We start from the raw sequence: 57,487 nt of genomic DNA on the forward strand, positions 1-57,487 counted from the left end.
GCGCTGCACCGGTCCCCGCCCAATGGATACCGGACTGACCGATGGCGGGACCGTCCATTGTTTCCGCCCCCGGGCAAGCGGACTGGGTCGAGCAAGCCCTTCTTGCGGAATTGCGGGCCACTGCGCCCCAAGGAGTCAATGACAGCGTCACGCTGATTGCGCAGGACGGCGGGGGCCGGGTGGGCGGTCTGCATGGCGCCACCTCCTATGGGTGGCTGCTGATCAAGACCTTATGGATCGACCCGGCCCATCGACGCCGCGGTTTGGGCCGGCAGTTGCTGGACCACGCCTTTGCCGAGGCGCGCCGGCGCGGGTGTCACTCTGCGTGGCTGGACACATCCAACCCGGCCGCCGCGCGGTTCTATCAGGCTTTGGGCTTCGAGCCCTTTGGTCGCCTGGCCAACACGCCCACGCAAAGCCCGCCCGGACATTGCCGCTGGTTCTTGTGGCGCCCCTTGCCGTAGCCTTGGGCACGCCGCCCTCACAACCGTTTGGCCGGGTCGAACACCTGCTGCCACCGCTGTGCATAGCGGGATCTGTCAGCCTTGGGCACAAGGGAGGGAACCACCGGAGGCGTACCCGCCAGAACCGCCTCGATCGACTTGCGCCACGCCTTGGGATCGGACCCGCACGGGATCACGCCGCTTGCCCCGATCCGGTCACGCAGACCGTCGACCATGCTGACGATGACCGGACGCCGCGCCGCGCGCGCCTCATCCGCCACCAACCCGTAGGCCTCCCACCGCGAGGGCATCGCCACCACATCAACGGCCCCATAGGCTTCGGCCGGGTCGTCGGCGTGGCCCCGAAACTCGATCCGCCGGTCACCTGCGGCCAAGGCTGCAAGGCGGTCGCGCTGGCTGCCTTCGCCGAAGATCACAAGCCGTGCATCGGGGTTGGGGCACATGCGAAATCCTTCGATCAGCAGATCGAAGCCTTTCTGCGGCTCGAGCCGTCCGATCGCACCGATGACCCGGGCCGCCTCGACCGGCCCGGCTGCGCGCGCAACTGCGCTCAGGTCAACCTGCGGCGAGATCACGCTCAGTTTGGATGCCGGGGCCAACCGACGTTCGGCCATCCAGCCGGCCTGCGCCTTGCTGACGGCGATGACCTGATCGAACAACGAATAGGTCACGCGCAGCATCGCAAAGAACCGCCGCTTGTGCGGCACATTCAAGGCGGTGAAAGACCGGGTATAGCTGTGTTCGACATGCACCAGCCGCGTGGTGGGATGCATCGCCCGCAGGGCCGAGAACGCCGGCAGGCAACGCCAGCCGGGGGCGATGTGGCACACGATGACATCGGCGTCGAAACTGCCCCAGCTGAAGGCGGTCCGCTTGACCGGGCGAACCTCTTGGTGGACTTCGTCGGCCAGTTCGGGCAGCTGCGCAAGATGGTCGAGCATACGCATGACCCCACCGGCCGTGGTGTCATCAACAAGGTGAAGAACGGTGATCTTGGACATTTGGAAACCTCGGTTCAGATGGAAGTCTGGCGGCGCATGAGGCGACCGGCTTGAACAACAGGCGCTGGCCCGACCGCGCGCAGGGCTGCGGCCGCGATGATGGTGGTCAACGTTTTGGCGGGTTGTTCGATCACGGGCAGGGCGCTGGTTGAAACCGACCGCTGCGCAAGCTCCCAGGCCTTGTGCGCATCCAGATTGCTGACCGCGCGGCGGGCAAGATAGCGCAGCTGATAGGCGCGCGCCGCCGCCTCGTGCCGGGCAAAGAATTCGGGGTTCAGCGGACGCAGCTTGTCAACCATCCGCTCCCACGCCTGCAACTGCCGGTCCAAGGCCGCCGACAGGCCGGTCGCATGGATCCGGTAGCGGGTCAGCAACCCCGGTACGCCTCCGATTTGCCAATCCGTCGTCAGCATCAGCCGCAGCCAGCATTCGATGTCCTCGGACTGACGAAAGGTTTCGTCAAAGACCCAGTCGCGCTTGGTTTCGAACGCCGGTCGGTAGGCCAGATCGAGCAAGGCGGATTTGCGCATCACCGCTGCTGATCCATTGCCGATCGGGTTGCGTTTCAGGACATGTGCCGCCGTCACGTCCCGCAGGCGCGGCGACTGGCGGACGCGCATCAACCGACCACCCTCGTCGACCATGGCACTGCCGGAATAGCTGATCGCAACGTCGGGTTCGGCCTGCAGGTGGCGCACATGGGTGGCCAGCTTTTCGGGCAGCCACAGATCGTCGGCGTCGCAAAAGCCAACGAACTCTCCCCGCGCGGCCGCGATGCCGGTATTGCGCGCCCCGGCGAGGCCGCGGTTTTCCTGCCGGATCACCCGCACTTTTGGGTCGGTCGCATGGGCGCGGGCAATGGCGGGTGTTTCGTCCTGCGAGCCGTCATCCACGATGATGATTTCGAAATCATCATGGGTCTGCGACAGAAGCGAGGCCAGAGTCTCGGCCAGGGTCGCGGCGGTGTTGTAGGCGGGAACGATGATGGATGCCTGGGGCATTTTGGGTCTCCTGGTTGGGATCAGCGGGCAAACAGCGCTTGACGGATCGGGCGGGGCAGGGCGGGGGCCAGTGCCGCGCCAAGTGCAGTGGGTACACCGCGGCGGATTGGGTTGAGAAAGCTGCGCGCGCTCAGCGCCAGTCCGGCGCGGGCATAGGCGCGGGCCATCGACGGTTCCGCGCCCAGACGCAGCGCGCGCCGGGCCAGATACCGCAAATAGATCGCCTCGGACGCGGGCGACGGCGCAACGCCGTAGCGGGCCGCCGTTGCAACCGCCCGTGCGCGCCCGGCCCGCATCGCCTCGAGGTCCGAAGACAGACCGCTGCCGCTGGTCCGGTACCAGACCTGCAGGCGATCAACCCCGGTGATCACGTGGCCTTCGCCCGCCAAGCGGATCAGCAGCTCGAGATCTTCGTTGTGGACCGCTGCCGGGCTCAACCCGCCGACGGCAGCGAACACCTGGCGGCGCACTGCAAGGTTCGACATCGTGCACACCGCATTTTCCGCCAGCAGGTCCAGAATGGTCAGGGGATCGGTGGGAACCGTCGAGCGCGTCGGACAATCGCCGGGGGTTTCGGAAAAGAACCCGATCTGGCCAAAGGCCGCATCAATGCCGGTATCTGCAAACACCCGGTCCAGGTGGGCCAGCTTGTCCGTGACCCACAGGTCATCCGCATCGCAGAACGCCAGGATGTCGCCGGTGGCCACTGCCGCACCATGGTTGCGTGCAGAGCTGGGGCCGCGATTGGGGTTGGTCTCAACCCGCACCCGGGCGTCCCGCGCGCAAAATTGCCGGACAACTTCGGTCGTCTGGCGCGAGGGCTTGTCGCCCACGCAGATGAGTTCGAAATCCGAAAAGCTCTGCCCCAGCAGGCTGTTCAGGGTGGCGGCAATGGTTGCCGCGTCATTGTGGAAGGGCACGATGATGGAAAACCGGGTCATTGGGCGCGTGCCTCCTGAGTAATTGCAGAACCCCGCGGCAGCAGCGTCCAGGATGCGGCCAGCATGATGGCGCTGCAGGTGCAGACATACCCGACGGCGACGGGCATCAGGCCGAGCGGCGCCATCAGGGCGGTATTTGCGATCAGGCCCACGGCCAGCACCGTGCTGACCCGCAATTCGGTGACGGGGCGGTTTTCCGACCGCAGCCAACCGGCGACCGCCGACCAGATCACCGTCGGCAGGGCCGCAAGGCAAAGAACCGACACCACTGAGGCGATCTCGGCCCAGCCCTGTCCTAGCAGCAGCGGCACATAGACCGGGGCCAGCGCCGCCTGCAGCAGAACCAGCGGCGTCAGGATCAGCAGCGACAGGCCCAGCCCGTGGCGCAGCGCTCCATGCTTGTCTTCGGCCGCGCACAGATGCGGGAACAGAACAACCGAGAAGGCTTGCGTGAAAGAAGTGGCCAGCCCGAGCCCCGCATTGAAGGCCATGAAATAGATGCCAAGCGCCTCGGCGCCCATCATGGCCCCCACCACCAGCTTGTCTGCCTGCAGGCGCAGAACCTTGACCAGTTCGACGCCCAGAACAGCCCAGCCGTAGACCACGAAAGGTTTCAAGGCTGCGAACCCGGCCCGGCGATCAGGCGACCACCGACGCAGGCGGCGCATCAGCACCAGCCAGACAGGTGCAGTCAGAAGACGCGGAAGGACCAGCGCCAGAGGCGAGGCCCAGACCACCGCCAGCAGCGCCGTCAGAGCATTGGCCCCCACGACTTGCCCGCCGGCGATCGCGGCGGTCTGCTGCAGCTTGCCCTCGCGCATTGCCAGTGCGGCCTGAACCAGGCCCGCCGGCATGAACAGGTATTCGCCGGCCAGCACCACCATCAGCATCGCCAGCATCGTATGGCCAATGACGAATAGCACCGCCGCGACCGCCAGTTGCAGCAGGCACAGCCCCGCGCACCAGACCCAGAAGATGCGGTGCGCCGTGTTGCACCGCTGTGCCAGCTCGTCGGACGGGGCCTGAATGATACGCTGGTTCACCCCATTCTCGGTCAGCGCCTTGAGGATGTCGCCCGCCGCCAGAGCCGCTGCGGCCAGACCGATCGCTTCGGGGCTGAGGGTACGGGCAACGGCCACCACGACGACCAGGCGCGACGCCTTCGCCACCACTTCAGAGGCGGTGTAGGCCAACAGGTGCCGCAGAAAACCGGATTGTGCAAAGCTGTGCGTCATGACGCCGTAACCCCGAAAAACAGTTGTTGGTTACGTTTTACGGGTGGCATAGGCCTGTGTCCCGGACGCGGTCGGACGGGGCAGGGGACCGTTCGGAGAGGGACCTATCCGAATGAGACAAACCGCCATCCCGATGCCGGGCTGACGCAGGGCGCGCGGCGCGGTTTATCTTCTGTGAAAGATCAGGAGATGAAAATGACCATGAATTTCAAGACCTTCCTTATTACGGCCGTCAGCGCCTCGACCCTGCTGGGGTGCAGCAGCATGCAGACCCCGCGCAACATCGAAGCCGTATCACGCGGCGAAAGCTATCAGGCGCAATACCGCGAACCCGGACGTCGGCGGGGCGATACGCCATTGCTGCAGGCTGCCGCGATGAACGTCCAGACCTGCATGCCGCAGGCCGGCGAACAGGGCGCAAATGCCTATGCGAAATGGGCGCAACCGGCGCTCAGCCCCTTGCTGGGCGAGAAACTGTCGCGAAACGACATGGTCCAGATCACCATCGAGGGGGACGACCTGCTGAGCGACGCTTATGTCGTTTCGCGTGACGGAGACCTCAAGCTGCCCTACCTGCCGCCCGTGCGCGCCCAGGGCCGCACCACCGAGCAGGTCGAACAAGAGGTGGCCCGCGTTCTGGTTGCGGCCCAGTTCTATGACACCGAACCCCGCGTAACCGTGCGGGTCAGCGATTTCGCCTCGGTGACCGTGGGTGTGCGTGGCGCGGTGTTCGAGCCGCACTCGGTCGAGATCGGTGGCGTTCCGGGCGATTCCCTCGACCGTCGGCGCCAGGGCGCGCTGGGGGCCTCGACCGAGGGGCGCAACCTGTCGGTGGCGCTGCGGGCCGCGGGCGGGGTGCGGCCGGATGCCGACCTGTCAGCGGTCGTGCTGCACCGCCAGGGGCGCATCTATCGCATGGATCTGCGCGGTGTGTTCGAAGGATCGGACCCGACCGACATCATGCTGCTGACCGGCGACCAGATCGTAGTCAACAGCCGTGGGTGTTTCCAGGACGCGCTGATGCGCCCCAGCCCGATCAGCCCGCCCGGCGTGACACTGTATATGTCGAACCTGACCCAACCCGCTGCGGGCAATGCCGAATCCGCCATCGGGCGCGACGTGCGTGAAGTGCCTTATGGCACCCGTTTCCTGCAGGCCGTGGTCGACAGCAACTGCGTCGGCGGGTCGAAGACGACAAACGCCAACCGCAGTGCAGTGCTGTTCACGCGCAACCCCGTGACCGGGTCCTCGGTCGTCATCGAGCGCAATATCGAAAAGCTGCTGCGGCGCGGAGACCGCGACGACTTCGATCCCTATGTTCTGCCGGGTGATGCCGTGGCCTGCTATGACAGCAAGGTCACCGGAGTGACTGAAATCGCCCGGTCGCTGGGCATCGTCGGGGCCGCTGCACTGCTTATCCCTTGATCGCACCGGGGGCGGGCAGGGCAGCCTTTGCCCGCTCCCAAATCACGGGCAGACCGTTCAACAGATGGGCGACCTGCCGACGGTCTGCGGATTTTGCGGCCATCTCGAGCGCGATCAGCGCATCACGGAACCCCATCGCACCAAAGGTCGCCGCGCTTCCCGCCAGCCTGTGACACTGCTGCGCGATCTGGTCCAGATCGGCTTCACCCCCGTCCAGCCCGGCAAGCTGCGCGACTACGGCATCCCCTTCGGACAGGTACTTACCAAGCAACCGGTCAAAGACGTCGGCGCCGAGGTTGGCGCGCAGATCTCCGATATGATCCGTTTCGTCCTCGGACCGGGTCGAAGCTCCGGGGCCGGTGGCCACCGACAAGACCTTGCGCAAGGCATCCAGGGCAATCGGCTTGCCGACAAAGGCTGTCATACCGGCGGCGCGGAACGCGTCGACCGCATCAGGCAGCACGTTGGCCGAAACGGCAATGATCGGTATCTCCGCCGAAGGCCCGCCCCCGCTGCGGATGTGGCGCGTGGCCGTCGGGCCGTCCATGACCGGCATGCTGATATCCATCAGGATCACGTCGAACCGATGCGCAGCCGCCGCGTCCACGCCCAGTTGGCCGTTCTCGGCAACCGTCACCCGGTGACCGTCCAGTTTCAGCATGTTACAGATCACTTCGCGGTTGATCTCGTTGTCTTCAACCACCAGCACGTCCAACGGCTGGGCGTGCTGAACCTTTGGCTGGTCTCTGTCTACGTTGGCGTCCAATTCCGCGTCCTGCAGCGGCAGACGAACCCAGAACACGCTGCCCTCGCCGGGCGTGCTTTCAACGCCGATCTCTCCGCCCATGGCCTCAGCAAACCGACGTGCGATGCCCAGGCCCAGACCGGTGCCCCCGGTGGCCCGACCGATGCTTGGATCGCTGGTGTGAAAATCATCAAAGATGACGTCGACCTCATCCGGGCCGATACCGATACCCGTGTCGATGATGCGGAATTCAAAGATGTTGGCACCGGCAGAGGCGCCAGGCTCGGTTACTTCGACCTCGATCGAGATCCGGCCGTTTTCGGTGAACTTGATGGCATTGCCCACAAGATTCAGAAGAATCTGCCGCAACCTTTGGGCATCGGCGGCAACGCAGGGACGCGTCTCGCCCACCCATTGCCACGAGATGGAGTTCCCACGCGAGGCAGCGTTGCCGCTTTGACCGTCCACAATCTCTTGCAGGATGTCGTTCAGGTTCGAGGGCTGCAACGCCACCGACAGTTTCCCGGCCTCGAACCGGGCGATGTCCAGAACGGTGTCGACGTGGTTAAGGAGGATCTGACCCGAGATTTCCATATTCTCGACAAACCGCGCCTGTTCCCGGGTTGTGCGGGTGTTTTTTAGCAGCGTGAGGTTGCCCAGCAGCCCGTTCAGCGGCGTGCGGATCTCGTGGCTCATCACGGTCAGGAAATCGGCCTTGGCCTTTTCGCCGGCAAGGGCCTGGTCGCGGGCATGGATCAGTTCCTGCTGCGCCGCCACCTGCTGCGAGATGTCGCGGACAAAGCCGATGACGATTTCCTGATCGCCCGCCCGGGCCGACTGCAGCGCCAGTTCGACCGGGAACTGCTCGCCATTCGCGCGCATCGCCTCCAACTGGACACGGCCTTTGCCGACGACATGACGTTCCCCGCCAGACTGCATGCGCACCATGCCGGCGCGATGTGCCTCACGCAGATGCGGCGGCACGATCAGGCCACCGATCGAGCGCCCCCGAGCCTGATCCGCCGCATAGCCGAATATTGCCTCGGCGGCTGGGTTGAACTCGATCACGTCGCCCTTGGCATCGACCACGATCACCCCGTCCAACGAGGTGGAGAGTATCGTGTTCATCCGTTCATTCGCCTGCCGCAGGGCCCGGCCACGCCGCGTGGCGCGTCGGTTGACTACCAGAAGATAGGCGCTGACGGCGCCCAGGGTCAGAAGCAAGGCCCCCGACAGAATCGCCAACCGCAGCAGGTTTGCCGCCGTCTGGATGCGCTGCTGGTCCGACTCGGTGGCAAAATACGAGATGCCCGAAACGGCCAACGTGCGGACATGCGGACCGATCTCAAGGGCGGCGCGTTTCAGATCGTCCAGTTTTTCGGACAGCTCCGCATCCGGCGCGTCGATCAAGGGGATCGCGGCGTTCAGGTGCCGGGTCACCCGCTCCAACGGCAGGCGGAACCGGTCATCCTGACGCAACGGCTGGAATACGCGTGATTGGGCCAGTGTATCGACACGGCTGTAAAACAGATCGAACCGCCGGCGCACCAGATCCAACGTGCCATTTTGCGCGTCCTGCGCCGCCGACGCGGTTTCCAGAGCGTTCAGGTACGACAGATAGTCGACCTCGACCTGCGACAGCGTCCATTGGACATTGTCCGAAGGCGCCGCTCGCCGGTCGTTGAAATCGGTAAACACCTGCGCCGACAACCACGCCACCGCGACCAGACCCAACAAAACGCCGAAGCCGATGAGCCCGAAGACCCATCGGCGGCGCAAAACCTGCGTATCGGTATCGCTCAATCCGAGCCTCATCGATTGTTCACTGCGCTTTACTCATTACTGCACTCATTCCGGTTGCAAGCTATTTAACGACCTCAAGACGATCGAGTTGCCAGATGCTGCGCGAATAGGTCACCTCGGTCTGGTATTTCGGGTCGCTGTCATAGGGGTAGACGATCCACAGCGGGCCCTTCTGCCGGCGCGACATCTCGGCGCCGTCCATCTCATAGGCCACAATCGGGTCGCTTTCGGTGACCGAGTCCATGGGGATTTCGACCGCATAGTCGTTGATCGCCGTGGCGCGGATCATGCTTCCATCGGCACCGACTGCTTGTAACACCACCGACAACGGTACGCCGACAAAGGTGTTCTCACCTTCAGTCCAGATCGTCGAGGTCGCAAAAGTCCGCGCGGGCAAGGATTTCAACATGTCCATGTCGAACCGCGCACCATCCTCAGCTCCGGACTGGGTCAGGTTGCCGGTGATCGTCAGAACCACGTCTCCGGTGGGTTCGGCCAGATCCTGGGCCTGTGCCTGGCCCAAGGTCAGAATCATTGCCAGGGCTGCAAGTAAAATCCGCATTTCATTCTCCTAGTGTCCAACTGCACAAGATCAGAAAGCGTGACCGGGCAACAGTCGGGCATCGGGATAAGCACCTATCCAAACGGATAGGTGCCCGCCGTTACGCAGCCGGGCGCAGGTGGCCCATGCGCTGTGCCATGATCCGCTCAAACCCTTCGCGCAGCTCTGACCGCTGCAGGGCAAAGACCGCGGTGGCCTCAAGATATCCGGCGACCGACCCGCAGTCGAAGCGTTCACCCGCAAAGGCGTAGCCCGAGCAGCCAGCGGTTTGGATATCCGCAGCGATGGCGTCGGTCAGCTGGATTTCATTTCCCGCACCCGGTGCCTGGCCGGCCAGTCGATCAAAGATCGACGGCTGCAGGATATACCGCCCGACGATGCCGTAGTTCGACGGCGCCTGCTCGGGGCTGGGCTTTTCGACCAGGCCGCGCAGCTTTTGCACACGCCCGGCCTGCAGAGCGATATCGACGACGCCGTAGGACCCGATCCTGTCGGACGGCACGGATTGGGTCGCAACCATGTGGCCGCTCTGGTCACAATAGCTTTGGACCATCTGTGACAGGGCCGGGCGTCGGGCGCCGATGACGTCATCGGGCAGGATCACCGCAAACGGCTCATTGCCCACACACTCGCGCGCCAGCGACACCGCATGGCCCAAACCACGGGGCGCGTCCTGCCGGACAAAGCAGTATTTGCCATCCTCCAGATCGGCGCAGCGCAGGTTGTTCAACAGCTCGGTCTTGCCACCATCCTTCAACTTGCGTTCAAGCGCCGTATTCCGCCCGAAATAGGCCTCGAGCGCGGTTTTCTCGGGTGACGTGATGAAGATGAATTCTTCAATCCCGGCCGCGCGCGCCTCGTCGACGGCATATTGGATCAGCGGGCGGTCGATCAGGGGCAGCATTTCCTTGGCCACGGTCTTGGTCGCGGGTAGAAACCTTGTGCCCAGTCCGGCGACAGGAAAGACGGCTTTGCGAATCTTGGTCATATCAATTCTCCTTGGGTTTTCTCAGTAGGCGCCGCGGCCGGACACGACGGCCCGCACGGTCATGGCAATCAGCATCAGATCCAGAAGGGCCGAGCGGGACCGCACATAGGCCGTGTCCAGGTCGATCATCCGGTCAAAGTCGATGGCAGCCCGGCCCGACACCTGCCAGAGGCCGGTGATCCCGGGGCGGACGGCCAGGCGTTCAAGCGCGCGGGGCGGGTATTTGGCGACCTCCTCGGGCAGGGCAGGCCGCGGTCCGACGATCGACATGTCGCCCTTCAACACGTTGAGGATCTGCGGCAGCTCATCCAGCGAAAAGCGGCGCAGAACCTTGCCCACCCGTGTGACACGCGGATCGTGACGGGCCTTGAAGCACACGCCTGCGCGGTCGGACTGCGCCAGGAGGCTTGCCCTTTGCGCTTCGGCGTCTGTGGTCATCGAGCGGAACTTGTAGACGGTGAAAGGCACCCCGTTCCTTCCCACCCGTGTCTGCCGGAACAGGGCCGGGCCGCGGCTGTCCAGCCGGACAAGGGCGGCAATGGCCAGCATCGGCAGGGCCAGAACCGTCATGGCCGCCAGCGCGACGGTCAGGTCAAGAATACGGCTGGGCGTCAGCCCGCCAAGAGCCTGGGCGACGCACCGTCCCAGAAATTCGAAATTTCCGATCAGATAGCGGCGGGCCATGCGGCGTGGCTCCATCGCCAACCGCCACGCCCATTCCATCCGAACCCGCCGTACGATCCCGGGCGCCCGCCGGACGTTGCCCGCCAGAAAGTCGAACAACGCGCCGACACCCAGCACCAGGTTCGGGTTCAGCCGTGCGCGGTGCCGCGCAATCCACAGTTCTTGCAACGGAACGCCCATGGCCACCAGCAGGATGTCTGCGCCGGACTGGTTGATCTCGTCCAAGGCTTCGTCCGTCCGTTCGATGCCCCCAAACCCGTCGCGGCAACCGGCAATCCTCAGGCCGGGCGCCATGTCTTGCAGGCGCGCTGCCGCGGCCTGTGCGGTGCCGGGCGTTCCGCCCAGCAGATAGACCGGCTGCCCCAGCTTGGCCGCGCGCCGGACCAGGCGCGGGACAATGTCGGTTCCGTTCAGGTTCTCGGCCAGGCGTTCGCCCTGCATCGCGGCGGCAAGCTCGACCCCGATCCCGTCGGGCAGGACGAGGTCGGCTTGCGTCAGGGCTGCTCGATATTGGTCATTCTTTGCCCGGACATTTGCGCAATGGGCGTTCAGGAAAAAGACGGTCCGGCGGTGACCATCCAAAAGCGTGGTGATGACCGGCCCGGACTCTGCATTCACCACCGGTTGCCCGAGGATTTCGGTGATCGGCAGCGCGGTGCCGGGCGTGGTGTGTGCGCCGTCGAAAAGGGCGTGAGCGGCTTGAAAGTGCATGGAACTCTCCGAACATGAACTGAACTGTTGCCCTGAACCTGCCCGCTGTGCCGGGACCGCAACAGACGAGCATCGGGAGAGCACGCGGAGAAATCGGCTGACTGACACGGCCCGGATGCGGCACCGCGTGGAAATTGGGCCAGTTGCTCCTATCCGATCGGGTATCGGCCTGTCCGTTCGGTAGGCTTCACCGCCAATCATCAATGGTTTATTAACCTTTTCAGGTCTGGGTGGAGGCACATGGAGTTCATTGATGAAAGTTCTTATCGCCGACGATCACGAACTGGTCCTGGACACGCTCGTCGCCTTCATCGAGGCCGCGGGTGGGATCGAACCCACCACCGCGCCGGATTTTACGACCGCAAAGGCCAAGATCGAATCCGAAGGTCCGTTTGATCTGGTTCTGCTGGATCTGAACATGCCGGGCATGAACGGGCTGAGCGGGTTGGAAACCTGCATTGGCATGGATCGCGCGCGGCATGTGGCGCTGTTCACCGGCGATGCCTCGCGCGATCTGGCTGAACGTGCGCTCGAGCTGGGGGCAGCCGGGTTCGTGCCCAAGACCCTGCCGGCCAAGTCTCTGGTAAACGCCATCCGTTTCATGGCCATGGGTGAGCAATATCTGCCCGTCGGTTTCATGAGCGCCGAGCAACCGAACGACACCCACCCGATGGCCAAGAAACTGACCGAGCGCGAGCGCCAGGTCCTCAAAGGTCTGACCGAGGGCAAGTCGAACAAGGAGATCGCCCGCGATCTGGACCTGTCCGAGCCCACGATCAAGCTGCATGTGAAAACGCTGTACCGCAAAGTGGGTGTCAGCAACCGTACTCAGGCCGCGATGGCCGCGCGCGAGGCGGGCCTGTTCTGACCCGCGCCCATCCTTTCGGATAGGGGGCCTGTCCCAACCCGCCCCGGCCTAACCCCTTGCGCAGCGGACAGCCCAAGCCGCATCCGTATATCAATCCTGTAAGAGAGGATTTGATATGCCGAACCAGAATTCCGACAACCAACAAACGCTTGCGCCAAACCGCCCTTGGGACTGGGCGCGCATCAGCCGCACGGACATCCGGTCGCTGGGATGGCGCCGCGTTCTCAAGGGCGGGCGGCTGACCGATGCGGGACGGCTGCCGCGATACGTTGCGTTGTTTCTTCTGGGATCCAGCTGCATCTGGGCCCCGATCAGCGGGTATCTGGCAACCGCGCCGGTCAAATACGCATCCCACGCCTCGTTGATCCTGCCGGGGTCGGGCGCGTCGGCCTCGGTCAATCTGGCCAATATCGGGCAGGCCTCGTCCTACGCCAATTCGGCCTTTGCCAACGGGTCGATCAGCCCCACCGAAACCTACAAGCGGCTGTTATCGGCCGATCGCATTCTGGATGCGGCCGCACGCGCCGTCGGGGCTGAGCGCGATGCGTTCGGCAAGCCGCGCATCCGCCTGGTGGACCAGACCAGCTTGATCCATATCGAAATGGAGGCCGCCAGCCCGGGGGACGCGCAACGCCACGGCGATGCCCTTGTCGCTGCGTTCTTTGCCGAGATTGACGCCTTGCGCGCGGACGAGATCGCCACGCGCGAGGCCAGCAACAGCGGCGCAATCGACGCCTATCAGCGCTCGGTTCGTGAAACCCGCGCTGCGATCGAGCAGTTGCAGCGGCAGAGTGGGCTGCTCTCGGCCGCCCAATACCGTGAGCAGGTGGCCGCGAATGACCGCGCGCGCCAAACGCTGCGGGCCGAGGAAAGCACGCTGGCCCGGCAGGCCGAGCGGGTCGCGGCGCTTGAGGTCGCGCTGGATCTGCCGCCGGATGCCGCCGCAGTGACGCTGAAGCTGTACGCCGACGCGCAATACATGTCGCTGCTCAAGGATGTCTCGGCCGGCGCGGCCAAGCTAGCGCAGGCCGATGCCAATTATGGGCCGCGCCATCCGGTCTATCGCGCAGCGCGGGACGAATATGACGGCGCACGGAAGGTTGCCGTCCTACGTGCGGCCGAGGTGACCGGGCTATCGGTCGATCAGCTCTCTGGTCTGGACCGCGCGCCCGAGGGAGAGCGTGCGCAGTTACTCAGCGAGCTTGTCCGCGAAAACGCCCTGCGCGCGGGGCAGGAAAAGCACGTAAAAACCCTCGCTGCACAGGTCACGGCCGAAACTGCGCGCCTGTCCGCGCTGGCGCCGGTGGCGGCCGAACTTGAAGACCGTCAAAGGGATTTTGCCGTGGCCGAAGCCGTCTTTGCCTCGGCCATCGCCCGGTCGGAATCGAAAAAGACCGATGTTTATGCCTCGTACCCGCTGATCCAGGTGCTGGAAAATCCGTCGCTGCCGGAGCGGCCATCTTCACCCAACAAGAAGTTGTCGATCGCGGCCGGGATTGCCGCCACGTTGATGCTTCTGATCGGGCTGACGCTGGCATGGGTCCGCAACCCGCTGATCTCGCGGCTGTTGAAAGACACAGGCGAGAACAAGGCATGAGCCAGGCCGCGCCGCAGAACCCGGCTGAGCGGCTTGTCTGGCGCGCGCTGGTCTGGACATGGCCGTTCTATGCCATCGGCGCCCTCTATGTCGTCGGGCCGGTGCTAGGATGGTCCTTGGCGGGGTTGGCGGCGCTGGCCTTGTATCTGGGGCCGGCGATCCGTCCGGATCTGCGGGCCACGGGGCCGATTCCGGCGCTGGCTTGGCTGTGGATGGCCGGCATGTTGTTGATGCTGTTTGCATTGTGGGCCGGCCATCTGGATTGGGGGCTGGGGCTGGGCAAGACCATCAAGTCCTCGATCGGCTGGGCCAAGGGCTGGGCGCTTATTCCATTGTTCATCCTGGCTGGGGCCGTGCTGCCGATCCGGCGCGAGGTTCTGGTGCGGGGCCAGTGCAAGCTGGGGCTGTGGACCCTGTGCCTTGCGCCCCCGCTGTTGGCTGCACCTTATCTGGGCCTGCCCAGCCAGATCTTCACCTCACCGCTCAAGGCGGTCGGTGGGCCGGGGCCCGAGTATTTCTCGGTCTATCTCTACACGATCGACCCAGCCAGTTGGACGCCCCGGTGGCAGTTCTTCGCGCCATGGTCGCCATTTGCCGCCCTGCTGGGGGTATGCATGGTCCTGTTCGCGCTCGAAGAACGGCACCGGGGATGGATGGCCGTCGGGCTAAGCGCGGGTATTCTCATGATCCTGGCGTCGAAATCCCGCATGGGGCTGGTCGGGCTGGTGGCCTGCACGCTGGGGCCGCGCCTTTTGCCGCTGGTGGCGCGCAGCATCGGATGGTTTCTGGTGTCGGCCGTGGCGACGGCGTCCGCGGCGTGGGGAGCCGCCGCGATCGACCTGGGCAACCAGGCGCTGCAGAATTTTAAATCGGCGCGCGCCAACAGCACCCGCGTGCGCGAAACCCTGCAACGCATCGCCTATGAGCGCTGGCAGTCCGACGCGCTGCTCGTTGGTCACGGAACCGTTCAGCCCGGTGCGCATTTGGTCGAGTACATGCCCATCGGAAGCCACCACACCTGGTACGGCCTTCTGTTCGTCAAGGGCATCACCGGCTTCGTGGCGTTTCTTGTCCCCTTCGCCGTGCATTTCGGCGTGGTGATCACCGACGCCGTCCGGTCGGCGCGCGGGCGCCTGCCGCTGGGCCTACTGATGACCCTGCTGCTGCTGACCTTCGGCGAAAACATCGAGATCGAGGCCTATCTGCTTTGGCCGGCGCTGCTGATGCTGGGGTGCCACCTGCGCGAAATAGCAGGGACCGGTGCTCAGCCGAGCGCGTAACCGGCCCCGCGTACGGTGCGGATCGGGTCATCCCCCCCACGCACCGTCAAAGCTTTGCGTAAACGCCCGATATGCACGTCGACGGTCCGGGTATCCACGTAGATGTCGCGCCCCCAGACCCGGTCGAGCAATTGTTCGCGACTCCAGACCCGGCCTGGCTTTTCCATGAAGGTCGACAGCAGCCGGAACTCTGTCGGGCCCAGCTTGATGTCCTCGTCCGCGCGGGACACGCGGTGCGTTTCGGCATCCAGGACGATGTCATCGTATTCCAACCGCTCGCCCACGGCTGCGGGGCGGGTCCGGCGGAACTGGGATTTGACTCGGGCCATCAGCTCGATCACCGAATAGGGCTTGGTGACATAGTCGTCGGCACCTGTCTCCAGCCCGCGCACCTTGTCGACCTCTTCGGATTTTGCCGAGAGCATGATCACCGGAATGGCACGGGTCGCGGCCGTCATCTTGAGTTGGCGGCAAATTTCGATCCCGGAAACGCCGGGCAGCATCCAGTCCAGCAGGATCAGATCGGGCGGCACTTCCTTGATCTGCAACAACGCCTCGTCACCGGTTTCAGCCTGGCGCACGTCAAAGCCTTCGGCCTCGAGGTTGTAGCAGATGATCTCGCGCTGCGCGGGCTCGTCTTCGACGACAAGGATCGATGGCGTTGGCATCACAGGACCTCGGTGGTTTCCGTTGGTGTCTTGTCGAGGCGCGGGCGGTCATCATCAGGCAACTGCCCACTGACAAGGTAGATGGTCTGCTCCGCGATCCCGGTAGCATGATCACCGATCCGCTCGAGGTTTTTGGCCACGAAATGCAGATGCATGCCCGGGGTGATATTGCCCGGGTTCTCCATCATATGGGTCAGCAGAGCGCGAAACACGTTATTGTACATCGCATCCACATCAGCGTCACGTTCACGGATGGCCTGGGCCTTGTCCGCGTCCCGCTGGATGAAGCAATCCAAGGCATCCGCAATCATGCTCTGCACCAGCTGGGCCTGACGCGCTATGGCCGATTTGACTTCGTCCAAACTCGCCGAGTCCGCCAGGGTCACGGCCCGCTTGGCGATGTTTTTTGCATGGTCCCCACTGCGCTCGAGCTGGTTGGCGATGGTGAAGGTCGCCAGGACCACGCGCAGGTCGATGGCCGTAGGCGCGCGCCGCGCGATGATGTTAGCGCTGTCGTTCTTGACCATCTCTTCCAACTCGTCGATGGCGCGGTCGGCCTTGACGGTGCGCGCGGCGAGTTCGACATCCTTGTTGCACAGCGCCTGAATCGCGTCCGACAGGCAGCTCTCGACCAACCCACCCATGCGCATCAGATGCGCCTGAACAGACTCGAGTTCCTGATCAAAAGATCGGACGATGTGCTTGTCCTTCATGGCGTCCTGGGTCATCCGATTCTCCCGGTGATGTAGGATTCCGTGCGCGGGTCTTCGGGATTGGTGAAGATGTGCCCCGTGTCCCCGTATTCCACCAAGCTGCCGAGGTGGAAGAACGCCGTTTTCTGGCTGACCCGAGCCGCCTGCTGCATCGAGTGCGTGACGATCACCACCGAGAAGTTCAGCTTCAACTCGTCAATCAGTTCCTCGACCTGGGCGGTCGCGATCGGATCCAAAGCCGAGCACGGCTCGTCCATCAACAGGACCTCGGGTTCAGTGGCAACCGCGCGCGCGATGCAAAGGCGCTGCTGCTGGCCACCGGACAGGCCGGTGCCGGGCTCGTGCAAGCGATCCTTCACCTCATCCCAGATGGCCCCACGGCGCAGGGATTTCTCAACGATCTCATCCAGATCAGCCTTGGTTCTGGCCAGCCCGTGGATCCGGGGACCATAGGCTACGTTGTCGTAGATCGACTTGGGGAACGGGTTCGGCTTCTGGAACACCATACCCACCTTGGCACGCAGCTGCACCGGGTCGATCCGTTTGTCGTAGATGTCTTCGTTGTCGATCCGGATGTCACCTTCGACCCGGCAGACGTCAATCGTGTCGTTCATCCGGTTCAGGCAGCGCAGAAACGTGGACTTGCCGCATCCGGACGGGCCGATGAAAGCGGTTACCGTCTTGTCGAGAATGTCGACTGATACGTCCTTGATTGCCTGGTTGTCGCCGTAAAAGACCTGGACGCCCTTCGCCTGAATCTTGATGGCGTCGACGGCGGTACTCGGCTCGATCTTGCTCATGTCGTTCATCATGATGACCCCTTTGCGCTTACCAGCTGCGCTCGAATTTGTTGCGAAGATAGATCGCGATTGCATTCATCGTGACCAGGAACCCCAGCAGCACCAGGATCGCGGCCGAGGTCCGGCTGACGAAGCCGCGCTCGGGGCTGTCAGCCCAGATGAAGATCTGCGTGGGTAGGGCGGTGGCACTGTCGAACGGGCCAGCCGGGGCCGAGGTGATGAACGCGTTCATCCCGATCAGCAGCAACGGAGCAGTTTCCCCCAAGGCCTGCGCCAGCCCGATGATCGTACCGGTCAGGATGCCGGGCATCGCCAGCGGCAGCACATGACCGAACACCACCTGGTGCTTGGACGCACCGATGCCCAGGGCCGCCTCGCGGATCGACGGCGGCACGGCCTTGAGCGCCGCGCGGGTGGCGATGATGATCGTCGGCATGGTCATCAACGCCAGCGTCATGCCACCCACAAAGGGGGCCGAGCGCGGCAGGCCGAACCAGCCGATGAACACCGCCAACGCCAACAGGCCGAAAACGACCGACGGCACCGCAGCGAGGTTGTTGATGTTGACCTCGATAAAGTCACTGACCTTGTTCTTGGGCGCGAATTCTTCAAGGTAGATCGCTGCGCCGATGCCCAGCGGGAAGGAAATCACGAAACACACGAACAGCGCCCAGAACGACCCGATCAGCGCGCCCTTCAGGCCCGCCAGTTCCGGAAATCGGCTGTCGGCATTGGTGACAAGGCCAGTGTTCAGCGGCTTGCTGATCACGCCTTCGGCCTTGAGCTGATCGAACCACGCGATCTCGGCATCGTTCAAGCGGCGGTTCTGCTCGGGCGTGTCGCGGTCGATGGTGCCCTTGTTCAGCTGGTCATACGGGTCAGATACCGGCACGGTCATCGTGATAGTCTGACCAATCAGCGCAGGGTCGGCCACCACCCGGTCGCGTAGATCAAACTGCGCTCCGTTGGACAGAATGCCCGACAGGGCCTTGCGGGTAGCCCGATCGCTAGTGTCCACGTCGGGCAGCAACTCGGACAGCGAGGCTTGCAACACGTCCTTGAAACCGCCCCTCGGCAGCTTTTCGGGCTCGATCTCCTCGGGGTCGACATAGACCTCGAGCGTGATCTTGGTCTGGGTGAACGCCTGGTATCCGGATGACACCAGCGAGGCCACCAGGATGAACAGCATCAGAAATGCAAACCCAATCGCGCCCAGGCCAAGGCCCTGCAGTATCTTCTGCTTGCGGTTGCGGCGGGCTAGGCCGGCGCGCACGGCGTCGGCGGTGTCTCCGCCTTTGGGCGAGTTGTTTTGTCCTGCAGTCAGGTCAGCCATGATTCTTGGCCTCAGTCATAGGCTTCGCGGTACTTGCGCACGATGCGCAGCGCGAAGACGTTGATGATCAGGGTGACGACGAACAGCATCATGCCCAAGGCAAAGGCTGCCAGCGTCTTGGGGTTGTCGAACGAGGTGTCGCCGATCAGAAGCGTGACGATCTGCACGGTCACCGTGGTCACGCTGTCCAGCGGGTTGATGGTCAGCGAGGCGATCAGGCCCGCCGCCATCACAACGATCATGGTTTCCCCGATCGCGCGGCTGACGGCCAACAGGATGCCACCGACGATGCCGGGAATGGCGGCGGGGAACAGCACGTTCAGAACCGTCTCGGCCCGTGTCGCACCCAGCGCCAGTGCTCCGTCACGCAGAGATTTCGGCACGGCTGACAGGGCGTCGTCGGTAAAGGACGAGATAAACGGGATCAGCATGATGCCCATCACGCTGCCTGCGGCCAGCGCCGTGTTGGGTGACACGGGAATGCCCAGCGAGGCTCCGAAACTGCGCATGGCCGGGGCCACGACCAGGATCGCGAAAAAGCCATAGACCACGGTTGGCACGCCGGCCAGGATCTCCAGCACCGGCTTGGCCACCGCCCGCAGGCGGTCGGGTGCGAATTCGTTCAGGTAGATGGCCGACAACAGGCCCACCGGAACCGCCAGGAACAGCGCGACAACGGTGATGACGATGGTGCCGAGGATGACCGGAAGCCAACCGAAGGCACCTTCGGCCGCAATCTGGTCCTCGCGCAGAGGAATCTGCGGTTCCCAGTTCAGCCCGAAGAAGAACTCGGTGATCGGCACCATCTCGAAAAATCGGATGGATTCGAACAGCAGCGCGGCAATGATGCCGACGGTCGTAAAGATGGCGACGGTCGAACAGAAGATCATCAGGCCGGAAACGATGCGTTCCACACTGTGGCGGGCGCGGAATTCGACGCCGACACGCGACCGGGCAAATGCCACGATGGCCAGTGACAGAATGACAACGATCGACAGCAGAACCCATCCCGACATCTGATGCAGTTCAAGATACCGCTGGGCCGCGTCCATCTTCCACTGTTCCGGCTCGCCGAAGATCTGCCCGCGCGAGATCGACTTGATCTCGGCCAGCACCAGCTGGCGCCCGCCAGTGTCCAATCCGTCAAGGCTGCCGGCAGGCAGGCCCGACATGACCACATGGTCGATCACCGGCCCCTGCAAGATCAGCCAAAGTACGATCAGCACAAAGACTGGAACCAGCGTGGACAGAAAAGAAAACAGCCCGTGATAGCCGGGCAGGGAGTGCAGGGACGTCCCATCTGCGCGCAGACCGGCCGCAGCCCGTCTGTTCAGCAAATATCCAAGGATACTGACGCCCAACAGCGCCGCAAACACGAAAGTAGTCATCTGCCCCCCAGGCACAAAAATGGGCTGCCCGGTTTCGCGGCCGGACAGCCCTGTGAATTGCAAATCTTACGACTTGGGTTCCATGTTCTGGCCGTCCAGAATTGCGTCCTGCAGCTCTTCACGGCGCTCGTCGGACAGGCCAACCAGACCACGTTCGGCCAGGTAGCCGTCGGATGCCAAAGCATCATCCGACATGTATTCTTCCAGGAACTCGTCCAGGTTCGGGATCACGCCGCGATGCGCATTCTTTACATAGAAGTACAGCGGGCGGGACACCGGATAGGATTTGTCGGCGATGGTGTCGGCATTCGGCTCGACGCCTTCGATCGTGACCGGCTTCAGCTTGTCCAGGTTCTCGTACAGGAACGAGTAGCCGAAGATGCCCACGGCGTTCGGGTCCGCCTCAAGGCGCTGAACGATCAGGTTGTCATTCTCGCCCGCTTCGACGAAGGGTCCGTCGGTACGCATGCGCGAGCAGTTTTCCTTGACCCATTTCTTGTCGAAGTCACCGCTCTTGACGAAGTCCAGCTCTTTGCAGCCTTCATGCATGGCCAGCTCGACGAACGCGTCGCGGGTGCCCGAGGTCGGCGGCGGTCCATAAGCCAGGATTTCCACGGCCGGCAGGTCGGGGTTGATTTCGTTCCAGGTCTTGTACGGGTTGTCCTTCCACTCGCCATCAACCGGCACCTGGGCGCCGAGAGCCATGTAGATGTCGGCCAGCGACAGGTCCCAATCCTGTTCATTGCTGCGCGAGATGGCGATCGACAGGCCGTCGAAACCGATCAGAGCTTCAGAGATGTCGGTCACGCCGTTCTTTTGGCACAGCTCGTATTCCGAGGCCTTCATAGCACGCGATGCGCCGGTGATGTCGGCAGTGTTTTCGCCGATGCCTTCGCAGAAGATTTTCATGCCGCCGCCGGTACCGGTCGATTCGACGATGGGCGAAGTAGCGCCCGTGTTGTTGGCGAACTGCTCGGCCACGGCTTGGGTGTACGGGAATACGGTCGACGATCCGACGATACGGATGGCGTCGCGCGCCGAGGCAGCGGACGCGGCGATCGCGGTGATTGCCAGAACCGAAGCGGTCAGTTTGATGGTGGTCATGGTCACTCCTGAGAATCAGCTTTGGCCGCCCCCTGCGGCCTTGTTGAGTGCAGTAGTCCGGGCGTGCGAAGCTTATGTAACGCTTTCGTAACAGTTTTATGACAACCCACCCGGGGCGGTTCAAAAACTCGTCTGATCCAGATGCGCGGCTTTCGGCAGCCGTTTGTGCACGACCTCAAAACACCAGTTGCGACAAGGTTTTGCGTCAAACGAACAAGTGAATGGACTCGGGGTCTGTTTCAGGGAATCGTTTAGTCCGATCTTTTTTCTTGCTGCCACGGCAAGGCGACTGGAGGTGCAGACATGCTGACCAGAAGACATTTTGTTGCGACTTCGCTTGCTGTTTTCTCGCAACCGATTCTTGGCGCGACATCGGCCGAAGCGTCGACCGCATCTCAATGGGCGGCTTGGGACAGGCAGGTGACGCCGGCCAACTATGACCCGGCCACCTCGAACCCTTGGGGGCTGAATCCCCGGTTTCTGCCGCAACGGGTCGAGACCAACCGGTCGCTGGTGCCCGGTGACATTCACGTGGATGCGGTCGCGCGCTACCTGTATTTCATCGAAGAGGGCGGAACCGCGATGCGATACGGCGTGGCGATCGCCCGTGGCAATCTCTACGAACCCGGGACCTACACGATCCGGCGCAAGGCCAAATGGCCGCGTTGGACCCCAACCGCGGACATGATCAAACGTGATCCGCAGGACTATGCGCAGTTTGCCGACGGAATGCCCGGCGGACCCAACAACCCCTTGGGCGCACGCGCTTTCTACCTGTTTCAGGGCAATCGCGACACATATCTGCGCATCCACGGAACACCCTATTCCCGGTCTATCGGCGGGCGGGCAAGCTCAGGCTGTGTGCGCATGGTCATGGCCCATATCATAGGCCTGTATGACCGGGTGCAGCCGGGTGCGACGGCACATCTATACCCACCCGAAAGATTTGCGACTGCCAGCAGCTGATCCGTCACGCCCGGGCGCAGATCGGGCGGCCATCGGCGGTTCTCAGCGGTAGGTATGTCGTTTCGACCGGACCCACGTACCGGTACCAGTAACAACCGTCTTCGGGCATGATCCGAACGGCGGTCAGGTCCTGCCCCGGCGCGGCGATTTCGACCACGCCCTCGGGCACTTTGGCAAGATCACCGGGGGCTTTGTCGCCGGATATCGACGTGGTCTCGGTACAGGCGGCAATCAGGGACAGCGCGCATAGCCCAATCAATGCTTTCCTCGTTGTCATGCCGCACCTTTCCGATTCACAAGTGATTCTATTTGCGTGATACCCTCGCATCCAAGCGATCCTGCTTCAATTGACCAAGAATCCGTCGCCATCCATCGTTGCCCTGTTGCCGCCGGAGCACAGCCGCAAACTGCTCTTGCCCGGACGCGATGGTTTGCTTGGTGTGCAGAGATATCCCGCAGAGGGCCTTGACCTTCCACTTGCTGGAACCCTTATGTACAGGGTCGACCGAATAATCGTGGTGACGACATGGCCAATATTTCACATGCCAAATTTCAGGTTCAGGGGATGAGTTGCGCGTCTTGCGTGGCCCGGGTTGAGCGTGCGCTCAGCGCGGTTCCGGGCGTCGACTTGGCTGCAGTAAACCTGGCGAATGAGAGCGTCCAGGTGGATTTCCATGCTCCGGCTGATGTCAAATCCATCGCACAGGCGATGGAGGCGGCGGGCTATCCAGCCGTGACCGAGACCGTCACGCTCAACATCCAGGGCATGAGCTGTGCTTCATGTGTCGGACGGGTCGAGAAGGCTTTGCTTGCCGGGCAGGGGGTGCTGGCGGCGTCGGTCAACCTCGCCTCGGAAAGCGCGACCGTACATTTTGCAACGGGCGCCACGACACCTGAAGCCATTGCTGCACTGGCCAACGCGGCCGGGTACCCGGCGACGCCGCGCAACTCGGCTCAGGCAGCGGCGCAGGATCGCAAAGCTGGCGAAATCCGTAAACTGGCACTGCGAACGGGGTTTGCGGCAATCCTGGCCTTGCCGGTTTTCATCCTTGAAATGGGCGCGCATGTCATTCCCGGCATGCATCATCTGATTGCAAGCACCATCGGCCTGCAAGCCAGCCATTACATTCAGTTCGTCTTGACGACACTGGTCCTGTTCGGGCCCGGTCTTCAATTCTACACCAAGGGCTTTCCAGCACTTGCCAAAGGCGCGCCAGACATGAATTCGCTGGTCGCTTTGGGCACGTCGGCGGCTTATGGGTTCTCGCTGATCTCGACCTTTGCGCCCGAAATCCTTCCGGCCGGCACCGCCAATGTCTATTACGAGGCGGCCGCGGTCATCGTGGTTCTGATCTTGCTGGGCCGCTTCCTTGAGGCACGCGCCAAAGGCCGCACCGGCGAGGCGATCCGCAAGCTGGTCGGCCTGCAGGCCAAAACCGCGCGGGTCGAACGGGAGAACCGCATCGTCGAACTGCCCATTGATCAGATCGCAGTGGGCGATCTGGTTCACGTGCGGCCCGGCGAAAAGATCCCGGTTGATGGCTCAGTGCTGAGCGGCACTTCGTATGTCGACGAAAGCATGATCACGGGTGAGCCGGTTCCAGTCGAGAAATCCTCTGACGCAACCGTCGTAGGTGGCACCGTGAACGGTACCGGAGCGTTGACCGTCCGCGCCGAAAAGATCGGAGCGGATACAATGCTGGCGCAGATCATTCAGATGGTCGAACAGGCTCAGGGCGCGAAACTGCCCATTCAGGGCTTGGTTGACCGCATCACCCTTTGGTTTGTTCCCGCGGTAATCGCAGTGGCGGTCGTGACAGTCCTTGTTTGGTTGCTGTTCGGACCGGACCCGGCGCTCAGCATGGCTCTGGTTGCCGGGGTCGCGGTGCTGATCATTGCCTGCCCCTGCGCAATGGGTCTGGCTACGCCGACATCGATCATGGTGGGCACGGGGCGCGCTGCGGAAATGGGCGTTCTGTTCCGCAAGGGCGACGCGCTGCAGATGTTGCAGGAAACCACTGTTGTAGCGGTGGACAAGACCGGCACCCTGACCGAAGGCCGCCCGGAACTGACTGATCTTGTGGTCCCCCAAGGGCTGGATGAGGACACCGTCCTGCGCCTGGTCGCAGCCGTCGAGGCCACTTCGGAACATCCGATCGCCACCGCCATAGTGCTCGCGGCCGAGACACGCGGCCTGAATCTGCCTAAACCCGAGGATTTCAAGTCGATCACCGGCTATGGGGTTCAAGCGGCCGTCGAAGGGCAGAGCATCCTCATCGGTGCCGATCGTCTGATGGAGCGCGAAGGCATCGACATCAGCGCGCTGTCAGATCACGGCGCGTCGCTGGCCGCCAAAGGCAGAACACCGCTCTACGCCGCAATCGACGGAACCGCAGCCGTCGCAATCGCGGTGGCCGACCCGATCAAGCCCAGCACACCGGAGGCCATCGAAGCCTTGCACGCGCTGGGGCTCAAAGTGGCGATGATCACGGGCGACAACAGGGCGACGGCCGATGCCATCGCGGCACAGCTTGGGATCGACACCGTGGTCGCCGAAGTCCTGCCCGAAGGCAAAGTGGCTGCACTGGATAACCTGCGGGTGAACGGCGGCAAGTTGGCCTTTGTCGGCGATGGGATCAACGATGCTCCGGCGCTGGCGGCCGCGGATGTCGGAATTGCCATAGGCACCGGGACCGACGTTGCGATCGAGGCCGCAGACGTGGTGCTGATGTCGGGCGATCTGATCGGCGTGGTCAACGCCTTCGATATCAGCCAGCGCACCATGCGCAATATCCGGCAGAACCTGTTCTGGGCCTTTGGCTACAACACGCTGCTGATCCCGGTGGCCGCGGGAGTTCTCTATCCCTTTGGCGGACCCTTGCTGTCCCCGGTTTTGGCGGCTGGCGCCATGGCGCTGTCCAGCGTGTTCGTCTTGTCAAACGCATTGCGGCTGCGTTGGGTCAAGGCGGCCCGGCCGCCGAGCGGATCCGACCGCAAACCGCAGACCATTGCACACGCACCCACACCCGCCGAATAGGAAAGGAGCCGCCATGAACATCGGGGACGTCGCCGAACGCTCGGGTTTGCCGGCCAAGACCATCCGGTATTATGAGGATATCGGTTTCATCAAACCCAGACGCTCGACCAATGGATACCGCCATTTCGACGAGAAAGAACTGCACAAGCTGGCGTTCATCGGGCGCGCGCGGTCGCTGGGGTTCACCATCGAAGACTGCCGCTCGCTTCTGGCGCTGTACGAGGACAAGCACCGCGCCAGCGCGGACGTCAAGCGGATCGCCAAACAGAACCTCGAAGAGATCGATGCCAAGATCGAAGGTTTGAAAGCCATGCGCGAAACACTGTCGCACCTGATCCAAGAATGCGCCGGAGATGACCGCCCGGATTGTCCGATCCTCAAGGATCTGGGTCGCGACTGACAGGATAGACCCGAGGCACCTTCGGGCGCTTTCCCTTGATCGCGACCACGGTTCTGTCCTAGGCCATGCGGCAGGTGCACAGGACGCGTTGTTACGAACGTATCGTCTAGGCCGGGCGAAAGACGGCAGAACCGTAATGATCTACGAGGGCTTTGGGCCACCCATGCAAGCAGCCACATGACAATCACTGACTGGACCCAGCGGTTCCACGGAACCAGCCACCTGCCCGATGCGGTCCGCGCCCGGTTGCGCGCGGCCGCGCGGATCGTGAAGTTCCCGAACGGGGCCCAGGTGTTCGGGCCCGACAATGTGCCGGACAGCCTCATGTTTCTGTACGAAGGCCGGATCCGCGTTTCACAAAGCTCGGATACGGGGCGCGAAATCGTCTTGTATCGGGTCGAAGCCGGCGAAAGCTGCGTGCTGACCACGGCATGTATGCTGGCCGAAGAGGCCTATAACGCCGAAGGCATTGCTGAAACAGATGTCACCGCGATCGTCCTGCCCAAGCTTGCCTTCGACCGCCTAGCTGCGGAAGAGGACGCGTTCCGCGATTTCGTGTTCCAAGCCTATTCCCGCCGATTGATCGACCTTCTGCGTGTGGTCGATGACGTCGCCTTCGGCCGGATCGATGTCCGGCTGGCGGAACGTCTGCTTGCATTGGCCGATGCCGCGAACGAGGTGCAGGCCACACATCAACAACTGGCCAGCGAACTGGGAACCGCGCGTGAAGTTGTCTCGCGGGTGCTGCACGACTTCCAGAAACGCGAGTTGGTTTCGCAATCCCGGGGCAAGATAACGCTCACCGACACAACGGCTTTGCAGGCTTTGGCCCACAGCACCTGATTTTTCGGGAATCTTCTCGGCTTTCGTGACATTGTCACTGAAGAGACGCTCCTGGCGTCATATATGCCATTCAGAAACCTGAATATGGAGGGCGATATGACCAACAACGTCGGAACGATCGACCGCACGCTGCGCGCAGCTCTTGGGTTGGTCCTGCTGTACCTGGCACTCTTCAGCGGGCTGGCCCTGTTCGCCGCACCCCTTTTCAAATATGGCGCTGTGATCGTCGGCATCATCATGCTGTTGACCGCGACCATGAAATTCTGCCCAGTGTACACGCTTTTGGGCATCAAAACCTGCAGGACCAGATAATATGGAAACCGTATTCACGCCTTTTGCATCCTTTGGCGGCGGCCTGCTGATAGGCTTGGGCGCCGTGTTGTTGATGTTGGGCCTCGGCCGCATCATGGGTGCCACCGGGATCATGTCCGGTCTGGTCTTTCCTGACAGCGGGTCCGAGTTTTCCTGGCGTCTGGCGCTTGTTGCCGGAATGATCGTTGCACCGGGTCTGATCTACGTGCTGACCGGCACCATGCCGGCCATCGAGGTGCCGATCAGCCCGCTGATGATCGTGGTCGGCGGCGTCATCGTCGGTCTGGGCGCCAGCCTCGGCTCGGGGTGCACCTCGGGTCACGGAGTATGCGGCCTGTCGCGGTTGTCGACCCGGTCCCTGGTCGCCGTTCCGACCTTCATGGCAACTGCCGCCATCACGGTTTTCGTGATCCGCCACGTATTCGGAGGGTGAGGCAATGAAACTGTTCCATACGTTCCTGACCGGCCTTGTCTTCGGCACAGGCATCGCGATCTCGGACATGATGAACCCGGCCAAGGTGTTGAACTTCTTCGATCTGGCCGGAACCTGGGACCCCAGCCTCGCCTTCGTAATGGGCGGTGCGCTGGTGGTGACCTTCATCGGCTATCGCCTGGTATGGCGACGCGCCGCGCCGCTTTATGCGGACCGGTTCCAGATTCCGGGCGCAAAGCACATCGACATGAAGCTTGTCGGCGGCTCAGCCTTGTTTGGCGTGGGCTGGGGCATCGCAGGATTCTGCCCGGGCGCGGCAATTCCGGCCCTGGGCACCGGACGGTGGGAGGTTCTGCTGTTTCTGGGCGCGGTCACCGCCGGGCTGGCCTTGGCGCGCATTCTGCAAGGGCAACCATTGATTACACGTTCGGCCAAGGCCTGAGCGTCAGAGAGGAGGCACGATCATGACCGACCAAAAGGCAATCGACACCCACAACCAGAAAATGGCTGACGCAATCGCGACACCAATTTCCGCATATCCGGTGGATCTGAGCGTCAAACCCAAGGTTCAGGGCTTCTACGACGAGGCCACGGCTACGATCAGCTACATCGTTTCGGACCCGACATCCAACGCCTGCGCGATCATCGACAGCGTGATGGACATCGACTATGCCGCTGGCCGGATCACCTTCGAACATGCCGACCTGCTGATCGCCGAGATCGAAAAACAGGGCCTGAAATTGGAGTGGATCATCGAGACCCACGCCCATGCCGACCACCTGTCGGCGGCGCCCTACATCCAGCAGAAACTGGGCGGCAAGATCGGCATCGGCGAGAACATCAAGATCGTGCAGGAGGTCTTCGGCAAGATCTTCAACGAAGGCACCGAGTTCCAGCGCGACGGCAGCCAGTTCGATGCGCTGTTCACCGATGGCATGACCTACAAGATCGGCAACATGACCGCCTTCACCATGCACACACCGGGCCATACACCGGCCTGCATGGTGCATGTGATGGGCGATGCGGCCTTTGTGGGTGACACGCTGTTTATGCCCGATGGTGGTTCGGCCCGAGCCGACTTTCCGGGCGGAGATGCGGGAACGCTTTATGACTCGATCCAGAAGGTGCTGAGCCTGCCGGACGAAACCCGCCTGTTCATGTGCCACGATTACGGCCCCAACGGCCGCGACATTCGCTGGGAAACCACGGTGGCCGAGGAAAAGGCGCACAACATTCATGTGGGCGGCGGCAAGTCGCGGGACGAGTTCATCAAGATGCGCACCGAGCGTGACGCGACGCTGGCGATGCCGACCCTGATCATCCCGTCGATCCAGGTCAATATCCGGGCGGGTGACATCCCGACCGACAAGGACGGCAACCAGATGCTCAAGGTTCCGGTCAACAAGATCTGACCGCAGGAGACAACAATGGAAATCCGGAAGATTTCGGGCGCACTCTCGGTGTCGCCACAGGTAACGCTTGCCGATATCCCGGCGATCAAGGCCGCGGGCTTCCGCGCCATCATCTGCAATCGCCCCGACGGTGAAGGGTCCGACCAACCGACATTCGAGGAAATCGAGGCCGCTGCAGAAAAGCTTGGCATCGAAGCCCGGTACGTTCCCGTCCAGACTGGCCTGGTTCGGGATGAGGACGCGCAGGCCTTCGGTCAAGCCCTGACCGAACTGCCAGGTCCGATCCTGGCCTATTGCCGGACGGGCACGCGCTCGGCCACGCTTTGGTCGCTGCACGAGGCCGCGCAGGGCCGAGCCTTGCCTGACATACTGACCTCAACCAAGGCTGCCGGATATGACATGAGCGGCGTGGCCCGCCGCATCGCCAATGGCGGCAAGACGCCCACCGACACCGGCGACGCGTCCTTTGACGTGGTGATCGTGGGCGGCGGGGCAGGGGGCATCGCCACCGCCGCCAGCCTGCATGCGCGTAAATCCGACCTGTCGATTGCCATCATCGACCCGTCCGACGTGCACTATTATCAACCCGGCTGGACCCTGGTGGGCGGCGGCGTGTTCACGCCGGAACAGACGGCCAAGACCATGGGCGCGCTGATCCCGCGCGGGGTCAAATGGATCAAGGCCGCCGTGGCCGCGTTCGAGCCACAGAACAACGCCGTCATTCTGGATGGTTGCCGAGTGGTCAAATACGACCGTCTGGTGGTGACTCCGGGGCTCAAGCTGGACTGGGGTGCGGTCGAAGGGCTGGAGGAAACGCTGGGCCGCAACAGCGTGACCTCGAACTATCGCTATGACCTGGCGCCCTATACCTGGCAGTTGGTCGAAGGGCTGAAGGTGGGACGGGCGCTGTTCACCCAGCCGCCGATGCCGATCAAATGTGCGGGCGCGCCGCAAAAGGCGATGTATCTGTCGGGCGATGCGTGGGTCCGACGCGGGGTTCTGAAGGATATCGACATCCAGTTCATGAATGCGGGCGGGGTGCTGTTCGGGGTCAAGGACTATGTCCCGGCGCTGATGGAGTATGTCAGGAAATACGACGCCACGCTGAACTTCTTCCACAATCTGGTGGCGGTGGACGGGGCGGCGAAAACCGCCACGTTCAAGGTCGCCAAGCACGACGAGCAGCCCGAGCAGGTGACGGTCGAGTTCGACATAATGCATGTCTGCCCGCCGCAGGTGGCGCCGGACTTCATCCGGGTATCGCCGCTGGCAGATGCGGCGGGTTGGGTCGATGTGGATCAGTCCACGCTGCGCCACAAGAGCTTTGACAACATCTGGTCGCTGGGCGACGTGATGAACGCGCCGAACGCGAAAACCGCGGCCGCTGCCCGCAAGCAGGCGCCGGTGGTGGCCGACAACATCGTGGCCGATATCGAGGGCCGCGGCCCGGTGGCGGCCTATGACGGTTACGGCTCGTGCCCGCTGACGGTGGAACGCGGCAAGATCGTGCTGGCCGAGTTCGGCTATGGCGGTGTCCTGAAGCCCAGCTTCCCTAAGTTCCTGATCGACGGCACCAAACCCAGCCGCGCGGCCTGGGTCCTCAAGGAAAAGCTGCTGCCGCCGGTCTATTGGTCGGCGATGCTGAAGGGCAAGGAATGGATGGCCAAGCCCGAGCCGCTGAACGTGGCGGCCGAATAGGTCGCTAGGGCTTCTTGCCCTGCGCCATCCAACACCCGCCCTGTGCCCTCTTGAACGTGGAACCGATGCACAACCTGTTGCGATACTTGCCAATTCTGGATTGGGGCCGCCGGTATGACCGGGCGGCGCTGTCCAATGACCTGATCGCCGCGGTGATCGTGACGATCATGCTGATCCCACAATCGCTGGCCTATGCGCTGCTGGCGGGGCTGCCGCCCGAGGCGGGTATCTATGCCTCGATCGTGCCGATCATCCTCTATGCGATCTTCGGCACCAGCCGGGCGCTGGCGGTGGGTCCGGTGGCGGTGGTGTCGCTGCTGACCGCATCCGCCGTGGGGCAGGTGGCTGAACAGGGCACCGCCGGCTATGCGGTGGCGGCGCTGACACTGGCCTTTCTGTCGGGCGGGTTCCTGGTGTTGCTGGGTGTGTTCCGGCTGGGCTTTCTGGCCAACTTCCTGTCTCATCCGGTGATCGCGGGTTTCATCACCGCCTCGGGCATTCTGATCGCCACCAGCCAGTTGAAACACATCCTGGGGGTCAGCGCGCATGGCCATACCCTGCCCGAGATGCTGGGCTCTATCTTGGCGCATCTGGACCAGACCAGCGGGATTACGGTGGTGATCGGCGCACTGGCCACGGCCTTCCTGTTCTGGGTGCGCAAGAACCTCAAACCCGCGCTGCGGCGCATGGGCGTACCGCCGCTTTTGGCCGATGTGCTGACCAAGGCCGGGCCTGTGGTGGCGGTAGTGGCAACCACGATGGCGGTCTGGGCCTTCGGGCTGGACGCGCGCGGCGTCAAGATCGTGGGCGAGGTGCCCCAAAGCCTGCCTCCGCTGACCCTGCCGGGGCTGTCCTCGGACCTGATCGGCGCGCTGCTGGTGCCCGCCATCCTGATCTCGATCATCGGCTTTGTCGAAAGCATCTCGGTCGCGCAGACGCTGGCGGCCAAGAAACGCCAGCGCGTGGACCCCGATCAGGAACTGATCGGCCTGGGCGCGGCCAATCTGGGCGCTGCGTTCACCGGAGGCTTTCCGGTCACCGGCGGGTTCTCGCGCTCGGTGGTGAACTTCGACGCGGGCGCCGAGACCCCGGCGGCTGGTGCCTTCACCGCCATTGGGCTGGCGATCGCCGCGCTTTTCCTGACCCCGCTGGTCTATTTCTTGCCCAAGGCGACGCTGGCCGCGACGATCATCGTGGCGGTGCTCAGCCTGGTGGATTTTTCAATCCTCAAAAAGACCTGGGGCTATTCACGGGCCGATTTCACCGCCGTAGCCGCCACAATCGTCCTGACCCTGATGGCCGGTGTCGAAGCGGGTGTTGCCAGCGGCGTGGCGATCTCGATCCTGCTGCATCTGTACAAGACCTCGCGCCCGCATGTGGCCGAACTGGGGCTGGTGCCGGGCACTCAGCACTTCCGCAACATCCTGCGCCACAAGGTCCAGACCGACCCCACGCTGGTCACGCTGCGGGTGGATGAAAGCCTGTACTTCGTGAATGCCCGCTTCCTCGAGGACCTGATCCAGTCGCGCGTGACCGAGGGCTGCGAGATCCGCAACGTGGTACTGATGTTCTCGGCGGTGAATGAGGTCGACTTCTCGGCGCTCGAAAGCCTCGAAGCGATCAACCACCGCCTGCGCGACATGGGTGTCGGGCTGCACCTGAGCGAGGTCAAAGGCCCGGTCATGGACCGACTGAAGCAGTCGCATTTCCTCGACGAACTGAACGGGCAGGTGTTCCTGTCGCAATATGACGCCTGGCAAAGACTGACCGCGCCTGACCGGATCACGTGGGCCGCGGAATGAGTTCTGATCCCTGAGCCGCGTAATCATGATTATGTAAAGTTTACTCCTCACGCTTGATTGACGAATTGCAACCACGCATGATCCGTCAATGGGGTTCACGGTCAAAACATGGCTGAACGATCTTGGTCTGGGCCAATACGCAGAGACATTTGCGGAGAATGACGTTGATGCACGCGTATTGCCTCTGCTGACCAATGACGATCTCCGAGAGATTGGAGTCAGCCTCGGGCATCGCAAGGTCATTCTGGCTGCCGCCCGCGTCCTGTCTGATGAACACGCGCCCGAGCAACCCACATCTGACATCGCAGCAGCCGCAGCCAAAGCGCTGCTCGACTCGGATGGGCAACCGTCGCGCGCTCCGGCCGAGCGGCGCCATCTGACGGTCTTTTTTGCCGATCTCGTCGGCTCGACCGAATTGACCAACCGGATCGACCCCGAAGACATGCGGATCCTGTTGCAGAGATACCAGGATTCCGTCGCAGGTGCTGTCAGCCGGTATGGAGGATATGTCGCAAAATACCTTGGCGACGGGCTGCTGGTCTTTTTCGGGTGGCCCCGCGCCTATGAGGATCACGCCATTCGGGCCGTCAAAGCCGGTCTCGAAGCCGTGCGAAGGGTCCGGCAGATGACGACGCCCGACGGAACTCCACTCGCCGTGCGCATCGGCATCGCCAGCGGCGACGTGGTTGTCGGTGACGCGATCGGTGAAAACTCGTTCGAAGAAGGTGCCATGACCGGACCGGTGTTGAACTTGGCCGCCAGGTTGCAGGAAAAAGCCCCGGCAAACGCCGTCGTCATGCCCCGTGCAGACCTGACAGGGTCGTTGGATGGCGTGTTCGAGGTTTCATCCTTGGGCAGCGTGCCCCTGAAAGGCTTCGATGTCGCCCACGACCTGGTTCAGGTCATGGGTGAGCGCAGCGCCGAAAGCCGGTTCCATGCGGTTCGCGGGGATGGAGCCCACGGGTTCCTGATCGGCCGCAGTTTTGAAAAGGGCATCCTTCTGCAATCCTGGAAACACGCGCAGGACGGCAAAGGCGAAGTGGTCCTGCTGTCAGGCGAAGCGGGAATCGGCAAGTCGCGCCTGATCGAGGAGTTTCTGCAGGACGAAAGTGTGGTCCAAAAGGCCGACATCATCAGACTGAACTGCTCACCCTATCTGACCAGCAGCCCGTTTCACCCGGTTGCCGAACGGATTTCACAGGATGCGGGCGTCGACCCGGATTTTGACGACGACAGGGTGCAGGAGAGTGTTCACGCCATGCTGGCCCAGCGGCAAGGACTGGATCTGGACCTTGTTCTACCTGCCTTCGCCGCTTTGGTCGCCCCGCGCAGCACCTTGGCCCAGCAGGTCCTGCAACTGTCGCCCCAGGAACAGCGAGACCTGACGATCCAAGCGCTGGTCACCACGGTAAAGGCCCGGGCCGTCCAACGTCCGGTCATCCTGTTTGTCGAGGATGCCCATTGGATCGACGCCTCGACCCACGCGTTGCTGGATCGTTTCAAAGCGTTGTGCGTCGACCTTCCCCTTCTGATCGTGATCACGCATCGCCCCGGCTGGGAAATGCAGAAGACCGAAGGGGACAGCCATGTGCAAACCCTGCACCTAGGGCGACTTGATGCCGAGCAGGTCGCCCATCTGGTGCAACGTGTCTCGGGACGCGATCCGGATCCGGAATTGGTCGACCTGATTGTCGACAAAACCGACGGCGTGCCGCTTTTTGTCGAGGAACTGACCCGCGCCATACACGAAACCGGCGGGGTCGGTGTGAACGTGCCCGCGTCCCTCAGCGGAGCGTTGATGGCCCGGTTGGACGCCGTATCGCCCGACGCCAAACAAACGGCTCTTGCCGCGTCGGTTATCGGGCGCGAGTTCGAACCGGCTCTGCTTGCCGCGTCGATGCCGGAAGCCCCGGCAGAGCTCGACACTTGTCTGGCTGAGCTGTGTCGCGCTGGACTGGTCTTTGAAAGCGGGCACCACAAAGGGCACTATGTATTCCGCCATGCATTGATCAGGGACACCGCCTATCAGTCCATGCTCAGCAGCACGCGCAAGGCCCAACACGCCAATGTCGCCCGCGCGCTGATGCAGTTGCGGTCGGCCGAGATTGAACGACGCCCCGAGTTGGCCGCCCGGCACCTGACCGAGGCCGAAGACTGGGCTGCCGCCTATGACCGGTGGCGCGCTGCGACGGAAATGGCTCTGTCACGGTCGGCCAGCCAGGAAGCCCTGGCCAATGCGACGGAAACCCTGAAGGCCGCGCAAAAACTCGGCGACGAAAAAAGTCCTCAGACGATCGTTGGAAACCTGCTGCTTGGGCGCAGCTACGACAGCGCAGGCAGGTTGCCGGAAGGCATCGCCAAACTGAAGGAAGCTTCGGACGCCGCCCGGCACTCCGGCCGGACGGACCTTGCTGCCGACGCGGCGCATCACTTCGCCGATTCATGCATGATGGCCGGTCAACGGCACGGCCAGGCGATCAGCCTGTGCTTCGAGGCATTGGACAGCCTGCCGCCGACAGATGAGGTTCGGCGGTGTCGTCTGATGGCCCAGATCGCCCGCGCCTACATGTTCATCGGCGACTTTGCCGAGGGCACTAAATATGGCCAGCAATGCATGGAACTGGCCGCCCGGCTGGGCGATCACAAATCCCGGTTCGCCGTCATGATGACCCGCTTCGGCGCTCCCTTCGTGGCGCGCCAGGGCGAAGATCGGCTGAACTGGCGCAAGAACCTCGAATCCATGCACGAAGTGGCGGAAAAGCTTGGAAACATCGATCAGGGTCGCGACCGTACCCTGAGCCTGTTTGTCGGTGCCGAAATGGCGGACCGCCAGTTGGTCGACACCTCGTTGAAACTGCTGACCGAGATCTCGGACAAGGACAACCACCGACAGCTGTACTGGGTCCAGATCCATGCCCGTGCAATGGTGGCCATCCTGGATGGCGATTTTGAACGCGCCGAGACCTATGCGAGCGAAGCCGTCAAAATCGGGCGGCAGACACACGGCGCCCATGTCGAGGGTGTCTACGGCGTTCAGATGTTCACCATCCGGCGCGAGCAGGCCCGGTTGCATGAAGTGGCCCCTGTGATCAAGCGGCTCATGTCCGACAGCCCCGGCGAAACCAGCTGGAAACCCGGATTCGGCCTGATAGCCGCCGAACTGGGGTTTCGCGAGCCCGCCGAGCGTATTCTCAATGAGATCGCGGACACCGGTTTTGACCTGCCTCAGGACGCGATGTACTCGACCACGCTGTCCTATCTGGCGGATATCTGCGTCGCGGTCGAGAACACGCACCATGCCCAAACGCTGATCGACAAGCTGCTGCCCTACCGGGACCTGACGATCACGGCCGGCGCGACAACCGTCTGCACCGGATCCGCGGCCCGGCGGCTGGGAGCGCTGGCCGCCGCGTTGGGTGATTGGGACACCGCCGACGAGCTGTTCGAAACCGCGATCCAAGTGGACACAGCGATGGCCGCGCCGCCGTGGATCGCCCACAGCCAAGCCGCGCGCGCCTGGGCTCTTCGCCGTCGCGGTCGCGCTCAGGATCTGCGCTCAGCCCTGTCGCTTGAGGCCGAAGCGTTGGCAACTGCCCGGGAATTGGGTATGGTTTCCCTTAGGTCAAAACTTGAAGGATCCGCGTCTTAGACTCCGAGCACATGCGCAGGGGGGTGCATAATGCCAAGGTACATCATCGAACGGAACTTCGCCGAACAGCTTGAGCTTGGCGACGATGACAAGGTAAAGATCAAGGAAATCAACGACGAAGAAGGAATCGAGTGGATTTTCTCGTTCCTGAGCGCGGACAAGCGAAAAACCTATTGTCTATACGAGGCGCCGGACGCGGAAAGCCTGCGCAAGGCGGCAAAGCGTCTGAACATTCCGGCTGACGTCATCACGCCTGTTGATCGGATCGATCCCGGTATCTTCGCCTGACACGACCAAATTTGCATTGCGCGCCCTTCGCTCGAATGGGCCGCACAACCCATTGCCCGAGGCAGCACCGCAGGAAACCTGTCCACCTGATCTGGAGGACTGATCATGTTTGACCTGATAACGCTGAACGGCAGCACCAAATCCGTGGACCAAGACGCGCTGGACGCTTTGGACGCGTCGCTGCGTGGATCCGTCTTTCTTCCCGGCAGCCCCGAATACGATAGTGCCCGCACCACCTGGAACAGCATCGTCGACCGCAAACCCGGCTTTGTGATCCGGGCGCTCGGAGCCAGCGATGTGCAAAAGGCCGTGAATTTCGTGCGCGAAGCGGGGCTGATCATGTCCGTCCGCTCGGGCGGGCACCAAATCGCCGGACATGCCGTGGCCGATGATGCGGTGATGCTGGACCTGTCGCAGATGAAATCGGTGCATGTCGACCCGAAGGCGCGCACCGCGCGTGTGGCGCCGGGTGCGGTTCTGGGTGACGTGGACCGAGAGACGCAGGCGCACGGGTTGGTGGTTCCGACGGGCATCAACTCGACCACCGGGATCGCCGGGCTGACACTGGGCGGCGGCTTTGGCTGGACCACGCGCAAGTTCGGTATGACCATCGACAACCTGATCTCGGCCGAGGTGGTGCTGGCCGATGGCTCGATCGTGACCGCATCGGAAAACAGCCACCCGGACCTGTTCTGGGCCATTCGCGGCGGTGGCGGCAATTTCGGCGTGGTCTCCTCGTTCGATTTCCGCCTGCACCCGCTGGGGCCGCAGGTGTTGTCCGGCCTTGTGGTGCATCCGATCGAGCAGGGCCCCGCTCTGCTGCCCGAATACGCGCGGATCGCTGACACTGCGCCTGACGAGTTGACGGTCTGGACGGTGATGCGCAAGGCCCCTCCCCTGCCCTTCCTTCCCGAAGACTGGCACGGGCGCGAGGTGCTGATCTTTGCCGCCTGCTATGCAGGTCCCATCGAAAACGGCGAAGCCGCGATGGAGCCGCTGCGCGCCCTCGGGGACCCGATCGTGGACGTAATCTCGCCGCACGCCTTCGTCGACTGGCAGGCCGCTTTTGACCCCCTGCTGACCCCCGGCGCGCGAAACTATTGGAAAAGTCACGATTTTGATGCCTTGCCCGCGGATGCAATCGCAGGGCTTCTGGACAGTATCTCGACCCTTCCGGATCCGTCCTGCGAGGTATTCATTGCCCATGTCGGCGGTGCGATGGCCCGGGTCGAGGCTGCGGCGACAGCCTATCCGCAACGCTCGGCCCATTTCATCATGAACGTGCACACCCGTTGGGAAGATCCGGCCAAGGATGACACCTGCATCGCCTGGGCACGCGCGCTCTATGACCGCATGACGCCGCATGCAACCGGCAGTGCCTATGTCAATTTCATGCCAGCGGACGAGGCCGATCATCTGTCCGGCGCCTACGGGGCCAATGCCACGCAGCTGTCGCGCATCAAAGGGCGGTACGATCCCGGCAACCTGTTCCGGGTGAACCACAACATTCCACCCGCGTGACGGCTTGAACTTCTTGCGGGGTTTGGCATAGACCGCGACCAACTGGACAGGGTCGGCGGGCAACACTACCGTGGGCCCGACATTCCCAACAGGAGACCCAGACTCATGTCCAAGATGCTTTCGATCGCGGCCGCAACCCTTGCGTTCACCGCAACTTCGGCCCTTGCGGACGGGCAGTGCGCCGCGGGCAAGACCCTGACCGAGGGCAAGTTCACCGTGGCCACCGGAAACCCGGCCTATTACCCATGGGTGATGGATGACGCGCCCGAATCCGGCCAGGGCTTTGAAGCCGCCGTCGCCTATGCCGTGGCCGAGGAGATGGGCTTTGCCGCAGATGACGTGGTCTGGGTCCGGTCATCCTTTGACGAGGCGATCCAGCCCGGCGCAAAGAATTTCGACGTGAACATCCAGCAATACTCGATCACGCCCGAGCGCGATCAGGTCGTTGATTTCTCGGCCCCCTATTACACCGCGCCGATGGCGGTTCTGGTCAGCGCAAACGCCGTTGAAACCCCGCCCACGCTCGAGGCGCTGAAGGGCCTGCAATGGGGCGCGGTCGGGTCGACCACCGCAGTGCCGAAACTGGCCAGCGTGATCCAGCCGGATGCGGACCCGCTGCTCTATGGCGACAATGCCGATGTGAACGCGGCCATGACCGCCAACCAGATCGACGCCGCGCTGTTCGACCTGCCTACCGCCCTGTTCCTGAGCGCGGTGATGATCGAAGGGTCCAAGGTGATTGGCCAGTTCCCTGCCGATCAAGGCGACAACCCCGACCAGTTCGGCATGTTGATGGAGGAAGGCAACCCGCTGAAATCCTGCGTGGATGCGGCCATCGCCGCGCTGAACGAAAGCGGCAAGCTGGCCGAGATCGAAGCCAAATGGCTGCAGGACACGACGGGCGTTCCGCTGATCAAGTGACATGACACAGAACAGAACGGCGGGCCCGACCCGCCGCGAACTTTTTGAGGCGCAGCAGCGGCGGCGGTCGATCCGGATCGCCGCGACCAGCACCGTTCTGGTCGTCGTGGCGCTGATCGTGCTGGTACCGCTGGCGCCGGGCTGGGCCAAGGTCCAGCAGAGCTTTTTCAACGGCGAAGTCCTGGTCAAGACCTTCCCGAAACTGCTCGAGGCCTTCAAGATCAACGTGATGATCTTTGCCTGGTCGGCGCCCGCGATCGCGGTGCTGGGGCTGCTGATCGCGCTGGCCCGCGACACCAAATCGCCCGCGCTGTTCCCGTTGCGCATCTTCGGCGCGGCTTTCACCGACATCTTCCGTGGCGTGCCGGTGATCCTGACCGTCTATCTGATCGGCTTCGGCATTCCCGGCTTGGGCCTGACCCGGCCATGGAACTCGCCCTATATCTGGGGATCGCTGGCGCTGATCCTGACCTATTCGGCCTATGTGGCCGAGATTTTCCGCTCGGGCATCGACAGCGTGCATCACAGCCAGCGCGCCGCCGCCCTGTCGCTGGGCCTGACCGAGGGTCAGGTTATGCGCGATGTGGTACTGCCGCAGGCCGTCCGCAACGTCGTGCCCTCGCAGATGAACATGCTGATCGCGCTGCAAAAGGACGTGTCGCTGCTCAGTTTCATCGGCCCGGTCGAGATCTTCCGCCAGGCGGGCGTGTTCAAATCGCTGCTGGCGAATTTCACGCCTTACGTGGGCGCGGCGATCATCTTCCTGATCGTGACAATCCCGGCGACGCGCTACGCCGACCACCTTATGGCCAAGCAGATGCGGGAGCGGCGTTGATGTCGAAACTGAACCTGCGCAACGTCGTCAAACGCTTTGGCGACCGCACCGTCTGCGACGGCATCGACCTGACCGTGGACCAGGGGCAGATGGTCTGCCTGATCGGCGCCTCCGGGGCGGGCAAATCCACCGTTCTGCGCTGCATCAACCTGCTCGAGCCGATCGAGGATGGTGAGATCCTGCTGGACGGGGTCGACATTTCGGTGCCGGGTCTGGATCCGCAATCGGTGCGCGCGCGCATCGGCATCGTGTTCCAGAGCTTCAACCTGTTCCCGCACATGACGGCGCTGGACAACGTGATGCTGGCGCCGCGCCGCGTGCGCGGCCGCACGCGCGCCGAGCTGCTGCCCCAGATCGAAGAGATGTTCGAACGCTTCGGGCTTGCCGACCGGATGCACAACTATCCCGACCAACTATCTGGTGGACAGCAGCAGCGCGTCGCCATCGTGCGCGCCCTGGCCATGCAGCCCGAGGTGATGTTGTTCGATGAGATTACCTCGGCTCTGGACCCGCAATTGGTGGGCGAGGTTCTGGACGTGCTGCTGATGCTCAAACAGCAGGGCATGACGATGGTGATGGCCACGCACGAGATGGGCTTTGCCCGGCAGGCCGCAGACAAGGTGTGTTTCCTGCAGAACGGCCGCATCGTCGAGGAAGGCCCGCCCGAGCAGCTGTTCGACCACCCGCAGCAGGACGCCACACGGCAATTCCTGGTGCGCGCGCTCAAGTAAACGCCGACGTCGGATCAGCAATTCAACATTGCACGGGCCGGACGCCAACTTCGTGCTAGACTCCAGCGCATTGCCATATGCTGCTGGAGGTTCGGAATGCGTCTTTTGTCCCTGTCTGCCGTGAGCGTTGCTGCCGGTCTGACCCTCGGCAACATGGCTTTGGCCCAACAGATCGCGGACACGATCTATACCGGTGGTCCGATACTGACGATCGATGACGCCAGGCCCACGGTACAGGCGGTCGCGGTCAGGGATGGGCGGATCATCGCGGTAGGTGAACTGGCCGAGATGCGCAGCCACCAGGGCGACGACACAACGATCTTTGATCTGGACGGGCGCGCAATGCTGCCCGGTTTTGTCGACAGCCACGGCCACGTGGTCATGGGCGGTTTGCAAGCCTTGTCGGCGAACCTGCTGGCCCCACCGGATGGCAAGGTCACCGACATTGCCAGCCTGCAGGCGGCGTTGTCCGCGTGGGCCGAGGCCAATGGTGACACGGTCAAAGCGATGGGGATGATCATCGGCTTTGGCTATGACAACGCACAACTGGCCGAACTGCGCCACCCTACCCGTTCCGAACTGGACGCGGTATCGCGCGACGTTCCGATCATGATCATCCACCAATCGGGCCATCTGGGGGTGGGCAATTCCAAGGCACTTGAACTGGCCGGGATCACCGCAGAAACCGAGAACCCGCCCGGAGGTGTGATCCGAAAGGACGAGGCCGGCGAGCCGAACGGCGTGCTGGAGGAATACGCATTCTTCGGCGCCTTGGTGCCCCTGCTTGGCGCTGTCGGCGAAGACGGGCTGCAGACTTTCGCGCGCGCCGGCAGCCGGATGTGGGCGCGCTTTGGCTACACCACCGCGCAAGAGGGACGCTCCTCGGGCGCGGTGGTTCGGGCCCTGCGCCGGGTGGCCGCGGACGGCGACCTTCCGATCGACGTCGTGGCCTTTCCCGACATTCTGGAATCGCGCGATTTCATCGCGTCGGACGCCTCGCGCACCTATGCCGACCGGGTGCGAGTCGGCGGGTGCAAGCTGACAATCGACGGCTCGCCGCAAGGATTTACCGCGCTGCGGGATCGGCCCTACTACGATCCGGTCGGGGATTACCCGCCCGGCTATGCCGGATACGCCGCCATCACGCGCGAGCAGTTGCAGGATGCGGTGAACTGGTGTTTCGAGAACGGTCACCAGATCCTGACCCATTCCAATGGCGAGGGCGCCACGGATATGCTGGTCGCCGCCATCGACGAGGCGCGGCTGACCTATGGCGATCCGGGCAACCGGCCGGTTCTGGTGCACGGTCAGTTCCTGCGCGAGGATCAGGTGGCCAGCCTCAAACGATTGGGCGTGTTCCCGTCGCTGTTTCCGATGCACACCTTCTACTGGGGCGATTGGCACCGCGACCACACGGTCGGGCCGGTCAATGCCGACAACATCTCGCCGACCGGCTGGGTGACCGAACGCGGCATGATGTTCGGTACGCATCACGACGCGCCTGTAGCGTTTCCCGACAGCATGCGGGTTCTGGCCGCAACGGTCACCCGGCGCACCAGGTCGGGCGACATCCTAGGCCCTCACCAGCGGGTCGATGTGATGACAGCGCTCAAGGCCATGACGATCTGGCCGGCATGGCAGCATTTCGAGGAAGACCAGAAGGGCTCGATCGAAGTGGGTAAGCTGGCCGATTTCGTGATCCTTTCGGATGACCCGACCGCGGTCGACCCCGAAACGCTGGCCCAGCTTCGGGTGCTGACCACCATCAAAGAGGATGCGGTGATCTTCGACGCCGATACGGCGGTCAAGGAGGGACGACTGGACCGACGCCCCCTTGCCCCCGACCCGGTGACGGCACATCTGCTGCTGCATGCGCTGTATCAGGGCATGGATGTCGAACGGCCTTGGCTGGCGAACTTCACGCAGCCCTCGACCGAATGAATCGGCTTTCCGAGGTGGGGCAATAGAGATACCGTCGCCACATGGTGCTGTTTCTGAGCCTTTTTGCGGCAATCGCCGGTCTGGTGGTCTGGTATTTCTGGTCGAAGTCCAGGGCCAGGGCCGCGCTGCTGCTAACACCGCTGAGCGATGAGGAGCGGCGAACCATCCATGCGATGGTGCCGATCCTCGAGCGGTTGCCTGCCAAGTTGCGCGCCACTTTGGAAGGCAAGATCAACCTGTTCCTGAATCAGGTCGATTTCATCGGCTGCGACGGGCTGGAGGTCACGGACGAGATGCGTCTGTCGATCGCCGCACAAGCTTGCCTTTTGGTCGTCAACTCGGACCAATGGTACGACAATCTGACGACGGTCCTGATCTATCCCAATGCCTTCAAGTCCCGCCAACAGCGGCACAGCGGCTATGTCGTGACCGAACAGGAGATCATCCGTACCGGCGAAAGCTGGGACCGGGGGCCGGTGATCCTGTCCTGGGCGCACAGCCGGCAGGGCGCGGCAAACGATCATGACGGACACAACGTCGTGTTTCATGAATTCGCGCATCAGTTGGATGATCTGTCCGGCGGCACCAACGGCGTGCCCGTACTGGCCAAGGGTCAAAGCTATGCCGAGTGGGAACGTGTTTTTCTGGCCGCGTATGACGCGCATCTGCACGCGGTCGAGACAGGCCGGCGCACTGTGATCGACCCCTATGGCGCCACGGGACACGAAGAGTTCTTTGCCGTCACGGTCGAGCTGTTCTTCGAACGCCCCGAGGCCCTCAGGGAAACCGCGCCCGAATTCTATGGGCAGCTGTCCAAATACTTCCGGCTGGATCCAATCGAATGGCCGAAACCTTCGTGATCCGTGATCAGAAATCCAGACCCAGATCGGCTGTCCGATAGGAATGGGTCAGCGCCCCGGACGAGATGTAATCGACCCCGGTGGCCGCGATCTCGGCCACCGTGTCCACGGTGACATTGCCCGACGCCTCGGTCACCAGACGCCCATCCACCATCGCCACGGCCTCGGCCAGCATGTCAGGCGTCATGTTGTCCAGCAGCACCACATCGGCGCCGCCGATTTCCAGAACCTCGGCCAACTGGTCCAGCCGGTCCACTTCGATCTCGACCTTCATCATGTGCGACGCACGCGCCTTGACCGCCTCGAGCACCGCGCGCACCCCGCCGGCGGCGGCGATGTGGTTGTCCTTGATCAGAATCGCATCCGACAGCGAATGGCGGTGATTGAACCCGCCGCCATGCAGCACGGCCAGTTTCTCGACGATGCGCAGGCCCGGGGTGGTCTTGCGGGTGCAGGTAATGCGCCCCTTGGTCCCGGCGGTCTGCGCCACCAGCCCGGCGGTCAGGGTCGCCACCCCGGTCAGACGACCGGCAAAGTTCAGCGCCACGCGTTCGCCGGACAGGATCGAGGCCGCGCTGCCGGCGATCTCCATGAGGGTCTGGCCCTTGGTGCAACGGTCCCCGTCCGCCACAAGCGGCGTGATCTTCAACGTCGGGTCCACCAGCCGGAACGCCAGGGCCGCAACCTGCATGCCCGACACAACCGCATCCTCGCGCGCGTTCAGCCGTGCGGCATAGGTCACGTCCGCCGGGATCACGGTGCGGGTAGTGATGTCGCCGCAGGTGCCCAGATCCTCGGTCAGGGCGGCGCGGACCATCGGTTCGAGGATCAGGTCGGGGACAGTGGCATGATGCATTTTGCGGTTTCCTTGAAGATTTTCGACCGCAGCGCCACGGCCTCGTCCAATGTCAGATCAGACCGCCGCCCCGGCCCTTCGGCCGTAACCGGACAATCCGACCGATAGTGCGCGCCGCGGCTTTCGGTGCGCATCAGCGCTGCTGCCGCGATCAGCGTGGCGGTTGCTGTCATGTTTCGGAACAGGTGCGACTGGCCGTGCAGCGACTCCAACACGGCGATCCGGCCCAAGGCGCGGCGCAGCCCGTCCGCGTCGCGCACCACCCCCACGCCATCAGTCATGACCTGGCGCAGTTCGGCTACGGCTTGGGGGTCGGGTTCGGTGCCGCCGGACGGCAGGCCCAGCCGCACCTCGGGCGCGTCGGCCACCGTCAGGGTGCCCGCAATGTCACGGGCGCAGGCGCGGGCAAAGACCAGCGCCTCGAGCAGACCGTTCGAGGCCAGCCGGTTCGCCCCGTGCAACCCGGTCGAGGCCGCCTCGCCACAGGCCCAGAGCCCGGTCAGAGAACTGCGGCCGTTCAGGTCGGTGGCCACACCGCCCATGTGGTAATGCGCCGCCGCCGCCACCGGAATCGGTTGGGTTACGGGGTCGACACCGTTGCGCAGGCAGGCCTCGGTCACCGCCGGAAACTGACTGCGGATCGCCGCGCCAATCGCCGCGCGCGTATCCAGCGCGGGCCGGTTGCCGGCCTTGGTTTCCAGATAGACGGCGCGCGCCACGACATCACGTGGGGCCAGCTCGGCATCGGGGTGGACGCCTTGCATGAACCGTTCGCCGTGACGGTTGATCAGCACGGCGCCCTCGCCACGCAAAGCCTCGGTGGCCAGAGGCATCGGGTCTTCGCCCACGTCAATCGCGGTGGGGTGAAACTGAATGAACTCGGCATCGGCGATCCGGGCCCCGGCCCGTGCGGCCATGCCGATCCCCTGCCCGCGGATGCGCGCCGGGTTTGTGGTGCGAGCATAGAGCCCCGCCGACCCGCCCGTGGCCAGTACATGTGCCGCTCCGCGCAGCAGCACCGGTTCGGCCCCCGGCGTATCGGTCGGCGCCAGATATACGCCCGAGACCTTGGCCCCGTCGCTTTCCAGCCCCACGGCCAGCGCCCCTTCGATCACCTGGACCGAAGAGCGACGCCGCAGCTCGGCAATCAGGGCGCGCATGATCTCGGCACCGGCCTGGTCGCCTTTGACACGCACCACGCGGGCCACCGAATGCGCAGCCTCCTGCGATTGGATGAACCCGCCATCGGCGTCCCGGTCGAACCCGGTGCCCAGATCGGAAAGGTCCAGAATGTGATCCCGCGCCGCGCGGGTGACGAACTCGGCCACCTCCTGCAGGACCGATCCTGCGCCGGCGCGCATCGTGTCGCGGGCATGGGCTTCGGGGCTGTCGGACGGGTCCATCGCCGCCGCCACCCCGCCCTGCGCCCAGGCCGAACTGGCACCCGAGCCCAGCGGCTCGGGCGAGATCATCACCACCGGGTGCGGAGCAAGCTTGAGCGCTGTATAGACCGCGGCCAGCCCGCCGCCGATGATGACCACCCGAGGGGTCGAGACCGTCTGCATCGCCCCGATCAAATTCCCAGTTTGCGCGACAGGTCGATCATCCGCTGAACCGAAAGGCGCGCTTTTTCCGCCACGTCGGGGTCAACCTCGACCTGGCCGGTCATGGTGTCCAGCGCATACAGAACCTTTTCCAGCGTGATCTTCTTCATGTAGGGGCACATGTTGCAGGGCCCGACGAAATCGACCTGCGGCAGCGCGTCGGCGATGTTCGACGCCATCGAACACTCGGTGATCAGCATCGCCTTTTCGGGCTGTTCGTCGGTGACATATTTGATGATGCCGCTGGTAGACCCCGAGAAGTCGGCCTCGGCCACCACGTCGGGCGGGCATTCAGGATGCGCGATCAGGCGGGTGCCCGGGTTCCATTCGCGGAACTCACGCAGGTCCTGCGCCGTGTATTGTTCGTGCACGATGCACGAGCCTTCCCACCAGACCACGTTCTTCTGAGGCACGTCGCGGGCCACATTCTGCGCCAGGTACTGGTCGGGGTCATGATGACCGTGTCGCTGTCCATCGCCGCGACAATCTGCGCCGCGTTGGACGAGGTGCAGCAGATGTCGGATGCCGCCTTCACCTCGGCCGTGGTGTTCACATAGGACACGACCGGCGCGCCGGGATAGCGGCGGCGCATCTCGGTGATGCCTTCGGCGGTGATCGACTCGGCCAGCGAACAGCCGGCCTCCATGTCGGGCATCAGAACCGTTTTTCGGGGCTGAGGATCTTCGAGGTCTCGGCCATGAAATGCACACCGCATTGCACGATCACGTCGGCCTCGACCTCGGTCGCCTTGATGGCCAGCTGCAGGCTGTCGCCGACGAAGTCCGAAATGCCGTGATAGATCTCGGGCGTCATGTAGTTGTGGCCCAGGATCACCGCGTTGCGTTCGGCTTTCAGATCGTTGATCGCCTTGACATAGGGCGCGTAGATCGCCCAATCCGCTGGCGTGACGACTCGCGACATGCGGGCGTAGATGTCGCTCATGCTGACGGCCAGCTCGGGCGACGGGGTCAGATCGAATTTCTCGGCAAGATGCGCGCGCTGCGCGGGGAGGTCAAACACTGGACTGGTTTTCCGCCTGTTGAATAGGTGGCCTCGTTCTTATGGGGTTTCCAAACCGTTTTCCACAGTCGAACCGCGAAAAAACGCCCCGAAATTCAACGGGACGTTGGGCCACGTGACCAAATATCGCGGACAGGCCGGAGTCACCCGGCGTCAGGCACCTCAACCGCGCACCAGACGCAGTCATGATCCGAGAGCGGCTTGGCGTCGGCGGTCAGCGACGACAGCAGACCCCGGTCGCGGCAGATCAGCACCTTGCCGGCGAACCAGTCCAGCTTCATCACCCGGTCCGGGTGCGGCGTGATCAGGCTGGGCCGGGTAGTGTGGCCTTCGGTCGTGAACTCCCAGGAAAATCCGCGCTGCTCGGCCAGAGCAAACAGGGTTTCCCGGCGCCAGTCGAAATCCGGTGGCAGGTGGTTGCCGGTATTCAGATCGCCACCGATCAGCACCGGCATCCCGGGCGCAAACTCATCGAGCGCATCCAGCAGAAGCTGAAACTGCGTATGGCGATGCGCCGCCGCAGCATTGCTTTCCAGATGGGTGGAAACCACGCATACAGGCCCGTTCTCGGTCGCGACTTCTGCTGCAATCGCCATTCGGCCACCCAGCCGCGGTTGTTGCGGATCCGACGCCCCGGACTCGGCCGCAAACCAGTGGCCATGGTCGTCAAGACGGATCATGGCCACGCGTTTGAACGGAACCGAGGACAGAATCGCGTTCCCATGCCACCCGAGGGTGTTGAAATCATCCTTGCAAAAAGCGCGCTCGGTCGGGCCGCCCAGATCCAGTTCGTGGAACTCGACCCCAAAGGCGTAGGCCATACCCAGCTTGTCGGCCATTTCTGCCGACGTGTGACGTTGACCGGTACGGGACATACCGTGGTCCACCTCGGACAGCAGAACGATGTCCGGGGTCACAGCCGCCAGGTGGGCTGCGCTTTCTTCGGGGAACAGGCAACGTTCCACATTCCAAGCCGCAGCCGAGAAACGTGCACCCAGAACGTCCCGGGTTGCGTTTCCGCCCAGTTGCACCACGTTCATCGCCGGTGTCTGCGCCATCAGGGCGCGGTGCGCCTCGGCCGTTCGCGGCGCTGCCAATATGCGGTCTCGGACATCATCCGAGACCGGCGGCAAAGACGACACGATGTTCGTGATCACAGGGCTTTTCCGGTTTCCGGGTGGAACAGGCTGATCGCGTCGGGCTTGAGTGAGATCCGCGTTTCTCCGGGCGCGGCTTCGACATCCTTGCCCACGTGGATCGTGAACTCCTGATCTGCCAGACGCCCGTGCAACAGGCGGTGCGCGCCAAGCTCTTCGATGATGTCGACGTGAAAGGCGATCGAGCCCTCCGCCCCGATCAGTACATCTTCGGGTCGCACACCTACAGTCACCGCGCCAGACCCTTCGGCCGTGGCAAGCACCGTGTCGCCGTTGATCATCACGCGGCCGCCCTCCAGACGTGCGCCGATCAGGTTCATCGGCGGAGCGCCCATGAAGCTGGCCACGAAGGTCGAGGCTGGACGGTGATAGATCTCGGCCGGGGTGCCGATCTGTTCGATCCGGCCCGCGTTCATCACGATGATGCGGTCGGCCATGGTCATCGCCTCGACCTGGTCATGGGTGACGTAGATCGAGGTCACCCCCAGACGCCGCTGCAGCGCCTTGATCTCGATCCGCATCTGGTTGCGCAGCTTGGCATCGAGGTTCGACAGCGGTTCGTCGAACAGGAAGAGCGCCGGATCACGCACGATGGCCCGTCCCATGGCAACCCGCTGGCGTTGACCGCCCGACAGTTGCGAGGGCTTGCGATCCAGAAACTCGTTCAGGTTCAGCATCGAAGCGGCTTCGGCCACCTTGCGGTCGATTTCGTCCTTGGGCGTCTTTCGATTTTTCAGACCATAGGCGATGTTCTTGCGCACGGTCATGTGCGGGTACAGCGCATAGTTCTGGAACACCATGGCGATGTCGCGATCGGCCGGGTCAACGTCATTCATGACGCGGCCATTGATCGTCAGTTCGCCTTCGGTGATTTCTTCCAGGCCGGCCACCATGCGCAGCAGAGTGGACTTGCCGCAGCCCGACGGGCCGACAAGAACCACGAATTCGCCATCACCGATGTCGAAACTGGACGGGGTCAGCGCCTCGGCGCCGTTGGGATAGATTTTTCGGATGTTCTTCAGGGATACCTGAGCCATTGATTCTGCCTTACTTGTCGGATTCCGTCAGGCCCTTGACGAACCAGCTTTGGAAAAAGATGACGACCATGACCGGGGGGATGATGGCGATTATCGCCAGCAGGTTGGCCCGGCCGTATTCGGGAATGCGGTTGCCCTCCAGCACCTGCGTGATCTGCTTGATCCCGCGCACCAGGGTGAACATGTCCTCTTCGGTGGTGATCATCGTGGGCCACAAATACTGGTTCCACCCGAACACGAACATGATGATGAACATCGCCGCAATCATCGTACGCGACAGCGGCACCAGGATGTCGATGAAGAATTTCACCGGGCCGGCGCCGTCGATCCGCGCGGCCTCGACCAACTCTTCTGGAACCGAGCGGAAGAACTGCCTGAAGAAGAACGTGGCGGTGGCCGAGGCGATCAGCGGGATGATGAGGCCCTGATAGGTGTTCAGCATCCCCAGTTTCTGCACCACTTCGTACGAGGGCAGAATGCGCACCTCGAGCGGCAGCAACAACGTGGTGAAGATCACCCAGAAAGCCAGCGTGGCGAAGCGCAGCCGGAAATAGACGATCGCATAGGCCGCCATCATGCCGATGATGATCTTGCCGAGGGCAAAACCGATGCCCAGGATGAACGAGTTTTTGAGCATGTTCATGCCCGTGTTCTGGCCGGAAAAGCCCGAGGCCTCGAACATTGCTTTCTGGAAGTTGGGGCCAAGTTCGTCCCCGATCGTCAGGCTGGGTCCGGTCTTGATCACCTCGACATCCGGAACGGTCGTCATCTGGAAGATCATCAGCAGCGGCAGCATCATGAACAACGATCCGACGATCAGAATCGTGTGATCCAGGATCGTGGACAGTCGGATGCCGCGCTTTCGCGTTTGGGTGGATGAAGTGGCGGACGCCATCGCAGGGGTATGTGCTTCGGTCATTGTCTGCCCTCCTTAGGTGTAGTGGATGCGGCGCTCGACCAGCCGGAACTGGAACACCGTCAGGGCCAGAACCAGCACCATCAGAACAACCGACTGCGCCGAGCTGCCACCCAGGTCGTTGCCGCGGAAGCCGTCCACATAGACCTTGTAGACCAACGTCATCGGGTTGTTGCCCGGCTCACCCTTCACCATCGTGTCGATCACACCGAAAGTATCAAACAGTGCGTAGGTGATATTGATGATCAGCAGGAAAAACCCGGTCGGCGCCAGCAGGGGGAAAGTCACGTCCCAGAACCGGCCCGTAGACGAGCGGTTGTCGATCAAAGCCGCCTCGCGCACCGATCGCGGGATCGATTGCAGGCCAGACAGAAAGAAGATGAAATTCACCGGAACCTGTTTCCAGACCGAAACGATAACCATCGCCGTGGCGGTGTCATTGAAATTCACGCCCAGTTTGAAATCCCACCCGATCGAGCGCGCCAGTTCGGTCAATGGCCCCCAGCTCTGGTTGAACAGGATCAGGCCGATGAAACCCGCCACCGGCGGCGCCACGGCGTAAACCCACATCAGCAGCGTGCGATAGGTCTTGGCGCCGCGCAGCACATTGTCGGCCTTCACGGCCAGCAACAACGCGATCGACAGCGAAAAGAACGTGACCAAAACGGTGAAGATCACCGTGAACCAGGCAATGCTGAGATACTCGGAATTCCCGGCAAGGTCGCTGTAGTTGTCCAGCCCGACGAAGGTCGACCCAAACCCGAACGGATCCTGAAGGAAGAAAGAAGACTGCACCGCGTGAGCGGCAGGCCAGTAGAAAAAGACCGCGATGATCAACAGCTGCGGCAACAGCAGAAGAACCGGCAGCCAGCGAGTGGAAAAACCAGCGCGTTTCATGAAAACTCCGAAAAAGGGAGGACGGTCGCACTTCTGCGACCGCCCGTTTCTTGGCGAGTGGGATCAGCTCTGGGTTTTTGCGAAACGCTCGAGCAGACCGTTGGCTTCGTCCTCGATTGCCTTGAAGGCGTCCTCGACCGAGGTTTCACCCGTCAGGATCCGGCCATATTCGCGGTTCATCACGTCGCGGATCTGGACGTAGAAGCCCATGCGATAGCCCTTGGTGTTTTCACCAGCAGGCAGCGACAGCTGCTTGATGCCGACTTCGGCGGCCGGAGCACGGTCATAGTGACCATCGCCCTTCGCCATTTCATAGGCGGCGGTGGTGATAGGAACATAGCCGGTCTCGCGGTGCCACATGTACTGGGTTTCGGGCTTGGTCAGGAACTCGAAGAATGCCGCGGTGGCCTTGTTTTCCTCGTCGCTCTTGCCGGCCATCGCGAACAGGGCCGCGCCACCGATGAAGGTCTGCTTGGGTTCTTTGGTCACAGCTTCCCAATAGGGCAGGAAGGTGGCCGAAAACTCGAACGGCAGGTCCTTCTTGGACAGGCCGCCGAACGAACCGGACGAGCCCAGCCAGATGGCAACCTTGCCTTCTTCGAACGGGGTCTGGTTGTCGCTCCAGCCGGTGCCATACCATTCGAAGAACCCGTTGTCCTTCCAGTCTTTGACGGCGCTGAAGTGTGCCTTGATCGCGTCGTTGTTGACAAGAATCTTGGTGCCGTCAGCGCCTTCATAGCCGTTGTCGTTGGTGGCAAACGGCAGGTCGTGGCGCGAATGGAAGTTCTCGGTGAAGATCCAGGGCAGATGCGACTGCGACAGGCCGATATAACCGGCCTCTTTCAGCGCCGGCGCCGTCACGGTCTGGAACTCTTCCCAGGTTTTCGGCGGCGTCACACCCGCTTTTTCCAGCGCATCAACGTTGTAATACATGATGGGCGAGGACGAGTTGAACGGCATACCGATCATCTTGCCGTCGCTGTCGGCATAGAAGTAGCGAACGCCCGAGATATAATCCTCGATGTCGAACGCAACGCCGTTCTGTTCCAGCAGGTCCTGAACCGGAACGGTCGCGCCCTTGGCGCCAATCACAGTCGCGGCGCCGGCGTCGAATACCTGCAGGACGTTGGGCTGTTCACCCGCACGGAATGCGGCGATGCCGGCGGTCAGGGTCTCTTCATATGTGCCCTTGAAAACCGGCGTGATCTTGTAGTCGTCCTGGGACGCGTTGAAATCCTCGGCAATCTGGTTGACGGTGTCACCCAGGGCTCCTCCCATGGCGTGCCACCACGTAATCTCGACTTCGGCCGAGACCGTATTCGCCATCATCGCGAACGCGGCAGCAGCAGCACCTGTTTTGACGTTTATCATGTAGTTCCTCCGATTCATGTTGCGCCCCTACGGGCGGGCCAAAGCCCTGGAAACTATGGGGTATTTTCCCCGATGACATATTTCACATCCAGAAAAAGGCTGACACCTTTCGCAAAATGTGCACACGTGTTCACTAGCTTCCAACCGTGACAGTTTGATGAAAGATTCGATTCATTGCAAGAATGTTGAAACCCTCTGAACAGGCGAAACGCAAACCGCATGTGTAGCGAGAGAAACAAGGACGCAAAACGCCCCCGGCGCGCAACGGCCCAGACCGTTGCGGACCTTGCGGGCGTCTCGCGTTCAGCTGTTTCGCGCGCTTTCACGCCCGGTGCCTATGTCGATTCCGAGAAACGTAGACGGATCCTCAAGATCGCAGCCGATACCGGGTATCAGCCGAATGCCCTGGCCGCTGGCCTCAAGGCCGGGCAATCAAATTTGGTCGCCGTCTTCGTCGGCAACATGCGCAGCCCCTACGACTCGGCCTTTGTAGGTGAACTGGCCCAGGCCCTGAGCGGGTTGAAGAAATGGCCCATTCTGATCGATCGAACCGGCGCCAACACGGATCAGGCGCTGCGAGAGCTGCTGCGCTATCCGTTGGACGCATTGATTCTGCGCGGCGGCAGCATGTCCGAAGAGATCGTGGACAGATGTGCGCGGTTCGGCATCCCGATGATCTCGTCAGGCCGTCCCGTTCAAGGGCCCCGTGTCGACAATGTCTGCTGCCGCAATACCGATGGTATGACCATGATCACCGACTTGCTGATCAGCCGGGGGCGGCGCCGGTTCGGGTTTCTCAGCGGACCCGAGGAGTTCTATTCGTCTTCACGGCGACGCGCCGGGGTCCTCCAGGCGCTGGATCGGGCGGGGCTTGACCTCGTGGCCGAACACCCGACTGATTACTCGGTCGACAGCGGATACGGCGCCGCGCGCAGTCTGTTGTCCCGCGCCTCTCTGGATGCGCTTGTCTGCGCCAATGACGCCACGGCGATTGGGGCGCTATCGGCTGCGCGCGATCTGTCTCTGAACGTACCCGGCGATTTGGCGATTGTTGGTTTCGACGACATCGCCATGGCGAAATGGCCGACATTCCGCCTGACGACAGTCCGGAACCCCATCGACGCCGCCGTTGACGCGATCATCGCGTTGCTGGAGCGTAGGCTCGTCGATCCCGGACGTCCCGAAGAGAGTATCTTTTTGGACCCCAGCGTCATCGAACGCGAGACGCATTGAACAGCCGCGTCGATCGAGAAGCCTAGGCAGGGCCACCGGCGAACTGCTTGAGCTCAACCCCGCTCTTCTGCAGGGCATGGCGGACACCGGCCGCAATCGACACCGCCGTGGGCGTGTCTCCATGCAGGCAGATCGTGTCGATGCGGGTCGGGATATGCTTGCCGCTTTCGGTGATGATCGCCCCGGCCTTGACCATCTCGACCATGCGCGCGGCGGCACGGTCGGGGTCGTGGATCACCGCGCCGGGCAGGCTGCGGTCGACCAGAGTGGCGTCATCGTTGTAGGCGCGATCGGCAAAGATCTCGCAGGCCACCGGACAGCCCAGGTCTCGCGCGGCGCGCTGCTGGGCGGTTCCGGCCAGAACCATGATGATCAGATCCGGAGCCACCGACAGCGCCGCCTCGTAGCAGGCACGTGCCATCGCCTGATCCTCGGACGCCATGTTAGCCAGCGCACCGTGCAGTTTCAGATGACGCACCTGCCCGCCGGTTGCCCGTGCCATCGCCTGCGCCGCGCCGACCTGATAGCGGATCAGGTTCTGCAGCGACGGCAGGGGATAGTGCATCCGCTGACGCCCAAAGCCGTGCAGATCGGCAAAGCCGGGATGCGCGCCGATGCCCACGCCGTTTTCGACCGCCTGCGCCATCGTCGTGGCCATCACATCCCAGTCGCCCGCATGAAACCCGCAGGCCACGTTGGCCGACGTCACGATCTTCAGCAGCGCCGCGTCATCGCCCATTTTCCAGGGACCAAAGCTTTCGCCCATATCGGCGTTCAGATCGACTTGATGTGCCATGGCACAGGCTCCTTTTCTACAAAACGTCCTCTTCGCGGGCGATGGCGCCGCTGATCAGTTGATAGGATAGCAGGTCGAACATGCTGCGCGGATCGCGGATCAGCGGGCGCAGCGCCCGGGGCAGCGCGGCGCGAGCCTGGGCGGCGGCGCGCTTGGCGGCCACCGCCTCGTCCAGCGGCACGAAGCGGAACCGCAGGTCGGCCCCGGCCGGGGCCTGCGCCACCTTGGGCAGGTCGCAGGGCAGAACGGTGCCGATGCGGGGATAACCGCCGGTGGTCTGGCACTCGGCCAACAGCACGAAGGGCGTGCCGTCGCCGGTGACCTGGATGTCACCCGGCACGATGGTTTCCGACAGCACGCTGCGCCCGCCCGAGACATGAAAGCCTGGTCCGTCGCTTTCCAGCCGCACGCCCATGCGGTTGGCGCGCGCGTCCCGGCGAAAGGCGGTGGTTTGCAGCCGCTCCAGAACGTCGGCGGCGAACAGGTCGGTCTGGAAACTGGCCACGATTCGGATCTCCCCGCCCAAGAACCGGTCCTCGGGGTCAAAGGTCATGCCGGTTGCACCGCCCGCGTCCTGGCCGATCGCCAGGCGGTCGCCCGCCTTCAGCACGGCTCCGATCCCCGCCGTCAGATGCGCCGAACAGGCGCCAAGAACCGGATCGCCCTGCACCCCGCCGCCGATGCTGAGATACCCATAGCTGCCGGCCACGGCCGGACCGATGCTGAGCCGGGCGCCCGCAGGCAGCAGGTGCGAGGCATTCCAGACCGCCGTCGCGCCGTCGATCTGCGCCCGCATCCGCGCGCCCGTCAGGGCAATGCGCAGATCCTGATCGGCCTGGAATTCGCCGCCCATGCCAGCCATTTCCACGGCGGCTAGGTCGTCCGGCTGTCCCAGCAACGCCGCGCCTTCGGCCAATGCAAGCCGGTCCACCGCACCACCGCGCGACAGGCCCATGTCCAGATATCCGGGCCGCCCCATGTCCTGCAACGTCAGGCCGGGCCCGGCGCGCAATATGGTCAGATGCGCGCTCATGCCAGCGCCTCGCAACTGGCGCCGCCGCGCGGATCGCTGCGCATCCGCGCCAGCGATTCCGGGTCGGTGGGGCTGAACTGCACCTCGTCCCCGGGGCGCAGCAGGAAAGGTTCTTGCATATCGGGCTGGAACAGACGGATGGCGGTCTGGCCCACATGCTGCCATCCGGTCGGCGTGGTGACCGAGAACAGCACAAGCTGCCGCAGCGCCACCACCAGCGCGCCTTCGGGTACGCGCGGGGTCAACTCCTTTTGCCGGGGGATGTCCCAGGCGGGCGGCAATTCACCCAGATAAGGCTGACCGGGGCAAAGCCGATGGTCTGCACACGCACCCGCGCTTGGGACAGCGACCGGATCGCCTCGGCCTCGGACAGGCCCGCCGCCTGCGCCGCCTGCGCCAGCTGCGGCGCCAGATCCGTGCCAAAGACGGTGGGCACCCGCCAGAACCTGCGCCCGCCGGGCAGGTCGGCCGCGTACCAGTCGCGCTGGTCCAGCAGCGCCTGCACCTGATGGTGCAACGCGGCATGCGTCAGATGCAGCGGATCGAACCGGGCGAAGGCCGAGACCAGCGAGGACGAGGTTTCCTCAACCCCTGCCCAGCCCTCCGCCTCGAGCGCGGCGCGAAAGGCGAGCGCAGCCCGGTTGGCCGGTTCGCTGAGTGCGGCGGCAAAGCTGATCAACAGCCCGTCCACCCCGGCGGTTCGTATGATCGGAAAATCCTGCATCGCTCCCGTCACATCTGGTTCGGCAGATAGGTCACGATGCCAGGGAAAACCACGATGATCACCAGCGCCACGATCATCAGGAAGAAGAACGGAAGCGCCGCATGGGCCACCCGCAGGATGTCGCGCCCGGTCAGCGATTGCAGCACGAACAGGTTGAAGCCAACGGGCGGGGTGATCTGCGACATCTCGACCACGATCACCAGGAAGATGCCGAACCACAGCGGGTCGATACCCGCCTGCATCACCATCGGCATGATGACCGAAGCCGTCAGCACCACAACCGAGATCCCGTCCAGAAAACACCCCATGATCACGAAGAACACCGTCAGCGCCGCCAGCAGAGTGAAAGTGGACAGGCCCAGCGACCCGATCCATTCCGCCAGCACGCGAGGAATGCCGGTGAAGCCCATCGCCACGGTCAGGAACGAGGCCCCCGCCAAAATGAAGGCGATCATGCAAGAGGTCACCGTGGCCCCCATCAGCCCGTCGACGAAACTGGCCCGGGTCAACGTGCCCTCGCGCCAGGACAGCAGCAGCGCCAGCACCACGCCCACGGCGGCCGCATCGGTGGGCGAGGCGATCCCGGCATAGATCGAGCCGATCACACCGACGATCAGCAGGATCACCGGCACCAGTCGGCGCGAGCGACGCAGTTTTTCCGCGAAACTCGCGCGGATGTCCTCGGTGGGCAGGATCGCGCGGTTGATCAGCGCCCAGATTGCGACATAGCCCACGAACAGCCCCACCAACAGCAGGCCCGGCAGAACTCCGGCCACGAACAGACGGGCGATGGATTGCTCGGTCGCCACGCCATAGACGATCAGGATGATCGACGGCGGGATCAGCAGGCCCAGCGTGGCCGAGCCGGCCAGCGTGCCGATGATCATCTTCTCGGGATAGCCGCGGCGCGAGAGTTCCGGGATCGACAGCTTGCCGATCGTGGCCGCGGTGGCCGCCGACGACCCGGACACAGCCGCAAAGATCCCGCAGGCAAAGACGTTCACATGCAGCAACTGCCCCGGCAGCCGGTTCATCCAAGGCGACAAGCCGGTGAACATGTCCTCGGACAGGCGCGAGCGGAACAGAATCTCGCCCATCCAGATGAACAGCGGAAGCGCTGCCAGCGCCCAAGAATTGCTGTGCCCCCACAAGGTGGTCGCCATGACCAGCCCCAGCGGCGCATCGGAGAACAGCGCCATCGCCGCGATCCCGACCCCCAGCAGCGAAAACGCCACCCACAGGCCCGACCCCAGAAAGGCGAACAACAGAACAAGAAGAATGATGGAAAGCGTGGCAATCGACATCTGCTGGCCCTATTCGCTCAGAAGGTTTTCGCCCTTGCCGTCCCAGCTGGGCGCGTGGCCCGCCAGCAGACCGACAAGTTCGTCGACAAGGGCAAGAGTCAGGATGGCCAGTCCCAGCAGGACCGGCATCTGCACGATCCACAACGGCACCGAGACCATGCCCGGGCTGCGGTCGCCATATTCCAGCGACTCCAGAACTAGCAGGCCCAGATACCAAGTGGCATAGGCGCTCATGGCAAGGGCAACCGTCACCACGCAGATCTCGGTCAGGCGGCGCGGTCCCTTGGGCATTCGCCCGATCAGCAGCGTCACCCGGATATGCCCGCCGGCGCGCAGCGTATAGGCCAGCGCCAGAAAGCTGGATGCGGCCAGAAAGAATCCGGTGAAATCGGCATAGGACGGGATGGTCAGACCCACGCCCCGCCCGGTCAGCGCGGCCCAGATCTTGTCGGCCAGGTTCAGCCCGACCTGCGCAAAGACCAGCACGACGATGGCCAGAATGAACAGCGCCGCCAATCCGCCGGCCGCACGATAGATGAAATCAAGACTGCGCCGCAGCATCGCCATCCCCCCTTGTTG

Annotated in this window: 50 protein-coding genes and 2 pseudogenes; 24 read left to right on the forward strand and 28 right to left on the reverse strand. The window is 63.2% G+C overall.

All coding sequences use genetic code 11. From position 1 onward, the window contains the following. The first annotated feature begins 41 nt into the window (after positions 1 to 41). Positions 42 to 464: a GNAT family N-acetyltransferase gene (locus ACR3EK_RS18780; RefSeq protein ID WP_480634229.1), complete on the forward strand. Its 423-nt coding sequence runs from the start codon at positions 42 to 44 to the stop codon at positions 462 to 464. Between the two features lie 17 nt (positions 465 to 481). Here ACR3EK_RS18780 and ACR3EK_RS18785 read toward each other — a convergent pair whose 3' ends face one another. From ACR3EK_RS18785 to ACR3EK_RS18800, 4 genes are read right to left on the reverse strand one after another with little or no spacing between them, the layout of a single operon-like run. Next, the gene (locus tag ACR3EK_RS18785) at positions 482 to 1,465 is read right to left on the reverse strand and encodes a glycosyltransferase family 4 protein (protein ID WP_480634230.1); all 984 of its coding nucleotides are present in this window, start codon (positions 1,463 to 1,465) and stop codon (positions 482 to 484) included. A 14-nt stretch (positions 1,466 to 1,479) separates the two neighbouring features. Continuing rightward, on the reverse strand, positions 1,480 to 2,466 hold the full coding sequence (locus ACR3EK_RS18790; protein WP_480634231.1) for a glycosyltransferase family 2 protein: 987 nt from the start codon (positions 2,464 to 2,466) through the stop codon (positions 1,480 to 1,482). A gap of 20 nt (positions 2,467 to 2,486) precedes the next feature. After that, positions 2,487 to 3,407, reverse strand: coding sequence for a glycosyltransferase family 2 protein (locus ACR3EK_RS18795; protein WP_480634232.1), 921 nt, complete (start codon positions 3,405 to 3,407; stop codon positions 2,487 to 2,489). Beyond that, on the reverse strand, positions 3,404 to 4,642 hold the full coding sequence (locus ACR3EK_RS18800) for an oligosaccharide flippase family protein (protein ID WP_480634233.1): 1,239 nt from the start codon (positions 4,640 to 4,642) through the stop codon (positions 3,404 to 3,406). The genes ACR3EK_RS18795 and ACR3EK_RS18800 overlap by 4 nt, the downstream gene beginning before the upstream one ends. A 195-nt stretch (positions 4,643 to 4,837) precedes the next feature. On the opposite strand from ACR3EK_RS18800, the gene ACR3EK_RS18805 reads away from it, so the two are divergent. Further along, positions 4,838 to 6,067: a polysaccharide biosynthesis/export family protein gene (locus tag ACR3EK_RS18805; RefSeq protein WP_480634234.1), complete on the forward strand. Its 1,230-nt coding sequence runs from the start codon at positions 4,838 to 4,840 to the stop codon at positions 6,065 to 6,067. Here ACR3EK_RS18805 and ACR3EK_RS18810 read toward each other — a convergent pair. The 4 genes from ACR3EK_RS18810 to ACR3EK_RS18825 all read right to left on the reverse strand — a co-directional run bounded on the left by ACR3EK_RS18810 (position 6,057) and on the right by ACR3EK_RS18825 (position 11,560). Continuing rightward, complete coding sequence (locus tag ACR3EK_RS18810) at positions 6,057 to 8,615, reverse strand: hybrid sensor histidine kinase/response regulator (RefSeq protein WP_480634235.1); 2,559 nt, start codon at positions 8,613 to 8,615, stop codon at positions 6,057 to 6,059. The two genes, ACR3EK_RS18805 and ACR3EK_RS18810, sit on opposite strands and share 11 nt — an antisense overlap. 61 nt (positions 8,616 to 8,676) lie before the next feature. Beyond that, entirely contained in the window at positions 8,677 to 9,177 is a 501-nt protein-coding gene (locus ACR3EK_RS18815) for a putative pterin-binding protein (protein WP_254429016.1), read from the reverse strand. A 100-nt stretch (positions 9,178 to 9,277) separates the two neighbouring features. Then, positions 9,278 to 10,165 (reverse strand): UTP--glucose-1-phosphate uridylyltransferase, encoded by an 888-nt coding sequence (locus tag ACR3EK_RS18820; protein ID WP_170582740.1) that lies wholly within the window; start codon positions 10,163 to 10,165, stop codon positions 9,278 to 9,280. 21 nt (positions 10,166 to 10,186) lie between these two features. Then, on the reverse strand, positions 10,187 to 11,560 hold the full coding sequence (locus ACR3EK_RS18825) for a WecB/TagA/CpsF family glycosyltransferase (RefSeq protein ID WP_480634236.1): 1,374 nt from the start codon (positions 11,558 to 11,560) through the stop codon (positions 10,187 to 10,189). 253 nt (positions 11,561 to 11,813) lie between these two features. Here ACR3EK_RS18825 and ACR3EK_RS18830 point away from each other — a divergent pair, with 253 nt between their 5' ends. The 3 genes from ACR3EK_RS18830 (at position 11,814) to ACR3EK_RS18840 (ending at position 15,305) form a co-directional block, all read left to right on the forward strand. Further along, entirely contained in the window at positions 11,814 to 12,428 is a 615-nt protein-coding gene (locus tag ACR3EK_RS18830) for a response regulator transcription factor (protein WP_170448063.1), read from the forward strand. Positions 12,429 to 12,543: 115 nt separating this feature from the next. Next, positions 12,544 to 14,025, forward strand: a complete 1,482-nt coding sequence (locus tag ACR3EK_RS18835) for a GumC family protein (RefSeq protein ID WP_480634237.1) — start codon at positions 12,544 to 12,546, stop codon at positions 14,023 to 14,025. Further along, positions 14,022 to 15,305: an O-antigen ligase domain-containing protein gene (locus tag ACR3EK_RS18840; protein WP_480634238.1), complete on the forward strand. Its 1,284-nt coding sequence runs from the start codon at positions 14,022 to 14,024 to the stop codon at positions 15,303 to 15,305. The genes ACR3EK_RS18835 and ACR3EK_RS18840 overlap by 4 nt, the downstream gene beginning before the upstream one ends. Here ACR3EK_RS18840 and phoB read toward each other — a convergent pair. From phoB to ACR3EK_RS18870, 6 genes are all read right to left on the reverse strand, one after another. Then, complete coding sequence (gene phoB, locus ACR3EK_RS18845) at positions 15,290 to 15,973, reverse strand: phosphate regulon transcriptional regulator PhoB (RefSeq protein ID WP_480634239.1); 684 nt, start codon at positions 15,971 to 15,973, stop codon at positions 15,290 to 15,292. The genes ACR3EK_RS18840 and phoB overlap by 16 nt on opposite strands. Continuing rightward, positions 15,973 to 16,701, reverse strand: coding sequence for a phosphate signaling complex protein PhoU (gene phoU, locus ACR3EK_RS18850; RefSeq protein WP_480634240.1), 729 nt, complete (start codon positions 16,699 to 16,701; stop codon positions 15,973 to 15,975). The genes phoB and phoU overlap by 1 nt, the downstream gene beginning before the upstream one ends. Then, entirely contained in the window at positions 16,698 to 17,495 is a 798-nt protein-coding gene (gene pstB, locus ACR3EK_RS18855; RefSeq protein WP_093963750.1) for a phosphate ABC transporter ATP-binding protein PstB, read from the reverse strand. The genes phoU and pstB overlap by 4 nt, the downstream gene beginning before the upstream one ends. A 19-nt stretch (positions 17,496 to 17,514) precedes the next feature. After that, positions 17,515 to 18,819: a phosphate ABC transporter permease PstA gene (gene pstA, locus ACR3EK_RS18860; protein ID WP_480634241.1), complete on the reverse strand. Its 1,305-nt coding sequence runs from the start codon at positions 18,817 to 18,819 to the stop codon at positions 17,515 to 17,517. 11 nt (positions 18,820 to 18,830) lie between these two features. Next, positions 18,831 to 20,207 carry a phosphate ABC transporter permease subunit PstC gene (gene pstC / locus ACR3EK_RS18865; protein WP_244952436.1) on the reverse strand — a complete coding sequence of 459 codons (1,377 nt, stop codon included), beginning with the start codon at positions 20,205 to 20,207 and terminating at the stop codon, positions 18,831 to 18,833. 66 nt (positions 20,208 to 20,273) lie between these two features. Continuing rightward, positions 20,274 to 21,311 (reverse strand): substrate-binding domain-containing protein, encoded by a 1,038-nt coding sequence (locus tag ACR3EK_RS18870; RefSeq protein WP_480634242.1) that lies wholly within the window; start codon positions 21,309 to 21,311, stop codon positions 20,274 to 20,276. Between the two features lie 303 nt (positions 21,312 to 21,614). On the opposite strand from ACR3EK_RS18870, the gene ACR3EK_RS18875 reads away from it, so the two are divergent. Then, complete coding sequence (locus ACR3EK_RS18875; RefSeq protein ID WP_093963303.1) at positions 21,615 to 22,277, forward strand: L,D-transpeptidase; 663 nt, start codon at positions 21,615 to 21,617, stop codon at positions 22,275 to 22,277. A 4-nt stretch (positions 22,278 to 22,281) separates the two neighbouring features. Here the strand turns inward: ACR3EK_RS18875 and ACR3EK_RS18880 are convergent, their stop codons facing one another. After that, positions 22,282 to 22,554, reverse strand: coding sequence for a hypothetical protein (locus tag ACR3EK_RS18880; protein WP_480634243.1), 273 nt, complete (start codon positions 22,552 to 22,554; stop codon positions 22,282 to 22,284). Positions 22,555 to 22,803: 249 nt separating this feature from the next. On the opposite strand from ACR3EK_RS18880, the gene ACR3EK_RS18885 reads away from it, so the two are divergent. The 17 genes from ACR3EK_RS18885 (at position 22,804) to ACR3EK_RS18965 (ending at position 42,960) form a co-directional block, all read left to right on the forward strand. Next, complete coding sequence (locus ACR3EK_RS18885) at positions 22,804 to 25,314, forward strand: heavy metal translocating P-type ATPase (protein ID WP_480634244.1); 2,511 nt, start codon at positions 22,804 to 22,806, stop codon at positions 25,312 to 25,314. Positions 25,315 to 25,327: 13 nt separating this feature from the next. Then, a complete protein-coding gene (gene cueR / locus ACR3EK_RS18890; RefSeq protein WP_093963300.1) occupies positions 25,328 to 25,714 on the forward strand; it encodes a Cu(I)-responsive transcriptional regulator in 387 nt (128 codons plus the stop codon). 177 nt (positions 25,715 to 25,891) lie between these two features. Then, on the forward strand, positions 25,892 to 26,557 hold the full coding sequence (locus ACR3EK_RS18895) for a Crp/Fnr family transcriptional regulator (protein ID WP_480634245.1): 666 nt from the start codon (positions 25,892 to 25,894) through the stop codon (positions 26,555 to 26,557). Positions 26,558 to 26,653: 96 nt separating this feature from the next. Beyond that, positions 26,654 to 26,869: a YgaP family membrane protein gene (locus tag ACR3EK_RS18900; RefSeq protein ID WP_170421196.1), complete on the forward strand. Its 216-nt coding sequence runs from the start codon at positions 26,654 to 26,656 to the stop codon at positions 26,867 to 26,869. Between the two features lies 1 nt (position 26,870). Continuing rightward, positions 26,871 to 27,302, forward strand: a complete 432-nt coding sequence (locus ACR3EK_RS18905) for a YeeE/YedE family protein (RefSeq protein WP_480634246.1) — start codon at positions 26,871 to 26,873, stop codon at positions 27,300 to 27,302. Between the two features lie 4 nt (positions 27,303 to 27,306). Next, positions 27,307 to 27,744, forward strand: a complete 438-nt coding sequence (locus ACR3EK_RS18910; protein WP_480634247.1) for a DUF6691 family protein — start codon at positions 27,307 to 27,309, stop codon at positions 27,742 to 27,744. An 85-nt stretch (positions 27,745 to 27,829) separates the two neighbouring features. Then, complete coding sequence (locus ACR3EK_RS18915) at positions 27,830 to 28,714, forward strand: MBL fold metallo-hydrolase (RefSeq protein ID WP_170341794.1); 885 nt, start codon at positions 27,830 to 27,832, stop codon at positions 28,712 to 28,714. Positions 28,715 to 28,729: 15 nt separating this feature from the next. Beyond that, the gene (locus tag ACR3EK_RS18920; RefSeq protein ID WP_480634248.1) at positions 28,730 to 30,412 is read left to right on the forward strand and encodes a bifunctional protein tyrosine phosphatase family protein/NAD(P)/FAD-dependent oxidoreductase; all 1,683 of its coding nucleotides are present in this window, start codon (positions 28,730 to 28,732) and stop codon (positions 30,410 to 30,412) included. 65 nt (positions 30,413 to 30,477) lie between these two features. Further along, positions 30,478 to 32,214, forward strand: coding sequence for a SulP family inorganic anion transporter (locus ACR3EK_RS18925; RefSeq protein ID WP_480634265.1), 1,737 nt, complete (start codon positions 30,478 to 30,480; stop codon positions 32,212 to 32,214). An 88-nt stretch (positions 32,215 to 32,302) separates the two neighbouring features. Beyond that, positions 32,303 to 35,863 carry an AAA family ATPase gene (locus ACR3EK_RS18930; protein ID WP_480634249.1) on the forward strand — a complete coding sequence of 1,187 codons (3,561 nt, stop codon included), beginning with the start codon at positions 32,303 to 32,305 and terminating at the stop codon, positions 35,861 to 35,863. A gap of 30 nt (positions 35,864 to 35,893) precedes the next feature. Continuing rightward, positions 35,894 to 36,151, forward strand: coding sequence for a DUF4242 domain-containing protein (locus ACR3EK_RS18935; protein ID WP_093963294.1), 258 nt, complete (start codon positions 35,894 to 35,896; stop codon positions 36,149 to 36,151). A gap of 105 nt (positions 36,152 to 36,256) precedes the next feature. Then, positions 36,257 to 37,672: an FAD-binding oxidoreductase gene (locus ACR3EK_RS18940; RefSeq protein ID WP_480634250.1), complete on the forward strand. Its 1,416-nt coding sequence runs from the start codon at positions 36,257 to 36,259 to the stop codon at positions 37,670 to 37,672. Positions 37,673 to 37,777: 105 nt separating this feature from the next. Next, positions 37,778 to 38,593 (forward strand): ABC transporter substrate-binding protein, encoded by an 816-nt coding sequence (locus ACR3EK_RS18945; RefSeq protein WP_480634251.1) that lies wholly within the window; start codon positions 37,778 to 37,780, stop codon positions 38,591 to 38,593. A gap of 1 nt (position 38,594) precedes the next feature. Continuing rightward, positions 38,595 to 39,428, forward strand: coding sequence for an amino acid ABC transporter permease (locus ACR3EK_RS18950; RefSeq protein WP_480634252.1), 834 nt, complete (start codon positions 38,595 to 38,597; stop codon positions 39,426 to 39,428). After that, complete coding sequence (locus ACR3EK_RS18955; protein ID WP_480634253.1) at positions 39,428 to 40,159, forward strand: amino acid ABC transporter ATP-binding protein; 732 nt, start codon at positions 39,428 to 39,430, stop codon at positions 40,157 to 40,159. Before ACR3EK_RS18950 ends, ACR3EK_RS18955 begins: the two co-directional genes overlap by 1 nt. Before the next feature lie 96 nt (positions 40,160 to 40,255). Then, complete coding sequence (locus tag ACR3EK_RS18960) at positions 40,256 to 42,100, forward strand: amidohydrolase (RefSeq protein WP_480634254.1); 1,845 nt, start codon at positions 40,256 to 40,258, stop codon at positions 42,098 to 42,100. Positions 42,101 to 42,141: 41 nt separating this feature from the next. After that, positions 42,142 to 42,960 (forward strand): M90 family metallopeptidase, encoded by an 819-nt coding sequence (locus ACR3EK_RS18965; protein ID WP_480634255.1) that lies wholly within the window; start codon positions 42,142 to 42,144, stop codon positions 42,958 to 42,960. A gap of 7 nt (positions 42,961 to 42,967) precedes the next feature. On the opposite strand, the gene nadC is transcribed toward ACR3EK_RS18965, so the two are convergent. From nadC to ACR3EK_RS19005, 8 genes and pseudogenes are all read right to left on the reverse strand, one after another. Further along, positions 42,968 to 43,816: a carboxylating nicotinate-nucleotide diphosphorylase gene (gene nadC, locus ACR3EK_RS18970; RefSeq protein WP_480634256.1), complete on the reverse strand. Its 849-nt coding sequence runs from the start codon at positions 43,814 to 43,816 to the stop codon at positions 42,968 to 42,970. Then, entirely contained in the window at positions 43,789 to 45,381 is a 1,593-nt protein-coding gene (locus ACR3EK_RS18975) for an L-aspartate oxidase (protein ID WP_480634257.1), read from the reverse strand. Before ACR3EK_RS18975 ends, nadC begins: the two co-directional genes overlap by 28 nt. Before the next feature lie 8 nt (positions 45,382 to 45,389). Further along, a pseudogene (nadA, locus tag ACR3EK_RS18980) lies at positions 45,390 to 46,440 on the reverse strand (quinolinate synthase NadA). Positions 46,441 to 46,583: 143 nt separating this feature from the next. Next, positions 46,584 to 47,594: an endonuclease/exonuclease/phosphatase family protein gene (locus ACR3EK_RS18985; RefSeq protein ID WP_480634266.1), complete on the reverse strand. Its 1,011-nt coding sequence runs from the start codon at positions 47,592 to 47,594 to the stop codon at positions 46,584 to 46,586. Beyond that, the gene (locus ACR3EK_RS18990; protein WP_170359557.1) at positions 47,594 to 48,634 is read right to left on the reverse strand and encodes an ABC transporter ATP-binding protein; all 1,041 of its coding nucleotides are present in this window, start codon (positions 48,632 to 48,634) and stop codon (positions 47,594 to 47,596) included. Before ACR3EK_RS18990 ends, ACR3EK_RS18985 begins: the two co-directional genes overlap by 1 nt. 10 nt (positions 48,635 to 48,644) lie before the next feature. Beyond that, positions 48,645 to 49,529: an ABC transporter permease subunit gene (locus ACR3EK_RS18995; protein WP_170391668.1), complete on the reverse strand. Its 885-nt coding sequence runs from the start codon at positions 49,527 to 49,529 to the stop codon at positions 48,645 to 48,647. 36 nt (positions 49,530 to 49,565) lie between these two features. After that, entirely contained in the window at positions 49,566 to 50,447 is an 882-nt protein-coding gene (locus ACR3EK_RS19000) for an ABC transporter permease subunit (protein ID WP_093963282.1), read from the reverse strand. A 63-nt stretch (positions 50,448 to 50,510) separates the two neighbouring features. Then, positions 50,511 to 51,818, reverse strand: a complete 1,308-nt coding sequence (locus ACR3EK_RS19005) for an extracellular solute-binding protein (RefSeq protein WP_437342565.1) — start codon at positions 51,816 to 51,818, stop codon at positions 50,511 to 50,513. 219 nt (positions 51,819 to 52,037) lie between these two features. On the opposite strand from ACR3EK_RS19005, the gene ACR3EK_RS19010 reads away from it, so the two are divergent. Further along, the gene (locus ACR3EK_RS19010; RefSeq protein ID WP_170391545.1) at positions 52,038 to 53,051 is read left to right on the forward strand and encodes a LacI family DNA-binding transcriptional regulator; all 1,014 of its coding nucleotides are present in this window, start codon (positions 52,038 to 52,040) and stop codon (positions 53,049 to 53,051) included. Positions 53,052 to 53,073: 22 nt separating this feature from the next. Here ACR3EK_RS19010 and ACR3EK_RS19015 read toward each other — a convergent pair whose 3' ends face one another. The 5 genes and pseudogenes from ACR3EK_RS19015 to ACR3EK_RS19035 all read right to left on the reverse strand — a co-directional run bounded on the left by ACR3EK_RS19015 (position 53,074) and on the right by ACR3EK_RS19035 (position 57,469). Continuing rightward, positions 53,074 to 53,847 (reverse strand): LamB/YcsF family protein, encoded by a 774-nt coding sequence (locus ACR3EK_RS19015; protein ID WP_480634053.1) that lies wholly within the window; start codon positions 53,845 to 53,847, stop codon positions 53,074 to 53,076. Between the two features lie 16 nt (positions 53,848 to 53,863). Beyond that, positions 53,864 to 54,880, reverse strand: a complete 1,017-nt coding sequence (locus ACR3EK_RS19020; RefSeq protein ID WP_480634054.1) for a 5-oxoprolinase subunit C family protein — start codon at positions 54,878 to 54,880, stop codon at positions 53,864 to 53,866. Further along, a pseudogene (locus ACR3EK_RS19025) lies at positions 54,877 to 55,604 on the reverse strand (5-oxoprolinase subunit B family protein). Before ACR3EK_RS19025 ends, ACR3EK_RS19020 begins: the two are co-directional and overlap by 4 nt. Before the next feature lie 8 nt (positions 55,605 to 55,612). Continuing rightward, complete coding sequence (locus tag ACR3EK_RS19030) at positions 55,613 to 56,908, reverse strand: TRAP transporter large permease (protein WP_480634056.1); 1,296 nt, start codon at positions 56,906 to 56,908, stop codon at positions 55,613 to 55,615. Positions 56,909 to 56,917: 9 nt separating this feature from the next. Then, on the reverse strand, positions 56,918 to 57,469 hold the full coding sequence (locus tag ACR3EK_RS19035) for a TRAP transporter small permease (RefSeq protein ID WP_311201687.1): 552 nt from the start codon (positions 57,467 to 57,469) through the stop codon (positions 56,918 to 56,920). Positions 57,470 to 57,487: the final 18 nt, after the last annotated feature.

Source organism: Ruegeria sp. BC8 (genome assembly GCF_056535705.1).

Coding starts and splice junctions, on each gene's coding strand:
- ACR3EK_RS18780 (WP_480634229.1), top strand. CDS start 42: ATGGCGGGACCGTCCATTGTTTCCGCCCCCGGGCAAGCGGACTGGGTC.
- ACR3EK_RS18785 (WP_480634230.1), bottom strand. CDS start 1,465: ATGTCCAAGATCACCGTTCTTCACCTTGTTGATGACACCACGGCCGGT.
- ACR3EK_RS18790 (WP_480634231.1), bottom strand. CDS start 2,466: ATGCCCCAGGCATCCATCATCGTTCCCGCCTACAACACCGCCGCGACC.
- ACR3EK_RS18795 (WP_480634232.1), bottom strand. CDS start 3,407: ATGACCCGGTTTTCCATCATCGTGCCCTTCCACAATGACGCGGCAACC.
- ACR3EK_RS18800 (WP_480634233.1), bottom strand. CDS start 4,642: ATGACGCACAGCTTTGCACAATCCGGTTTTCTGCGGCACCTGTTGGCC.
- ACR3EK_RS18805 (WP_480634234.1), top strand. CDS start 4,838: ATGACCATGAATTTCAAGACCTTCCTTATTACGGCCGTCAGCGCCTCG.
- ACR3EK_RS18815 (WP_254429016.1), bottom strand. CDS start 9,177: ATGCGGATTTTACTTGCAGCCCTGGCAATGATTCTGACCTTGGGCCAG.
- ACR3EK_RS18820 (WP_170582740.1), bottom strand. CDS start 10,165: ATGACCAAGATTCGCAAAGCCGTCTTTCCTGTCGCCGGACTGGGCACA.
- ACR3EK_RS18825 (WP_480634236.1), bottom strand. CDS start 11,560: ATGCACTTTCAAGCCGCTCACGCCCTTTTCGACGGCGCACACACCACG.
- ACR3EK_RS18830 (WP_170448063.1), top strand. CDS start 11,814: ATGAAAGTTCTTATCGCCGACGATCACGAACTGGTCCTGGACACGCTC.
- ACR3EK_RS18835 (WP_480634237.1), top strand. CDS start 12,544: ATGCCGAACCAGAATTCCGACAACCAACAAACGCTTGCGCCAAACCGC.
- ACR3EK_RS18840 (WP_480634238.1), top strand. CDS start 14,022: ATGAGCCAGGCCGCGCCGCAGAACCCGGCTGAGCGGCTTGTCTGGCGC.
- phoB (WP_480634239.1), bottom strand. CDS start 15,973: ATGCCAACGCCATCGATCCTTGTCGTCGAAGACGAGCCCGCGCAGCGC.
- phoU (WP_480634240.1), bottom strand. CDS start 16,701: ATGACCCAGGACGCCATGAAGGACAAGCACATCGTCCGATCTTTTGAT.
- pstB (WP_093963750.1), bottom strand. CDS start 17,495: ATGAACGACATGAGCAAGATCGAGCCGAGTACCGCCGTCGACGCCATC.
- pstA (WP_480634241.1), bottom strand. CDS start 18,819: ATGGCTGACCTGACTGCAGGACAAAACAACTCGCCCAAAGGCGGAGAC.
- pstC (WP_244952436.1), bottom strand. CDS start 20,207: ATGACTACTTTCGTGTTTGCGGCGCTGTTGGGCGTCAGTATCCTTGGA.
- ACR3EK_RS18870 (WP_480634242.1), bottom strand. CDS start 21,311: ATGACCACCATCAAACTGACCGCTTCGGTTCTGGCAATCACCGCGATC.
- ACR3EK_RS18875 (WP_093963303.1), top strand. CDS start 21,615: ATGCTGACCAGAAGACATTTTGTTGCGACTTCGCTTGCTGTTTTCTCG.
- ACR3EK_RS18880 (WP_480634243.1), bottom strand. CDS start 22,554: ATGACAACGAGGAAAGCATTGATTGGGCTATGCGCGCTGTCCCTGATT.
- ACR3EK_RS18885 (WP_480634244.1), top strand. CDS start 22,804: ATGGCCAATATTTCACATGCCAAATTTCAGGTTCAGGGGATGAGTTGC.
- cueR (WP_093963300.1), top strand. CDS start 25,328: ATGAACATCGGGGACGTCGCCGAACGCTCGGGTTTGCCGGCCAAGACC.
- ACR3EK_RS18895 (WP_480634245.1), top strand. CDS start 25,892: ATGACAATCACTGACTGGACCCAGCGGTTCCACGGAACCAGCCACCTG.
- ACR3EK_RS18900 (WP_170421196.1), top strand. CDS start 26,654: ATGACCAACAACGTCGGAACGATCGACCGCACGCTGCGCGCAGCTCTT.
- ACR3EK_RS18905 (WP_480634246.1), top strand. CDS start 26,871: ATGGAAACCGTATTCACGCCTTTTGCATCCTTTGGCGGCGGCCTGCTG.
- ACR3EK_RS18910 (WP_480634247.1), top strand. CDS start 27,307: ATGAAACTGTTCCATACGTTCCTGACCGGCCTTGTCTTCGGCACAGGC.
- ACR3EK_RS18920 (WP_480634248.1), top strand. CDS start 28,730: ATGGAAATCCGGAAGATTTCGGGCGCACTCTCGGTGTCGCCACAGGTA.
- ACR3EK_RS18925 (WP_480634265.1), top strand. CDS start 30,478: ATGCACAACCTGTTGCGATACTTGCCAATTCTGGATTGGGGCCGCCGG.
- ACR3EK_RS18930 (WP_480634249.1), top strand. CDS start 32,303: ATGGGGTTCACGGTCAAAACATGGCTGAACGATCTTGGTCTGGGCCAA.
- ACR3EK_RS18935 (WP_093963294.1), top strand. CDS start 35,894: ATGCCAAGGTACATCATCGAACGGAACTTCGCCGAACAGCTTGAGCTT.
- ACR3EK_RS18940 (WP_480634250.1), top strand. CDS start 36,257: ATGTTTGACCTGATAACGCTGAACGGCAGCACCAAATCCGTGGACCAA.
- ACR3EK_RS18945 (WP_480634251.1), top strand. CDS start 37,778: ATGTCCAAGATGCTTTCGATCGCGGCCGCAACCCTTGCGTTCACCGCA.
- ACR3EK_RS18950 (WP_480634252.1), top strand. CDS start 38,595: ATGACACAGAACAGAACGGCGGGCCCGACCCGCCGCGAACTTTTTGAG.
- ACR3EK_RS18955 (WP_480634253.1), top strand. CDS start 39,428: ATGTCGAAACTGAACCTGCGCAACGTCGTCAAACGCTTTGGCGACCGC.
- ACR3EK_RS18960 (WP_480634254.1), top strand. CDS start 40,256: ATGCGTCTTTTGTCCCTGTCTGCCGTGAGCGTTGCTGCCGGTCTGACC.
- ACR3EK_RS18965 (WP_480634255.1), top strand. CDS start 42,142: ATGGTGCTGTTTCTGAGCCTTTTTGCGGCAATCGCCGGTCTGGTGGTC.
- nadC (WP_480634256.1), bottom strand. CDS start 43,816: ATGCATCATGCCACTGTCCCCGACCTGATCCTCGAACCGATGGTCCGC.
- ACR3EK_RS18975 (WP_480634257.1), bottom strand. CDS start 45,381: ATGCAGACGGTCTCGACCCCTCGGGTGGTCATCATCGGCGGCGGGCTG.
- ACR3EK_RS18990 (WP_170359557.1), bottom strand. CDS start 48,634: ATGGCTCAGGTATCCCTGAAGAACATCCGAAAAATCTATCCCAACGGC.
- ACR3EK_RS18995 (WP_170391668.1), bottom strand. CDS start 49,529: ATGGCGTCCGCCACTTCATCCACCCAAACGCGAAAGCGCGGCATCCGA.
- ACR3EK_RS19000 (WP_093963282.1), bottom strand. CDS start 50,447: ATGAAACGCGCTGGTTTTTCCACTCGCTGGCTGCCGGTTCTTCTGCTG.
- ACR3EK_RS19005 (WP_437342565.1), bottom strand. CDS start 51,818: ATGATAAACGTCAAAACAGGTGCTGCTGCTGCCGCGTTCGCGATGATG.
- ACR3EK_RS19010 (WP_170391545.1), top strand. CDS start 52,038: ATGTGTAGCGAGAGAAACAAGGACGCAAAACGCCCCCGGCGCGCAACG.
- ACR3EK_RS19015 (WP_480634053.1), bottom strand. CDS start 53,847: ATGGCACATCAAGTCGATCTGAACGCCGATATGGGCGAAAGCTTTGGT.
- ACR3EK_RS19020 (WP_480634054.1), bottom strand. CDS start 54,880: ATGAGCGCGCATCTGACCATATTGCGCGCCGGGCCCGGCCTGACGTTG.
- ACR3EK_RS19030 (WP_480634056.1), bottom strand. CDS start 56,908: ATGTCGATTGCCACGCTTTCCATCATTCTTCTTGTTCTGTTGTTCGCC.
- ACR3EK_RS19035 (WP_311201687.1), bottom strand. CDS start 57,469: ATGCTGCGGCGCAGTCTTGATTTCATCTATCGTGCGGCCGGCGGATTG.